We start from the raw sequence: 55,724 nt of genomic DNA, 5'->3' as shown, positions 1-55,724 counted from the left end.
CAGCTGCGCCGCCTCGGCCGACGAGCTCGGACCGCCCGGCTCGGCCGACGCGGGAACGGCCGAGAACAGGAGGCCGAGGGTGCCGGCGAGGGCCAGCCCCGCCCGCGCGGTACGGCGGCGGGGAAGCGGGCGCAGGGGGGTCGCCATGGTGCGGCGGCTCTCCGTTCTCTCTCGCGAGCCGCCTACCGGCCCGGCACGACGGCGCACGGCCACGGTCCGGGAGGGATCGGTCCGTCACTCCCCGTGTGCGCGGAGGTGGCCGGTTCGACGGCGCCCGGCGGGTGTCACGCGGGGCGGTGACGGTAAGCCCCGGCGGGCATACTCACCGTAGGCGCCGTGACCGGGTCGTGACAACGCCCTGAACGACATTCGTGTAGTTCGACCCTGCGTTCCGGCTCGCCGCGCACCACGAGCCCCGCCCGGCGCTGCAGCCACACCTCCGGAGCCCGGTGGGGCCCACGAACGGAACCTCCCCGCCCGGTTTCGGCGCGCCGCCGCCGGACCACTACCGAGGGATGGACATCCGCCGGTTCCTGCCGCCGATCGCCTGGTGAGCGAGGCACCGCCCGAGCGGCGGACGGCGGAAGACGATCCCACCCGGGCCCGCCCCGGCCGGTTGAGGGGCCTGGTCACCGGCGTCCTCCCCGGCGTGAAGTCCCGGCTCCGGGGCCGCGACCTCGCGCTCATCGCCGCCGGTCTCACCTTCTACGCCGGCATCGCGATCGTGCCGCTCCTGGTGCTGGCGTTCGGCCTGACGGCCTGGCTCACCTCCCCGGAGCGGGTGCACGAGCTGGGGGTGCGGCTCGGCGACCTCCTCCCGGACGAGCTCGGGGCACCGGCGGCCGTGGCCCGGCTGGTGGACGCCGGCGTCGGCCTGGACCCCCTCGGCGCCCTGCTCGCCCTGCTGCCCATGTCCCTGTACGGGGAGGGGCTGCGGCGGGCCCTGCTCCGCTTCGGCACCCGGCACGAGGGGATGACCGGCTGGCGCGGCCGGCTCGGCGCGCTCCCCCTCCTCCTGCTCGCACCGGTCCTGCTCTACCCGCTGCTGCTGGCCGCGTCGCTCATGGCCGACCTGGCCGACCGCGGGGGCGCGGCGGCCGCCGTCGGGCAGGTGGCCGTCGGGTACTACTCGGTGCTGGCAGCGCTCACCGTGCCGCTGGCATGGGGCTTCCGCGTCGTCGGCGGGGGCCGCGTGCGGTGGCCGGCGCTCCTGGCGGGCGCGCTGTTCACCGCGGCGTGCCTGTCCGGCTTCCTGCAGGGCTTCGTGCTGTTCCTGGCCCTGCCGCTGGACCTCGGCGCACCGTTCGGCGGGCTCGTCGTCGTCGGCGGGGTGGTGGCGGTCGGGCTCTGGCTGTTCGCCCTGCACCTGGTGGTCCTGCTCGGCTGGCTGGTCACCCAGTCGCTGGACGAGCGGTGGCACGGCCCGTCGGCGCGGACGCGGCCGGGGCAGGCGCTCGACCCGGGTCCGGAGCTCCGTTAGTCCGGGTCCTCCGGCGCGACGGGATCAGGCTCGGGGCCTGGTTCCGGCGCAGGCTCCACCGGCGGCGGGGCGACCGGCGGAGGCGGCACCGGGACGGGCTCCGGCACCGGGACGGGCGTCGGCACGGGCGGGGGCGGCACGTACCGCGAGCCGTTGCTGACCAGGATCGAGACCGCCTGGCCGGGCACCGCACGTCCGCCTGCGGGCGGGCTCGTGCCCACGAGCTCGCCCGGGGCGAGGTCGCTGTCCACCCGCACGACGAGGTCGAGGAAGCCGGCGCGGCTGAGCACGTCCGCGCAGTCGAACGGATCGGAGCAGCGGGGCATCGGGACGGTCTCCCCCCGGACGACGGCCGGGTCCGCCGGCGGGAAGTCGCTGCTGCCGCGGGTCGTGAGGATCGGCGCCATCGCGTCGTGCCAGATGGTCGCGCCCTTGCCGCCGCCGAAGCCGCCGACGTCCTCCTTCTCCTTGGGATTGAAGACCATGACGCTGGCGGCGATCTCCGGCGTGTAGCCGACGAAGGCGACGGAGACGTTCTCCTGCGTGGTGCCGGTCTTGCCCGCGATCTGGTGCCCCGGCACGTACGCGCGCCGGCCGGTCTGCCCCTCGTAGCCGGGCTCGACGTCCTTGCGCAGCATCTGGTTGAGCGTGTTGGCGACCCCGGCCGGGATCGCCTCGGGCGTGCAGCGGTCGCCGTCGACGAGCGGCTCGCCGTCGTCCCCCAGGACGGGCTCCCCGTCACGGTCCAGCAGCCCGGTGACCGGGACGACGTCGCACTGCGTGCCGCCGGCCGCCAGCGTGGCGTAGGCACCGGCCAGCCCGAGCGGGCTGGTCGCCTCGGGCCCGAAGGCGAACGAGCCGTTGTTCTCGTCGATGGTCCGCTGCGCGAGCCCGCCGGGCCCGTGCTCGTACAGGCCCATGCGCTCGGCCATCCGCACCGGCTCCTCGACGCTGCCGAGGGCGTCCTCGAGCGCTAGGAAGTAGGTGTTGGAGGACTGGTAGAGCGCCGTCGTCAGGTCGAGCGTGGACCGGTAGGTGCCGGAGTTCCGGACGTCGTAGGGCCCACCGCCCTCCTCGTAGACGCGGGAGACGTACCGGCTGGGCGTGGTGAGCGTGTACTCCGTGGAGTACCCGCGGGCGAGCGCGGCGGCGGCCACGAACACCTTGTAGGTGGACCCGGCGCCGCGGCTGGGGGCGGCGTTGAGGTTGAACGACTCCTGCGTGCGGTCGTCCTCGTCGTGGCCGAAGACGCGGTTGACGCTCATGGCCAGCAGGTGGCCGGTGCCCGGCTCGACCGCGGTGAAGGTCGCCGCCAGCGAGCTCTCCAGCGGCTCGGTCGCGACCACCGCCGCGTCGCCGGCGCGCTGCAGGTCCGCGTCCAGCGTCGTCTGGATCACGTAGCCGTTGCGCTCGAGGTCCTCCTGCGTGAGGCCGTGCTCGCGCTCCAGCCAGCTCTGCACGAAGTCGCAGACGTAGGCGCCCACGGTCGCCTCGATGCAGCCGCGGGGCGGCGCGGCGGCGGGGGCCAGCCCCAGCGGGGCGGCCGAGGCCTCGGCCTGCTGCTCCGGCGTGATGTAGCCCTGGGCGGCCATGCGGGCCAGCACCTGGCTGCGGCGCACGGCGGCGCCCTCGGGGTCGGTGAAGGGGTCGTGGTCGGAGGGGCTCTGCACCAGGCCGGCGAGCAGGGCCGCCTGCGGCAGGGTCAGCCGTGCTGCGTCCACGCCGAAGAACGCCTGGGCCGCGGGCTGGACGCCGTAGGCGTTCCGCCCGAAGTAGACGATGTTCAGGTAGCGGGTGAGCAGCTCGTCCTTGCTGTACGCGTTCTCCATCGCCAGGGCCAGCCGGGCCTCGCGCAGCTTGCGGCCGAAGGTCTTCTCGATGGCCGCGTCGCGCTCCTCCGGGGTGCCGGCGGCCTGCAGCAGGGTCTGCTTGACCAGCTGCTGGGTGAGCGTGGAGCCCCCCTCCTCGACCTCGCCGGCGGCGATGTTCGTGACCAGCGCGCGCACGGTGCCCTGCACGTCGAGCCCGCCGTGGTCGTAGAAGCGGGCGTCCTCGATGGCGATCAGCGCCTGCCGCATGACCTCGGCGATCTCCTCGGTCGCGACCGGCGCGCGGTTCTCGCGGTAGAAGGAGGTGATCACCTCGCCGTCGGCCGCCAGCATGACGCTGTTGCGGGCCGGCACCTCGACGGAGAACTCCTCCGGTGGGTCACCGAGCAGGCCGGTGGACTGCCGGGCGGCCAGCGCCGGGCCGCCGATCCACGGCATCAGCAGCCCGGCCAGCAGCACCCCCGCCAGCAGGACGGCACCCCCGAGGGTGAGCAGCGTGCGGCCGGTGCCCGTGCGCGACCCCATGACCCTCCTCCGGCTGAAAGGCCAGCTCAGCAGGGTTGATCGCGTTGCACAACCATCTCCGCGGCGGAGCCGCGACCGGAGCCGTCCCGCGCGTCCCCCGGGACACCCCCGTCACACGAGCTGCCCGGCCTCCCCGCGCAGCGGTGCCGGGAGGTCGTCGCGGTGCAGGACCACCAGGGTGCTGACCGCCCGGGTGAGGACGACGTAGAGCCGGTGCAGGCCGCGCGGCTCGGCCGCCACGATCGCCGCGGGGTCGACGACCACCACCGCGTCGAACTCCAGCCCCTTGGCCAGCGTGGCGGGGACGACGGCGACCGCGGCCGCGCCCGTCCCGTCGTCGGTGAGCTCGGCCGCGTCGACGCCGGCGCCGGTGAGCAGGCCGGCCACCCCGGCCACCGCCGCGTCGGCGCAGACGATCCCGATCGAGCCGGCGACCGCGGCCAGCGCCCCGACCACCTCCAGCAGCGGGCCCCCGAACGCGGGCACCGGTCGCAGCGACAGCGCGTCGGGCTCGGACCGGACCGCGGTGGCCGGCGTCAGCCCGGGGGCGATCACCGGTAGCAGCCGGTTGGCGAAGTCGAGCACCTCGGCCGGCACCCGGTAGCCCCGGGTCAGCGGGGTGATGCCGGCGTCCGGCCGCCCCAGGTCGGCCAGCGTGCGAGCCCAGTCGTCCGGCGACCAGGGGCTGGTGCCCTGCGCCAGGTCGCCGAGCACGGTGAGCGAGCCGGCGCCCAGCCGGCGGGCGATCGCCCGGCACTGCATGGGCGAGAGGTCCTGCGCCTCGTCGACGACCACGTGCCCGTGGCCGGGGGTGCGCTCCAGCAGCCCGGCGAGCTCGTCGGCCAGCACCGCGTCGGCCGCCGTCCACGGGGCGGTGCGCACCGACCGGGGCGGCACCGGCCAGCGCAGCAGCGCCTGCTCGGCGTCGTCCAGGATCCCGCGGGCGGCGCGGGCCAGCCGGTCGGGTTCGGTCCACAGCCGGAGCAGCAGCCCGGCGGCGTCCCGGGCCGGCCAGACGCGGTCGCAGAACTCCCGCACCTCGGGGCTGCGGGCGGCCCGCCGGACCTCGCCGTCGGAAGGGCTGCCGCCGGCCTCCTCCTTCTGCCGGCGGGCGTCCGTCGCCAGCAGCATCGCCAGCCGCTCGCGGCCGGCCGCGTAGTGCAGCAGCTGCTGGTCGTCGGTGCCCCTCCCCCGGCGGCGCAGGTCGTCGACGGCGCGCTTGAGCCGCTCGACCGGCACCCGGTAACGCCGTCCGGCCAGGGGCAACAGCACGTCGTCGACCGGCTTGGCGATCTCGCCCCACAGCGCCCGGCGCAGCACCTCGGCCAGCCGGGCGTCGCCCTTGAGCGTCGCGACGTCGGGGCGGTCCTCGGCCCGCACCGGCACCCGGGCGGTCAGCTCGGCCACCGTGGTCTGCGCGACGTCGGCCTCGCCGAGGGTGGGCAGCACCTGCTCGATGTAGCGCAGGAACGCCCGGTTGGGCCCGACGACCAGGACGCCGGTGCGCGCCAGCTGCCCGCCGTGCGTGTAGAGCAGGTAGGCCGCCCGGTGCAGGCCGACGGCGGTCTTCCCGGTGCCCGGAGCGCCCTGCACGCAGATGGAGTCGGCCAGCGGGGCGCGGACGATGTCGTCCTGGTCGGGCTGGATGGTGGCGACGATGTCGCGCATCGGGCCGCTGCGCGGCCGCTCGATCTCCGCGCGCAGCAGCTCGCCGGGATGCCCGGAGCCCGGCTCGGCGAGCAGCTCGTCCTCGTAGCCGGTGAGCTCGCCGCCGGAGAAGCCGAACCGGCGGCGCCGCGCCACGCCCTGCGGATCGGCGGCGTTGGCCTGGTAGAACGGCCGGCTCATCGGCGCCCGCCAGTCGATGACGACCGGGTCGCCCGCGGCGTCGCGCACGTGCCGGCGGCCGATGTGGAAGGTCTCGCCGGCGCCGTCGACCGGCAGCGCGTCGGTGCGCCCGAAGAACGGCGGGACGCCGGGGTCGGCGGCCAGGGCGGCCAGCCGCTCGGCCCGGGCGGCGCCGAGGCGCTCGGACGCCCAGGAGTCGACGCCGGCGTCGGTGACGGCGGATGCGGCGACGCGCATCTGCGCCAGGCAGTCGGCGGCCCGGCGCAGGTGGGCGCGCTCGGCAGCGAGGACGGGATCGGGGGCGGTGGTCTCGGGGGCTGCGGGGAGAGACACGGTCGGAGGACGTTACGCCCGCCGGCGCCTCCGGGCGAGGGGTTTCGGCGGCCGCCCTCCGGTCGTCGGCGCGCCGTCCACGGCGTTGGATGGGGGCATGCCTGACTCGATGCTGGCCGGCCGGCTGAACGTGCGCACCCGTGAGTTCGTGGTCAAGGAGGTGCCCAAGCCGACGCCGGGCCCCGGTGAGGTGCTGATCGAGGTGAAGGCGGCGGGCATCTGCCTCTCCGACGTCCACCTCATCGAGGGCCAGCTCTCGCCGCTGTTCCTCGCCGGTGACGAGGTGACCCTCGGCCACGAGGTGGCCGGCACCGTCGCCGAGCTCGGTGCCGGGGTGGCCGGCTGGACGGAGGGTCAGCGGGTGCTGCTGCAGGCCGGCGAGGAGAAGGGCGGCTGGATCCACACCCGGGGCGTCGACTACGACGGCGGGTGGGCGCAGTACGCCCTGGCCACGGCCGACACCGTCGTGCCGATCCCCGATGCCCTGCCGCTCGAGCAGGCCTGCATCGTGCCCGACGCGGTGTCCACGCCGTGGGCCTCGATCGTGCGGACGGCGCAGGTGCGGGCCGCCCAGCCCGTCGGCGTCTGGGGCATCGGCGGGCTCGGCGCGCACGCGGTGCAGCTGCTGCGCCTGGCCGGGGCCGCGCCGATCGTCGCCGTCGACCCGGTGCCGGCCGCCCGGCAGCGGGCGCTCGACTTCGGCGCCGACCTCGCGCTGGACCCGGCCGAGGACATCGCCACCCGCGTCCGCGAGCTGACCGGCGGGCCCGGGCTGGCGTTCGCCTTCGACTTCGCCGGCGTCGCCGCGGTGCGCGAGCAGGCGGTGCGCTGCCTGGAGCGCGACGGCGCCCTCGTGCTGGTCGGCCTCACCGACCAGCCGCTGGAGATCCGCAACGGCACCCAGTTCAGCTACTTCGGCCAGCGGATCCTCGGCCACTACGGCTCCGAGCCCGCGCACGTGGTGGAGCTGGTCGACCTGATCCGGCACCACCGCCTGGACCTGAGCCGCTCCGTCTCCGGAACCCTGCCGCTCGCCGACGCCGCCGAGGGCGTGGCGCGGCTGGCGAACAAGGAGGGCGACCCCATCCGCCTGGTCATCACCCCCTGATGCCCGGTCGCGCCGAGTGGGGGCCGTAGGCTCCCGCGCAGGCGCGACGCAGCGGCTCAGCGGCGGTGGGGGACGGCTCCTGGCCGCGGTGTCGTCCGGAGGACGACGGTGTCATCGGGCCCACTCGGCGCGACCCGACTACTCAGGCTCGCGGATCAGCACCTGGACCGCGCGGAACTGCTTCGGCGTCTCCAGCAGGACGGCCTTGGTCGGCTCCCCCACGTCGAGGGCGGGGTCGCGGCGCAGGGCCGCCAGCGGGCGCAGCCGGGGGTCGGCCAGCACCTCGTCGGTCAGCCCCCGGTCGCCGCCGGTGAAGAGCGCGGCCAGCCCGTCGGCGTGCGGCAGCGCCACCCGGGCTGCGGTCTCCACGGCGTGGTCGACGACGGCGTCGGTCTGGTGGCCACGCCGGCGGGCGAAGCGCTGCTGCGACCAGCCACCGGCCGCCGTCCGGCCCTGCACCTGCCGGGCGTCGACCTTGGACACGACCAGCTGGTCGCCGTCGAAGACGCCGACCGCCCACCGGCCGCGGCGGACCAGCAGCACCGCGGCCCGCCGCGGACGGCCCGCGGCGGCGGTGAAGCTGCCGAGCAGCGGGGCCTCCGGCGTCCAGCCGAACGGGGCACGCAGGACGACCGTGGTCGTGTCGGCGCAGGTGATCGTCAGCCCGTCGTCGGCCGGCTCGACCGCGGTGAACGCGCCGTGCCGGGTGGCGACGCCGTCCAGCCAGCGGCCCAGCCGCTCCGGGCCCACGCCGAGCTGCCGCCCACCGCCGGCGGCGGGCCGGGGACGGGTCACCGGGACCGCAGGGTCAGCAGCCGGTCGAGCACGTTCCCGACCCGGAGCCCGTCGTGCTCGTGCTCGTTGGTGACCCAGGTGCGCACGTTGCCGACCGCCTCGGCGGTCTCCAGCGACAGCCCGGCGTCGACGTACATGTCGTCGAAGTAGACGGCGGCGTCGACCGGCACCTCGTTGGCGGCCAGCCGCGCGGGGTCGTAGAGCGCGGGGAACTCTTCGCGCTCGGCCAGCGCCTCCGCGGCCGGGCCGAACGGCCGCAGCGAGGCGATCTCCTCGAACATCCAGGGGTAGATCATCTCGCCGGTGAACGGCAGCGGGCGGCGGTCGCCGTCGAACTCCGGGCCGCGCTCGTCCTGCGCCGTCCAGCCGATCGGGCCGGGCCCCTGCGCGTAGATGCTCTCGTGCAGGGCCGCGTACAGCGGGTTGTCCCAGGAGGACGTCCGGCGGGCCACCTGGTCGAGGAAGGTGTCCGACAGCCCGCCGTCGTCGTCGAGCGCCTCCTCGAACAGCCAGTGCAGCTCCTCGGCGCCGTCCCGGGTGCCCAGCGCCTGACCGACCGTCTGCAGCCGGCGGACGGTCAGCCGGTCGCCGTCGGGCAGGGTCGCGGGCTCGGCGGCCAGCCGGTCGGCTACGGCGGCGATGCCCGCCACGTCGCCCGGGTACCGCTCGTAGAACCGGCGGGTCTTCGCCGCGACGCGGGGATACGTGCGCCGGTAGACCTCCCGGCCGTCGGCGTGCAGGCCGGGCAGCCCGCCGGTGACCAGGCACCTCTGCAGCCCCTCCGGCGCCCGCGAGAGGTAGGTCAGGGTCACGAAGCCGCCGTAGCTCTGGCCCAGGGTGCTCCAGGACCGGCCGCCGTAGAGCGTCGTCCGGACGTGCTCGGCGTCGGCGACGATCGAGTCCGCGCGGAAGGCGAGCAGGTGGGCGGCGGCCGCGGCGGCGTCGGGCAAGCGGCCGATCGTCGCGCCGGTGACCCGGGAGCTGCGCCCGGTGCCCCGCTGGTCGAGCAGGACCACCCGGAACTCGCGCAGCGCCCGGTCGATCCAGCCGCCGCGGGTCGGCCGGGGCGACTTCCCGCCCGGGCCGCCCTGCAGGAAGAGCAGCAGCGGCAGGTCGTCCCCGCGCCGGTCGGGGTGCACCAGCTCGCGCACGAAGACGTCGAGGGTGCCGCCGGTGTCGGGGGCGCTCCAGTGCAGCGGCACGGTCACCGACCGGTCGCGCACCTGCGCCCCGGGGAGCGCGTACTCCTGCACGGCGTCAGCGGGCCAGCGCCGGCTCGGCGGCGTGCTCGGCCGGCACGTGCAGCAGCCGCTGGTAGAGGCCGACGACGACGGCGGCGATCCCCGCGGCGACGACCGCGACGATGAACGCCCGGTTGGCGCCGGCGACGTCGACGATCTTGCCCGCGGCCGAGGCGCCCACGGCGACCCCCAGGCCCAGCGCGGTGCCGATCCAGGTGAACGCCTCCGTCACCGCCGACCGGGGCACCAGGAGCTCGGCCAGGGTGAAGGAGCTGATCAGCGAGGGCGACACCGCGATGCCCGCGACGATCACGAACGGGACCATCACCCAGATGTCGTCGATGAACAGGAGCGGGACGACCAGCAGGGTGAGCAGGGTCAGGGCGCCGACCAGCCGCAGCCGGAGCGGCAGCTGCCAGTGGATGGCCCCCCAGCCGATGCCGCTGGCCATCGACCCCACCGCCAGGCTGGCGATGAGCACGCCGGACAGCGACATGGCGTCCCGCTCGTCGGCGAAGGCGACCAGGGCGATCTCCAGCGTGCCGAGGATCGCGCCGACCGCCGCCCCGACGACGAAGAGCACCCGCAGACCCGTGGTGCGGATCGCGGACGGACCCTGCCGGCTCGCGTGCCCGTGCGGCTCCGGTTCCGTGCGGCGCTGGGCGGCGAACAGCAGGCTGCCCACGGTGGCGAGCGTGAACGCCGTCACCACGCCGGAGGTCGCGTGCCCCGTGGTGGAGAGGAACGTGACCAGGACCGGGCCGACGATGAAGACGAACTCGTCGACGACGGACTCCATCGCCAGAGCCGTGGGCAGCCGGTGGCTGCCGCGCAGGAGGTGGGTCCAGCGGACGCGGATCATCGAGGAGACCGGCGGGATGCAGGCCCCGGCCAGCCCGGCGGAGGCGAAGACGATCCAGAGCGGCCAGGCCTCGCGGACGGAGAACAGGAAGACCAGCCCGGCGGCGACGAAGACCACCAGCACCGGAAGCAGCACCCGGCGCTGGCCGTGCGTGTCGGCCCACCGCCCCAGCAGCGGCCCGGCGATCGCCGTCGTCACGGCGCCCACGGCGGCCACGGCGCCGCCGAGGCCGTAGGAGCCCGTCTCGGACGCCACCAGCAGGACCGAGCCGAGCCCGACCATCGACAGGGGCAGCCGGCCGATGAAGGCGGCGAGCACCATCGGCAGGGCGTGCGGGGTCCGCAGCACCTGCAGGTACGGATTTGCCACGAGGGGGGATGCCTCCGAGAACGGGAAGGGGCCCCCGCCACGCTAACCGACCCCGGCCCGACGCGCCGTGAGGCCAGACCGGCACCCCGCCGCCCCCCTCCTGGGCGGGGGCGGGACGACGAGGGCCCGGACCGCAGCTGCGGTCCGGGCCCCGGGTCGCGCTTCTTACGCGAGGCGGCTCTTCAGGATCTCCAGCTCGTCCCACATGGTGCTGGGCAGCTTGTCACCGAACTTCTCGAACCACTCGGTGATCTGAGGGATCTCCTCGCGCCACTCCTCGGACTTGACGGCGAGGGCCTGCTCGACCTGCTCGGGCGTCAGGTCCAGGCCGGAGACGTCGAGGGAGTCGACGGTGGGCACGTGGCCGACCGGCGTCTCGACCGCCGCCGCGGTGCCCTCGAGGCGCTCGATGACCCACTTCAGCACGCGGCTGTTCTCGCCGAAGCCCGGCCACAGGAAGCCGCCGTCCTCGTCGCGGCGGAACCAGTTCACGTAGAAGATCTTCGGCAGCTTGCTGGCGTCGTGCTGCTTGCCGGTGTTCACCCAGTGGCCGAAGTAGTCACCGGCGTTGTAGCCGATGAACGGCAGCATGGCGAACGGGTCGCGGCGGACGACGCCGACGGCGCCGGTGGCGGCCGCGGTGGTCTCCGAGGAGAGCGTGGCCCCCATGAAGACGCCGTGGTTCCAGTCCCGCGCCTCGCTGACCAGCGGGATCGTGGTCTTGCGGCGGCCACCGAAGAGGATCGCCGAGATCGGCACGCCCTTCGGGTCGGTGTACTCCGGAGCCAGGATCGGGCACTGGGTGATCGGCGTGCAGAACCGCGAGTTCGGGTGCGACGAGAGCTCGTCGGACTCCGGCGTCCAGTCGCGGCCCTTCCAGTCGGTCAGGTGGGCGGGGGCGTCGTCGGTCATGCCCTCCCACCAGACGTCGCCGTCATCGGTCAGCGCGACGTTGGTGAAGACCGAGTTGCCGTTGTCGATCGTCCGCATGGCGTTCGGGTTGGTGTCCCACCCGGTGCCGGGCGCGACGCCGAAGAGGCCGAACTCGGGGTTGATGGCGTAGAGGCGGCCGTCCTCGCCGAAACGCATCCAGGCGATGTCGTCGCCGATCGTCTCGACCTTCCAGCCGGGGATGGTCGGCTCGAGCATCGCCAGGTTCGTCTTGCCGCAGGCCGACGGGAAGGCGCCGGCCACGTAGTAGACCTTCTGCTGCGGGTTGGTGAGCTTGAGGATGAGCATGTGCTCGGCCAGCCAGCCCTCGTCGCGGGCCATGGCCGAGGCGATGCGCAGCGAGTAGCACTTCTTGCCCAGCAGCGCGTTGCCGCCGTAGCCGGAGCCGTAGGACCAGATGGCCCGCTCCTCGGGGAAGTGCACGATGTACTTGGTGTCGCTGCACGGCCACGGGACGTCGGCCTGACCGTCCTCGAGCGGCGCACCGAGGGAGTGCATCGCCGGCACGAACGGCCGGTCGGTGCCCAGGGCCTCGAGGATGGCGCTGCCGATCCGCGCCATGACGCGCATGGAGACGACGACGTACTCGGAGTCGGTGAGCTCGACGCCGAACATCGGGTTCTCGGCCTCGACCGGGCCCATGCAGAACGGGATGACGTACATCGTCCGGCCGCGCATGCACCCCCGGTACAGCTCGGTCATGACCGACTTCATCTCGTTCGGGTCCATCCAGTTGTTGGTGGGACCCGCGTCGGCCTCGTCGACCGAGCAGATGTAGGTGCGGTCCTCGACGCGCGCGACGTCGCTGGGGTCGGAGGCGCAGTGGAAGGAGTTGGGCTTCTTCGCCAGGCGCGTGAACGTGCCGGCGTCGACGAGCTTGGTCGTGAGCCGCTCCCACTCCTCGTCGGTGCCGTCGACCCAGACCACCTGGTCGGGGGTCGTCAGCTCGGCCATCTCCCGCACCCACGCCAGGAGGCGGGCGTGCGTGGTGGGGGCGTTCTCCAGACCTGGGGTGGCCACGGTGGTCACGGCGTCTCCATCCTCTGCGTTGCCGGGGCGGAGTGCTGCACCGGCGGTGGTGCGGTCTACCCGGCGACGTCGCTGGTGCAACCCGCCGGATCAGGAGAGGTTACCGGCGCATCGCACCGATGTAACCGTGAGAGATGTTACGTCTAGGACGTCTGCCCCTAGGTCGAAAGCCCCTGGCCGGGCGACCGGCCGACGGGGCCCGACCCCGTCCGCGAGCCGCGGCACCGGCGGGGCGAGGCCGGGAGCCCCCGCTCCGGTGCGCCGTGGCCCTAGCCTGCGCGGCATGCCGCCTCCCCCGGCGCTCGTCCGCGCCGCCACGATCCAGCTCGCCGCCGGCCTGGCCGGCCAGGTGGTCGCCCTCCGCCGGCGCCACGCCTACGACGTCCCCTTCATGACCGGCAGCCCCGAGCACGTCGGCCGCGACTCGTGGTGGTTCGGCACGGCGATCAGCGCGCCGTCCTACATGCTCGGCAGCCAGGCGTGGGCCGTGCTCCGCCTGCTGCGCGACCCGGCGGACGACCGGGCCCGGCAGGCGCTCCGCCTGCTCGGCACGGGCATGGTCGGCGGCTACCTCTCCGAGCGGCTGTGCCGGCACCGGCTGACAGCGGCCGGGTTCGACCCGGTGGAGACGCCGATCGTGGCGCTGGGGTTCGGCGGCTCCGTCGCCATGGCCGTGCTGGCCCGCCGTCAGCTCCGGCCGTAGGCGGGCCCGACCTCGGCGAGGAAGGCGTCCCAGTCCCCCGGCACCGGGTCGCCCGCGACCTCGGCGCCGAACTTGTCCAGGTACCAGTGCCAGCCCATGGCGAAGTCGACGACGTCGGTGCCGGCCGGGAAGACCTGGGTGAAGAGGAGGTGGGTCCGCCCGTCCTCGGCCCGCAGGTCGAGGGCGAGGGACCAGTCCTCGGTCTCCTGCTGGGTCCACTCGACCACGAGCCGGCGCGGCGGATCGCACTCGCGGATCGTCATCGGCTCGCCGATCTGCTCGGCCTCGTGGGTCATCGTGAACGTGCCGGTGCCACCCACGGCGCGCTCGCCCTCGTACGTGCCGATCCAGCGGCCCATGCGGTCCGGCTCGGTCAGGGCCGCCCAGACGTCCTCGATCGGGTCGGGCCACGAGCGGCGGAACTCCAGCCTCCGCCGCCCGTCGTCCTCGGTGGTGACGGTGCCCCGCCGGGCCCCCGGGCCCGTGTCCTCGCGTCGCAGGTTCATGTCGCTCCTCCGTTCCTCCGCGCCCGCCGGCCGCGGGCCATCTCGGTGTCCAGCGCGTCCAGCCGGTGCGCCCACAGGTCGCGGTAGCGCTCCAGCCAGTCGTCGATCTCCCGCAGCGGCCCGGGGTCGAGCGCGTACAGCCGCTGCCGTCCGTCGCTCCGGACCCGGACCAGCCCCGCCTCGCGCAGCACCCGCAGGTGCCGGCTGATCGCCGGGCGGCTGACCGGGAACCGGTCGGCCAGCTCCCCGGCGGGGAGCTCGCCGCCGGCGAGCAGGTCGAGCAGGGCGCGCCGGGTCGGGTCGCCGAGCGCCTGCATCGCCTCCACGGGACATGCGTAACACATCGGTTACGTGTCGGGCGAGGGGTTGGCGCGCGGTGGTGACGGATACGAGGGGCCCATGACCGTCACCGATCCGGACGTGCCCGACCCGCTCAACGACCCGCGAACCCTGCAGGCGGACCCCGGCGCGCTGGGCGAGGGCGAGGACCTCGCCTCCGCCGCCGACGACCCCGCGGCCGCCGGCGAGGACGAGCTCGCCACCAGCGCGGACCTCGAGGACGAGGCCGGTGGGGGCGACATCACCGGCGGCGCCGCCCCGGCCACCTGATCCATGTGACGGATCGGTCCGTCGCGGGTAGGTCGGCGAGGTCCCTACCGCACCTGATCGAGGAGGATCGATGGCCACGGGCGAAACCGGCTTCGAGGACGTCTTCTACGACCTGATCTCCGTGCAGTACCACTCGCTCAAGGCCGGGCACGACTACGGCCAGTACGTCCGGGACGCCGAGAACGCGGGCCTGGACGACGTGGCGAGCTTCTTCCGCGAGGTGATGGAGCAGGACTCCGCGCGGGCGAAGCGCTGCCACGAACTGCTCGGCACGCTCCAGGGCACCGAGCACGGCGGCCCCGCCACCACGTAGGACGGCAGGCCAGGATGGGCGGGTGATCACGACTGCGCTCACCCGCCTGCTGGACCTCGCCGCGCCGGTCATCGGTGCGCCGATGGCCGGCGTGGCCGGCGGGGAGCTCGCCGCGGCCGTCTCCCGGGCCGGTGGGCTCGGGATGATCGGCGTGGGTGGTCCGACCACGCCGGCGTTCCTCGCCGAGCAGTGCGCCGTCCCGACGGAGCAGCACCTGCCCTTCGGCGTCGGCCTCATGGCCTGGGCGCTCCCCGACCGCCCCGAGCTGCTCGAGGCGGCCATCGCCACCCGGCCGGCCCTGGTGTCGGTCTCCTTCGGCGACCCGGCGCCCTTCGTCCCCGTCCTCCACGAGGCGGGGATCACCGTGGCCGCCCAGGTCAACACCGTCGCCGACGTGCACCGCGCGGTCGCCGCCGGCGTGGACGTCGTGGTGGCCCAGGGCAGCGAGGCCGGCGGGCACACCGGGCAGCGGGCCACCCTGCCGCTGCTCCAGGAGGTGCTCGCGCTCACCGACCGGCCGGTCGTGGCGGCCGGGGGCATCGCCACCGGCGGCGGCGTGGCCGCCGCGCTGGCGGCCGGGGCGGCCGGCGTGTGGATCGGCACGCCGCTGCTGTCCTGCCCCGAGGCGCTGAACTCCCCCGCCGCCCGCGCGCGGGTGCGCGCCACCGCCGGTGAGGACACCGTGCTGACACGGGCGTTCGACGTCGCGCAGCGGCTGGCCTGGCCGGAGCGCTGGCCCGGCCGCGCCCTGGTCAACGACTTCACCCGGGCCTGGCACGGCCGGGAGGACGAGCTGGCCCGGGACGACGCGGCCGCCCAGCGCGTGGTCGACGCCCGGCGGACCGACGACGTCGAGAACGCCCCGCTCTACGCCGGCGAGTCCGTCGGGCTGGTCACCGAGGAACGCTCGGCCACCGACGTCGTGCGGGACCTGACCGCGGGCGCCGAACAGGCCCTCCGTCGGGCGGCCGGCCTGCTGGGCTAGACGGCGCAGTTGTCGCCGTCGCAGCCGTCGGCGGCGGGGACGGTGATCAGCGGGTTCGCGTCGGCCCAGGCCCGCTCCAGCAGCTGCCGCAGCAGCTCGGCCGGCTGGGCACCGGCGGCGCCGTACTTCCGGTCGACCACGAAGAACGGGACGCCGGTGGCGCCGAGCGCCTGCGCGGTCGCACCCTCCTGGCGGACCGCGGCGAGGTACCGCCGGTCGGTCAGCGCCTCGCGGACCTCGGCCTCGTCCAGGCCCACCTCGACGGCGTGGGGCACCAGCGAGTCGACGTCGAAGACCGGCCGCCCCTCCTCGAAGTAGGCGTGCAGCAGCCGCTCCTTGAGCTCGTTGCGCTTGCCGTGCTCGGCGGCCAGGTGCAGCAGCTCGTGCGCCAGGAGCGTGTTGCCGCTGACGGCGTCGGCCAGGTGGTACTCGAGGCCCTCGCCGGCGGCCACCTGCTCGACGTGGGCCATGTTCGCCTGCATCTGCTCGACGCTGGTGCCGTACTTGCGCGCCAGCGCGGGCAGCGTCGGGTGCGTCTCGCCCTCGGGGACCGACGGGTCGAGCTGGAACGAGCGCCAGACGACCTCCACCTGGTCGCGGTGCGGGAACTCCTCGAGCGCGGCCTCCAGGCGGCGCTTGCCGATGTAGCACCACGGACAGACGACGTCGGACCAGACCTCTACCTGCATGCCCGGCCCAACGTCGTCCGCCCGTCCGACGATTCCGGGTCAGCGCACGCCGACGAGGTCGACGACGAAGACCAGCGTCGCGCCCGGCTTGATGACACCACCGGCACCCCGGTCGCCGTATGCCTTGTGCGCCGGGATGGTCAGCCGGCGGCGCCCACCGACCTTCATGCCGACGATGCCCTCGTCCCAGCCCTGGATGACCATGCCCACACCCACCCGGAACTCGAGCGGGTCGCCGCGGTCCCACGAGGCGTCGAACTGCTCGCCGCCCTCGTGGGTGACCCCGACGTAGTGGGCGCTCACCAGGTCGCCGGCCTTGGCCTCCTGGCCCTCGCCGACGACCAGGTCCTCGATCACCAGGTCGTCGGGCGCCGGCCCGCTGGGCGGCTCGACCTCGGGTCGGCTCAGTTCCGCCACGGTTCTCCCTCCCGCACCGGGGCTCTCCCGGCGCCGTCGTCCTCCATCCAAGCAGCGCCGGCGGGGACCGGCTCGGGGCCGGGGTCGGGTCGGCCGACGTCGAGCGGGTGGGCCAGCTCGTCGGCCGGCATGCGGGCGGCGACGATCGCGACGACGGCCAGCAGCACCGGGACCGTCCCGCCGACGACGAACGTCCAGCGCAGGCCGATCAGCTCGCTCACCGGCCCGGCGAGCGCCATGGACAGGGGCATGAAGGACAGCGAGACGAAGAAGTCGAGGCTGGAGACCCGGCCCAGCAGCGCCGCGGGGACACGGCGCTGCAGCAGCGTGCCCCAGATGACCATGCCGGACTGGAACGTCGCGCCCATGACCGCGCCGGCGGCGAGCATCAGCCACAGGTCGGTGGTGAACCCGAACGCCAGCAGCGGCAGGCAGCCCAGGCCCCAGAGCAGGTTCATCACCGTCAGGTACCGCCGCGGCAGGCGCAGCGACGCGACCACGAGGGAGCCGACCGCCCCGCCGATGCCGAAAGCCGCGAGCACCGCGGCGTGCTGGGCCGGCCCGCCACCGGCGGCCTGCACCGCGAAGGGCACCAGCACCTCGAAGGGGCCGATGAAGACCAACAGCATCAGCGACGCGAACAGCAGGGTGGCGAGCAGCCACGGCGTCCGCACCATGTACCGGAAGCCCTCGCGGACGTCGCCGAGCAGCCCGGTGACCGCCGCCCCGCCCCCGGCGCCGGGAATCAGCCCGGCGGCGCGCGCGGGCAGGCCGCGCAGGAACGCCGCGGCCGAGAACGAGGCCAGCGCGGCCGCCCCCAGCGCCGCGGCCGGCGAGTACGCCGCGATCAGCAGCCCGGCGGCCGCCGGACCCGCCGCATGGGCGAGCACCGGGCGGACGACGCCTTCCAGCCCGTTGGCCGCCAGCAGCTCGCCCTCCGGCACCAGGACGGGGACCAGCGCCGAGTAGGCGGGGTAGTAGGTGCCCATCGCGAGGCCGCCGACCAGGGAGACGACGGCCAGGTGCCACAGCGCCAGCAGGCCGGTGGCGGAGAGGACGGCGAGGGCGGCCGTGGGCACGGCCAGCACCAGCGCGACCGCCAGCAGGATGTCGCGCTGCGGCAGCCGGTCGGCGAGGGCGCCACCCACCAGGGTGCTCGCCAGCATGCCGGCGGCCGACAGCGCGGTGACCAGGGACAGGGCTGCCGGCCCACCGCCGAGCGCGACGATCTGCCAGACGAGCGCCACGGTCCACAGCCCTGAGCTCAGCAGGGAGAGCGCCAGCGCCCCGGCCAGCCGGCGGTAGTGCTCATGCCTCAGCGGCGCGAGGGCGCGCGGCAGTGCGGTCATGGCAGGTCTCCCCGGGGTGGCTGGCGCCATCGTGTGGCACGGGTACGACAGGACGCACGCGATTTGCCGGAGGGCGCAACGGCGACGGCCCGGGATGTCGTCCCCCGCCGCTACGGTCCGCGCCATGATCGACCACCTGGGTCTGCAGTGCGCCGACGCCGCGGCGGCCGCGGCCTTCTACGAGCAGGTCTTCGCGCCGTGCGGCGTGCGCGAGCTGATGCGGTACGAGACGCCGCACGGACCGGTGATCGGGCTGGCCGGGCCGGACGGGCAGCCACAGCTGTGGACGTCGCCGCTGGAGGGGCCCGGGAACCGCCCGGTGCACCTGGCGCTGGCGGCGCCGTCCCGCGAGGCGGTCGACCAGGTGTTCGCCGCCGCCCGGGAGGCGGGCGCGGAGATCCTGCACGAACCGCGCGAGTGGCCCGAGTACCACCCCGGCTACTACGGCGTCTTCCTCCGCGACCCCGATGGCAACAACGTCGAGGCCGTGCACCACGGGTTCCCGTCGTCCTGACCGTGCGGGGTGCTGCCGGGCGTGCTGGGCTGGACCCATGGCCGCTGACCAGCCCGCGTGGTGGACCCGTGCCGTCGTCTACCAGGTCTACCCGCGCTCGTTCATGGACTCCGACGGCGACGGCATCGGGGACCTCGGCGGCGTGCTGCTGCACCTGGACCACCTGTCCGACCTCGGCGTCGACGTCCTGTGGCTCTCGCCGGTCTACCCCTCCCCGCAGGCCGACAACGGCTACGACATCAGCGACTACCAGGACATCGACCCGCTGTTCGGCTCGCTCCAGCAGCTCGACGAGCTGATCACCGCGCTGCACGCGCGCGGGATGAAGCTGGTCATGGACCTGGTGGTCAACCACACCAGCGACCAGCACCCGTGGTTCCTGGAATCCCGCTCGTCGACGGACTCGCCCAAGCGCGACTGGTACTGGTGGCGGCCGCCGCGGGAGGGCATGGCGCCCGGCGACCCCGGCGCGGAGCCGACCAACTGGCAGTCGTTCTTCTCCGGCCCGACCTGGGAGCTCGACGAGGCGTCCGGCGAGTACTACCTGCACCTGTTCGACCGCCGGCAGCCCGACCTCAACTGGGAGAACCCCGAGGTCCGGCAGGCGGTGCACGAGATGATGCGGTGGTGGCTCGACCGCGGGGTCGACGGCTTCCGCATGGACGTCATCAACATGATCAGCAAGGACGTCGGCCCGGACGGGCACCTGCACGACGGCCCACCGCTGCCGGGCGCTGCGCTGGGTGACGGCTCGGCGTCCTACCTGTGCGGGCCGCGGATCCACGAGTTCCTGCAGGAGATGCACCGCGAGGTCTTCGCCGGGCGGTCGGACGCGCTGCTCACCGTCGGCGAGATGCCCGGCGTCACCGTCGAGCAGGCCCGGCTGTTCACCGACCCGTCCCGCGGCGAGGTGGACATGGTCTTCCAGTTCGAGCACGTGGGCCTGGACCACGGCACCTCGAAGTGGGACATCCACCCGCTGCGGCTGCGCGACCTCAAGGCCTCGTTCGGCCGCTGGCAGGCCGGGCTGGCCGACGTCGGCTGGAACTCCCTCTACTGGGACAACCACGACCAGCCACGCGCCGTCTCCCGATTCGGCGACGACTCGCCCGGGTTCCGGCGGGACTCCGCGACCTGCCTGGCCACGCTGCTGCACCTGCACCGGGGGACGCCGTACGTCTACCAGGGCGAGGAGCTCGGGATGGCGAACTACCCGTTCCGCGGGCTGGAGGAGTTCGCCGACGTCGAGTCGCTCAACCACCACGTGCACGCGGTGTCGGCCGGCCACGACCCGGCGGAGGTGCTGGACGCCCTCCGGTACATGAGCCGCGACAACGCCCGCACGCCGGTGCAGTGGGACGCCTCGCCGCACGCCGGGTTCACCACCGGGACCCCGTGGCTGGCGGTCAACCCCGACCACGTGGAGTGGAACGCGGCCGCGCAGCGGGACGACGAGAACTCGGTCTTCGCCCACCACCGGCGGCTGATCGCGCTGCGGCACACCGACGACGTCGTGGCGCTGGGCGACTTCACCATGCTGCTGCCCGACCACGACGAGGTGTACGCGTTCACCCGCTCGCTCGGCGGCGTGGAGCTGCTCGTCGTCTGCAACCTGTCGCGGACGCCGTACCGGCTGGCCGAGCTGCTGCCCGAGGCGCCGGCCGCCGAACTGGTGCTCGGCAACCTGCCCGACGACGACCCCGCCGAGCTGCGCCCCTGGGAGGCCCGCGTCCTGCGCCTGCCGTGACCATGAGGGTCCGGTCCGCGGGCGTTGACCCGTAGGAGGACGTCCGGGGCCGGCGAACGTCCTCCTGCGGGACAACGGCTTCGTGTTCGCCCTGCCGTACGGCCCGGAGGCCGACTGGGTGCGCAACGTGCTGGCGGCCGGCCGCGCCATCGTCGAGCACGAGGGCCGGTCGGTGCCGGTGCAGCGGCCGCGACTGGTGCCGACGGCCGAGGCGGACCGGTTCCTCCCACCCCGTGAGCAGCGGATGCACCGACTCTTCGGCGTCGTCGACTTCCTCCGCGTGACCGAGGCCGGCCGGTGACGACGACGGATGCCCCGGTCTCGGCGGCGCATCTCCCGCCGTCCTGATCCCCCGTCGCCGGGTCGGCGGTCGTTCCCGTGCCCGACCGGGACGAGCCGGGGCACAGCGCCCGCGCCGACGCGGACGTGCCGGCCCCGGACCGACCGTGGTGCAATGCCGGGGCGGGCAGGCCACGGGGAACGGAACGGACGACGATGCAGCACGGGAACACCCGCACCTCTCCCCAGCCGGACCGCCGTTCCCGCTGGCCGGGAGCGGTGCGGCGCACCTGGGCGCGGCACCCCCGGTTCGGCCTCGCCCTGCGGGCCGCCGTCGCCGCGACGATCGCCTGGTGGCTGGCCCACCTGGTCCCCGGCCCGCTCTCCGACTACCCGTACTACGCCCCGCTCGGCGCGGTCATCGCCACCACCGCCTCCACGCTGGCCGGCTCGGTGCGCTCGTCGGTGCAGACGGTCGCCGCCATCGCGCTGGGCGCCGGGGTCGCGCTGGGGGGCGACGCCCTGTTCGACCAGCAGCTGCTCACCCTCGCGGTGGTCATCGCCGTCAGCGTGGTGCTCGCCGGCTGGGAGCGGCTGGGCAGCTCCGGCAGCTGGCTGCCCACGTCGGCGTTGTTCGTGCTGCTCTTCGGCAGCGAGAACACCACGGCGTACGTCCTCGGCTACCTCGGGCTGTCCTTCATGGGGGCGCTCGTCGGCGTCGCCGTGGCCGCGGCCTTCCCGCCGCTCCCCCTGGCCCCGGCGCAGCAGACCCTCGGCACCCTGCGCGAGGCGCTCGCCGGTCAGCTGGACGACCTGGTGGACGGGCTGCGGCAGGAGCACCCGCCGACGCAGGACGAGTGGGGCGGCCGGATCCGCACGCTCGACCCGCTGCTGGCCCAGATGCGCGACGCCGTCCGGCAGACCGACGAGGCCCGCCGGGGCAACCGCCGCGCCGCCCGGTACCGGACGGTGGCCGATCGGCAGTACCGGCAGGCCCGGGCGCTGGAGAGCCTGACCCTCCTCGTGGAGGACCTCACCATGCTGATCGCCGAGACGGAGGTGGCCGACCGGGAGCACGTACCGCTGGGGCCGCAGCTGCGTCCTCCGGCGTCCCGGGCCCTGGCCGCCCTGGCGGAGGTGCTCCGCTCGGTCGACGGCGCGACGGCCGATCCCGGGGCCACGCGCGAGGCCTACGCCGCGCTGGAGGAGTTCACCACCGAGCTGCGTCGCGCCCGGGCCACCACCGACGACGACCTGTTCGAGGCGGGGAACATCGTCGAGAACGTCCGCCGCTCGCTGGCCGCGGTGCGCCCTCCGGAGCCCGCCGACGAGCAGAGCGACTGAGGGCGGGGGCTTGACCCTCGACCGGGTCGAGGCCGGACGGTGACCGGCGTGGAGGGACACATGCGCGGGATCGGCCGGCTGGCCCGGGAATCAGGCCTGACGGTGAGCGCCCTGCGGTTCTACGACGGCGCCGGGGTGCTCGTGCCGGCCCGCGTGGACCCGCAGAGCAACTACCGCTGGTACAGCGACGAGCAGGTCCTCGTCGCCCGGCTCGTGGCGCGGCTGCGCCGGGTGGGCATGCCGCTCGCCGAGATCAGCCGGGTCGTCGAGCACCGGGACGACGCCGCCGTCGTCGACGCCCTGCTCCAGGCGCACCTGACGCGCCTCGAGGACGGTCTGGCCGACGCCCGCCGTGAGCTCTCCGCCGCCCGTTCCCTACTCGCTCCGGAGAGCTCCGTGACCAGCATCCGCACCACCACCGCCGCCCTGCTCGACGCCGCCCGCGCGGTCCGCTTCGCCGTCGGCCCCGACGCCGCGCTCCCCATGCTCACCGGCGTGCTGCTCGACGTCGCCGACGACGCCGTCCGCCTCGTGGCCAGCGACCGGTACCGCCTGGCGGTGCGCACGCTGGCCGCCGACGTCGACGGCCCGCCGGTCAGCGCCATCCTGCCGATCGACCTGGTCGACGAGCTGCTCGGGACGACGGCGACCGGCCCCGCGGCGATGCGGGTGGCGGGCGGCGACGTCGCGGTCGAGCTGCCGGGGCGGACGCTGCGCGGACGACGCGTCGACGCCGACTTCCCCGACTACCGGCGCCTCCTGCGCGGTTCGGGCAGCGCCCAGGTGGAGATCGACGTCGCCCGCTTCCGCGACGAGCTGGCCGCCGCCCCCACCCGGACGGTCCGCCGCCCCGAGGACGGCGTCGAGGAGACCGCCATGGTGCTCACCTTCGGCGCCGTGGAGGTCGGCGTGAACCGCGACTACCTGCTGGAGGCGCTCGACGCCGAGGACGCCGGCCAGCTGGTGCTCGACCTGGACGGCCCGATCGCCCCGCTGGTCCTCCGCGGGGCCGGCCGGGACGGCGACCTCAGCATGCTGATGCCGATCAGGCTCGACTGACGGCGGTGCGGTCCAGGACCAGCCGGACGGTCTCCTCCGGCTGGTCCCACAGCGGGAAGTGGCCCGAGCGCGCGAACCAGTGCAGCTCGGCGTCGGCAAACGCCGCGACCGCCCGGGCCGCCTGGCGGGCGAGGGTCACCCGGTCGCGGCGACCCCAGCCGATGGTCAGGCGCCCGGGCAGCGTGCCGGCCGGCGCCCCCTGCTGCTTCGGCCCGCGGGCCAGGTCGTCGAGCACCGCGCTGAAGGACGGCGAGTCGACGTAGCCCTCGAGCTCGGTGCGGACGACGTCGGCGTCCAGGGCCCAGGGGCGGGCGGAGAACTGCGCCAGCAGGGCGGTCCGGCCGGCCGGGTTGCCCAGCAGGGCGGGCAGGGCCGGGCGGATCCGGCGGAGCAGCCCGACCGACGCCGCGATGCTGGCGCGGAAGACCGCCGCCTCCCGGTCGGTCCAGAACCCGCCCGGGTCGAGGGCGACGTTGTCCGCACCGATCCCCCGGCGGCCGAGCTCCAGCACCATCCGGGCGCCGAGCGAGCTGCCGACCAGCGGGGCGTCGGCCAGCCCCTCGGCGCGCAGCCAGTCCTGCAGGGCATCGGTGAGCGCGGCGAGGGACGGATCGGGCAGCGGCGGGGTGTCCCCAGCGAACCCCGGGAGGTCGACGGCGACGACGCTGCGGTGCGCGCTCAGCCCGGGGAGCACCGGCTGCCAGGTGCGCCACGACCCGCCCAGACCGTGCACGAGCACGAGCGGGGGACCGGATCCGGTGCGGTGCGCGGCGAGCTGCATCCGCTGGCCCTACCCGCTCCGGCGGCCGGGAGTCCCCGTGATCGCCGCGGGGCTGCCGCACTCCCGTGACGGACCGGTCCGACGTGCGGCGCTCACGTGGGGACCGAGCCACCCGCACGCCGGCGGCCCGGCACGTCCAGCAGGGCCAGGGCTGCCACCGCCGGGAGCAGCGACCCCAGGGCGACCAACGCCAGGGCCGGTCGCTGGGCGCCGGCGCCGGTGAGCACTCCCCCGGCGAGCGGCGCCACGAGTCCCGCGCAGCCCCAGCCGGTGAAGACCCGGCCGTAGGCCCGGGGGAAGGCGCGCACCCCGACCTGGTCCGCCGTGACGGCCGGGACCAGCGCGGACACCGCGCCGTAGGCCAGCCCCGTGCCGGCGAAGGCGCCGAGGACGAGCCAGGGAACCGTCGGTCCGCCGAGACCCACCGCGGAGACGGCGGCGACGCCCAGCGCCGTCGCCAACGCTGCCGGCCGGCCGATCCGGTCGGACCACCAGCCGGCCACCAGCCGCCCGACCAGGTTGCCCGCGGCCAGCAACGAGACCGCCGCGCCGGCCGCGCCGGAGGTCAGACCGCGGTCGGCGGCCACCGGGGCAGCCACGGCGAACACCAGGAGCCCGGGAGCGGCGCCACCGGCGAAGAGCACCCAGAGCAGCACGAGGGTCCGCCGCGGCAGCGGCCCGGCCGCCGCCGTGCCCCGGCGGACAGGGCGGTCGGCGGGGGCGAGCAGCGCCGCCCCCGCCAGCAGGCCGCCGACCACCACGGCCAGCGCGCCGAGGCAGGCTCGCCAGCCGGCAGCGGCGAGCGCACCCGGAGCAGTCAGGCCGAGGAGCACCGGACCGGCGGCATAGGCGGCGACGACCAGGCCGGTCGCCGTGCCGCGGCGGGAGCTGGTGGACCGGGCGGCGAGCCCGACCGCGACGCCGTAGGCGAGTCCGCTCGCGGCACCGAACAGCACCCCGACCCCGCCCCACAGCGCCAGCGGGTGCGGCACGGCCGCCGCTCCACCGAGGCCGCCGGCCGCCAGCCCGGCGGCACCGCCGAGCAGCCGCCGTGGCCCGACGGCAGGCAGCGCCCGGCCCGCGGCCAGCAACGCGGCCGTGAACACGGCGATCGAGACCGCGAAGACGGCGGCGCCCGCGGAGCCCGGTGCGCCGACGTCCGCGGCCGCCTGCTCGGCGAACAGGCTCCAGCCGAACAGCGTCCCGGCGGCGAGGTTCGCCACCGCGCCGGACACGACGGGCCGCTCCACCTGGGACCCTCCGGGCTCGGCAGCGGTGGACCCGGCTCACCGTCCCCGCCCCGCCGTCCCCCCGTCAAGCAGCCCCGTCGAGCGCGCCTCGCACCCGGCGCGGGGAGACACCCCGGGCATCCCGTTCGGCATCCGCGCGCGACATGCCGGACGGCCCTCACCCGTTACGTCACGGCGCGCCGTCCCCCGCCGCGACCCATCGCCGACCGGGGCGTCGGGTGCCTTGACCGCCTCCGGTGGACGGGACGAGCGTCCGCCTGGTCCGGAGGGCCGAGCGCCCCTCCGCCGGTGCACCCGGAGGTCCGACATGGCCGTCTACCTGTACCGCTGCCCCGACCACGGCACGACCGAGACCCGCTGCGCGATGGGCGCCGCCCCGGCCGCCGTCGAGTGCCCGGCCTGCGGCTCGACCGCCGCCCGGGTCTTCACCGCCCCCCGGCTCTCGTTCGGCTCCCCGGTGCGCCGCGCCTTGATCGAACGCACCGAGCGCACCAGCGACCGACCCGACGTCGTCTCCGCCCCGCCCCCGGGGCCACGTTCAGGCCCGCGGGCCGACGTGCTGCGCAACCCGGCCCTGAGCCGGCTGCCCCGGCCCTGAGGGCGGGGCCTCCGTAGATCCCGATCGACCGCACGAGAGGGGAGGGACCGAGATGGCCAGCGTCGGTCTGCTGTACGTGGGAGCGGTCCTGATCGTCAACGGCCTGATGCTGCTGGGCCGGGTGGACGCCCGGGCGGCCGCGCCGTTGAACTTCTTCGTCGGCGCGCTCCAGGTCTTCACGCCGACCTACCTGATCATCACCTCGGGGGGCGACCCGGACGTCGTCCTCGGCGCCTCCGGGCTCTACCTGTTCGGCTTCACCTACCTGTACGTGGGCCTGAACCTGACCCGCGGCCTGGACGGCACCGGGCTCGGCTGGTTCTCCGCGTTCGTGGCGGCCTGCGCCGTGGTGTACGCCGGGCTGAACTTCGGCCGGCTGGACGACCCTGCCTTCGGGGTCATCTGGCTGTACTGGGCGGTGCTGTGGGCGCTGTTCTTCCTGGTGCTCGGGCTGGGCCGGGAGGAGCTCACCCGGTTCACCGGGCTCGTCGCCGTCGTCGCCGGGGTGGTCACCTGCGCCATCCCCGCCTTCCTGCTGCTCACCGGCGTGTGGGCGGAGAACGTGACGACGGCGGCGATCGTGCTCGCCGTCGTCCTGCTGCTCTCCCTGGCCCTGTTCCCCGCGTTCCGGGACCGGCGCACTCCCCAGCCGCACGGCGACGGCGCGGCGGACCAGCCCGTGCCGGCCGCGGCGGAAGCACCGGCCGAGCGGCGGGGGTGAGGCCCTGCCCCGAGTCGTCGGCCGACCGTCCCTCCAGCCAGATCCGAGCCAAGGAGCCCAGTCCATGCCCGAGCGCGTCTTTCCCCTCGACTCCAGCAAGCCGTTCACCGAGCAGCGGTACACCGGTCACAACCGCTGGCACCCGGACATCCCGGCGAACGTCACCGTCCGCCCCGGTGACACCTTCCGGGTCGACTGCCGGGAGTGGTTCGACGGCGCCATCCACAACGACGACTCCGCCGACGACATCCGGGACGCCCCGCTGTCCACGGTGCACTGCCTGAGCGGCCCCTTCGCCATCGAGGGCGCACAGCCGGGGGACCTGCTGATCGTCGACATCCTCGACGTCGGCCCGATCCCGCAGGAGGACTCCGGCCCGCTCGCCGGACAGGGCTGGGGCTACACCGGCATCTTCGCGAAGGAGAACGGCGGCGGGTTCCTCACCGACCAGTTCCCCGACGCCTACAAGGTGATCTGGGACTTCGCCGGGCAGACCGCCACCTCCCGGCACGTGCCCGGGGTCTCCTTCACCGGCATCGTGCACCCGGGCCTCATGGGCACCGCACCGTCAGCGGACCTGCTGGCCCGCTGGAACCGCCGCGAGCAGGCGCTGATCGACACCGATCCCGACCGCGTGCCACCGCTGGCGCTGCCCCCGCTCCCCCAGGACGCCATCCTCGGCACGCTGCAGGGTGCCGACTACGACCGGGTGGCCGGCGAGGCCGCCCGGACCGCCCCGCCCCGGGAGAACGGCGGCAACCAGGACATCAAGAACCTCACCAAGGGCAGCCGCATCTTCTACCCGGTGTTCGTCGACGGCGCGAAGCTGTCGCTCGGTGACCTGCACTTCTCGCAGGGCGACGGCGAGATCACCTTCTGCGGCGCCATCGAGATGGGCGGCTTCATCGACCTGCACGTCGACCTGATCAAGGGCGGCATGGAGACCTACGGCGTCGGCGAGAACGCCATCTTCATGCCGGGCAACGTCGATCCGCGCTACGACCGCTGGCTGGCGTTCTCCGGCACCTCGGTCACCCTCGACGACGAGCAGCGCTACCTGGACTCGCACCTGTCCTACCAGCGCGCCTGCCTGCACGCGATCGACTACCTGACGAAGTTCGGCTACACGCCGGAGCAGGCCTACATGATCCTCGGCGCGGCACCGATCGAGGGCCGGCTGTCCGGTGTCGTCGACATCCCGAACTCCTGCTCGACGGTGTACCTGCCCACCGGGATCTTCGACTTCGACGTGGCGCCCTCCGCGTCGGGGCCGGCCCGCATCGACCCCGGCACGGGCGTGCCGAAGTCCAGCTTCTGACCCTCGCCCGCCCACAGCCCACCCCGACCTGAGGAGCCCCCCGTGCCCGACGTCATCTTCGAGATCAACCGGGACCTGAGCGTGCCGATGCGCGACCAGGCCGTGCCCGGCCACAACCGCTGGCACCCCGACATCCCGCCGGCCACCACGGTCGCCCCCGGCGGCACCTACCGGATCGAGTGCAAGGACTGGACCGACGACCAGGTCCGCAACACCGACGACGCCGACGACATCCGCGACATGAACATCGACCCGTGCCACGTCCTCAGCGGGCCGTTCGGGATCGAGGGGGCGGAACCCGGCGACCTGCTGGTCGTCGACATCGTCGACATCGGCCCCTTCCAGGAGCAGGAGTGGGGCTACACCGGGATCTTCGCCAAGGAGAACGGCGGCGGGTTCCTCACCGACTACTCGCCCGGGGCCTCCAAGGCGATCTGGGACCTCGACGGGATCTGGACCAGCTCCCGTCACGTCCCCGGGGTGCGCTTCATCGGCAACTCCCACCCGGGGCTCTTCGGCTGCGCGCCGTCGCCGGACCTGCTGGCGGAGTGGAACCGCCGCGAGCAGGCGCTGATCGACCAGAACCCGGACCGGGTCACCGGCGACATCCCGGCGCACCAGGGGGACGTGGCCGGCGCACCGCAGGTCCCGGCGCTGGCCCTGCCCCCGCTGCCCAAGGACGCGCTGCTGGGGACGCTGCGCGGTGCGGATCTGGACCGGGCGGCCGCCGAGGCCTGTCGCACCATCCCGCCGAGGGAGCACGGGGGCAACGTCGACATCAAGGACCTCGGCGTGGGCAGCCGGGTCTACATGCCGGTCTACGTGCCCGGGGCGAACTTCTCCATCGGTGACCTGCACTTCGCCCAGGGCGACGGGGAGATCACCTTCTGCGGCGCGATCGAGATGCCCGGCTACATCGACCTGCACTTCGACCTGATCAAGGGCGGGATGGACCGCTACAAGCAGTCGATGCCGTTCTTCAAGCCCGGCCGGGTCGGCCCCAACTACTCGGAGTTCCTCACCTTCGAGGGGATCAGCGTCGAGGACGGCCGCAACTACTACATGAACGCGACCGTCGCCTACCGCCAGGCCTGCCTGAACGCCATCAACTACCTGATGCCGGCCATGGGCTGGACCTTCGAGCAGGCCTACCTGTTCCTCGGGGCGGCACCGATCGACGGCCGGATCGGCGGGGTCGTGGACATCCCCAACAGTGCGGTCTCGATCAGCATCCCGTTGTCGATCTTCGACCGGAACATCCTGCCCGACGGTGCCGGCGGGGGCCGGGACCTGACGGCGGACTGATCCACGGAGGTGGTGCGGGGCGGGCCCGGCCCGCCCCGCCCGCCGCCCTCCCCCATCCCCGAGAGGAGCACCGCGTTGCCGCTGTACGAGTTCCGCTGCCCCGAGTGCGGCCCGTTCGACCTGCACCGCGAGATGCGGAACGCCGCCGCCACGGCGCCGTGCCCGGCCTGCGACCGGACGGCGTCGCGCCACTACCGCGTGGGCGTCGGGCGCCCCCCGTCCGGCGGCCTCCGCGACGCCGGCCGCGCGGACCGCGCCCGCGTCGACCGGGCGCGCAGCGGGGAGCCGGTGGTCACCGGTCCACCCACGGGACGTCGCCTGCCCGGCGGCACGGCCCATCGGCACTGATCCGAGGGCGGGACCGGCCGCCCCCGGCTACGGTCCACAGCACCCGCACCGCTCCGGACGGAGGGCCATGCCGCTCGTCTCCCGCCTCTCGACCACCCCGGTCAAGGGCACCGCCCTGCACCACCCGGAGGCCGTGACGGTCACCGGCAACGGAGTGCCGGAGAACCGGCGCTTCCACCTGGTCGACGCCCGGCGGCGGCTGTTCAACGGCAAGCAGCACGGTCCGCTCGTGCAGCTCACCGCCGAGTTCGACCCCCGCGGGGACCACCTCGACCTGCGGTTCCCCGACCGTCCGCCCGTGGCGGGCCGGACCACCGAGCTCGGCGAGGCCGTGCGCACGGACTTCTACGGGCGCGACGTCGACGGGCACGTCGTCGAGGGGCCGTGGTCGGCCGCGCTCAGCGACTTCGTCGGGCAGGAGGTGCACCTGGTCGCGGTCGACCGACCCGGTGACGCCGTCGACGTCCACCCGGTCACGCTGATCTCCACCGCGACGCTCGAGCACCTGCGCCGGGTGACCCCGGACGGGGAGCGGCTGGACCACCGCCGGTTCCGGATGCTCGTGGAGGTGGACGGCTGCGACGTGCACGAGGAGGACACCTGGGCCGGCCGGCGCGTGCGGATCGGCGGGGTCACCGTCCAGGTGGTCGGACCGGTGCCGCGCTGCGTCGTGACCAACGAGAACCCGGAGAGCGGGAAGGTCGACTTCGGCACGCTGAAGGCGATCGTGCGGTACCGCGGCGAGCTCGCGACCGACCTCAGCACGCCGGTGGCGCACCTGCCGGACAACGGCGCGGTGATCCTCGGCATGTACGCCACCGTGGAGCAGCCCGGCGAGATCGCCCTCGGCGACCCGGTCGAGCTCCTCGACGAGACCGCCGTCCGGCCTGCCCGACCCGCCCCCTGACCCGAGGAGCACCGATGCCACGGCCCACCGACCACGAGCTGTTCGACCTCGGGGACGTCGTCCTGCAGGGCGGCGCGACCCTGCGCGGAGCACAGCTCGCCTACAAGACCTACGGCACGCTGAACGCGGACAGGTCCAACGTGATCGTCCACCCCACCTGGTACAGCGCCTGGCACGACGCGAACGACTGGGCGATGGGCCCCGGCCTCGCGCTGGACCCGGACGAGTACTTCATCGTCGTCCCCAATCAGCTGAACAACGGCCTGTCGACGTCGCCGAGCAACACCCCGCCGCCCTACGACGGGCCGAACTTCCCGCACGTGACCTTCTACGACCAGGTCGAGGTGCAGCACCGGCTGCTCACGCAGAAATGGGGCATCGAGTCGGTGGAGCTGGTGGTCGGGTCCTCCATGGGCGCCGGCCAGACCTACCAGTGGGCAGTCAGCCACCCGGAGATGGTGAAGCGGGCGGCCCCGATCGTCGGTTCGGCGATCACCAGCGAGCACAACCAGGTCTTCCTGAAGAGCCTGCGGGCGGCGCTCACCCTCGATCCGGCGTTCGCGGGCGGACGCTACCGGCCGGATGCGCTCCCCACCGCCGGCCTGCGGGCCTTCGCCCGGATCTACGCCGGCTGGGGCCTCTCCCAGGCCTTCTACTGGCAGCGGGAGTACCGCAACCTCGGCTTCTCCTCCCTCGAGGACTTCCTGGTCGGCTTCTGGGAGGGATTCTGGCTCGACGAGCGCGACCCCAACGACCTGTTGGGGATGCTGTGGACCTGGGAGCACGGCGACGTCGGGAAGACCCCGGGCTTCGACGGCGACACCGAGGCGGCGCTGCGCTCGATCCGCTGTCCGCTGGTGGCCATGCCGGCGAAGACGGACCTCTACTTCCCGCCGGAGGACGAGGAGTGGGCGTCGCAGTTCATCGAGCACGGTGAGGTCCGGGTCATCCCGACCGTCTACGGGCACTTCGCCGGCCTGGGGCAGAACCCGGCCGACAACGAGTTCATCGACCGGGCGCTCAAGGAGCTGCTGGGCCGCCCGGCCTGACGCCGGACGGCTCGGATCTCTCTCGGCAAGGTGCGGGGTTGCCCCGCGCGCTCAGCTCAGCGGGCTGCGCGGGAGCAGGCGGTCGCTGATGATCCGCTTCTGGATCTCGCTGGTGCCCTCGAAGATGGTGGTCAGCCGGGCGTCGCGCCAGTGCCGCTCGACCTGCCGCTCGGTGGTGTAGCCGTTGCCGCCGTGCAGCTGCATGGCCTGGTTGGTCACCCGGATCGACATCTCGGTGGCCTCGAGCTTCACCATCGACGCCTCCTTGGCGACCGGCAGCCCGAGGTCCAGCAGGTGCGCGACCTGCCGGTAGAAGGCCCGCGACTGCTCGATCTGCGACGCCATCTCGGCGATGTTGAACCGCAGCGCCTGGAAGTCGGCGATCGGGTGGCCGAACTGCACGCGTTCCTGCAGGTAGCGGATCGAGTCCTCCAGCGCGGCGCGGGCCAGGCCGACGGCCCGGGCGGCGGTGTGCACCCGGGCGGTGTTGAGGAACTTCTGCGCCTCGGCGAACCCGGCCTGCTCGGCGGCCTCGCCCTCCTCGGCGCTCTCCTCCTGGGCGGCCCTCGCCTCGTCGATCACGTTCCCGCGCGGGATCCGGACGCCGTCGAAGGTGAGGTCCCAGGTCAGGAAGCCGTGGTAGCCGATCTTGTCGATCGGGTGCCCGGTGAGCCCCGCGGGGAACTCGCCCCGCTCCTTCTCCAGCAGCAGGTTGACCAGGCCGGTGGACCGCGACTCCCCCGGCTCCGGGTCGCGCTCGCGCACCAGGACCTGGATGAAGTCGGCGGCCTTGGCGTTGCCGCACCAGCGCTTGTGCCCGGTCACCACCCACTCTTCGCCGTCGAGCACCGCGCGGGTGGAGACGCCGGCCAGGTCGGAGCCGGCGTCGGGCTCGGACAGCGCGATCGCGCCGATCCAGTCGCCGCGCGCGCTGCGGCGCATCAGCTCGTGCCGGCGGTCGGCGTCGAGCACCGCCGTCCCCAGGCCCTGGGACCGGGCCAGGATGCTGGCCGTCGACATCCAGGCGCGCGCCAGCTCCTCGCTGACCATGCAGTACTCGAAGACGCCGAGGCCCAGACCGCCCTGCTCGGCGGGGACGGTGATGCCGAACCAGCCCCGCTCGGCCATGCCGGTCAGCAGCGACGCCGGGATCTCGCCCTTCTGCGGGTCGAGCTCGTCGGCGACCGGGAGCACCTCGTCGATCGCGAAGCGCCGGGCCTGCTCCTGCAGCGCCTCCCGCTCGGGGGTGTGCCACGGCGGCAGCAGCGCCGGGGGCTGCGGCTCCCAGATCTCGGCGGCGGGTTCGCTGGCGGGGCTGGCGCTCGACGTCATCGTCGGTCGGCCTCCTCGGTCGGGCGGACGGTTCGCATTCCCTTGGCGGCTGGTCCTTCCCCCCGCACGATGCCCTCACCCCCGGAGGTGACCAGCGTCACCGGCATGATCTGACAACGACTTCACAGAGATGACAGCCATCTGTTAGAACTACGGCGTGGCGGTGCCCGAGCGACTGGACGTGACGCTGCGGCTGGTCCGCAACGCCGGGACGGCGACGCTCAGCGACCTGGCCGCGCGGCTCGGTGTCAGCGAGATGACCGTCCGCCGCGACCTCGACGAGCTGCAGCGCCGCGGCCTCGTCACCCGCATCCGTGGCGGCGCCACGGCGGTCGACACCCCGGAGAACGGCTTCGCCGCCCGTGCCGGGTGGCAGGCCGGGCTCAAGGAGCGCATCGGCCGGGCCGCGGCGGAGCACGTCCGGCCCGGCTCGACCGTGCTGCTCGACGCCGGGACGACGACGGTGCACGTGGCGCGGGCGCTGCTGGACCGGGCGCCGCTCACCGTGGCCGCGCTGAGCCTGCCGGTCGCCGCGGTGCTGGCCGACCGGCCCGGCATCCGGCTGCTCGTGGTCGGCGGCGAGGTGCGCGCCGGTGAGGGCAGCCTCGCGGGCCCCGTCACCGCCACGGTGCTGGCCACCCTCTCCTTCGACGTGTACGTCATGTCGATCGGCGGGATCACCCCCGGCGGGTGGTCGGAGTTCACCCTCGAGGACGCCGCGGTGAAGCAGGCCGGGCTGCGCCAGGCCGACCGCGCGCTCGTCGTGGCGGACGCCGGCAAGCTCGGCGTCCGGGCGTTCGCCCGCGTCGCGGACCTGCCCGCCGCCGGGCACCTGGTCACCGACGCCAGCGCCCGCGATCCCCGGCTCACCCCGGCGGCGCAGGAGACCCTCGCCGCCCTCGACGACGCGGACGTGGAGGTCACCACCGCATGAGCCTGATGATCCTGGTCGCCGGCCCCTACCGGAGCGGCACCGACGACGACCCCGGCCGGATCGCGGCCAACCACCGCCGCATCCAGCAGGCCACCCTGGAGCTGTTCCGCGCCGGCCACCTGGCGGTCAACGGCGAGGACCTCGCGCTGCCCCTGGCCACGCTGGCCGGCTCGACGCGGGTCGGCGACGGCGCTTTCGTCGAGGTGTTCCACCCGATCGGCCGCCGGCTGGTCGCCCGCGTGGACGCCGTCCTCCGGCTGCCCGGGGCGTCGGCCGGCTCCGACGAGATGGTCGCGCTCGCCCGGGCCCGCGGCATCCCGGTCTACACCGACGTCGCCGCCGTCCCGGCCGCGGCGTGACCGGCGTCCCGGGGATCGACGTCCCCGACTTCCGGGGCCGCACCGGCCTCGACCGGGCCGGGCGCGACCTGACCGGCAACCCCGACGTCGTCGTGCGGGACGTGGAGCTGCTCGCCGGCGGCTGGCACGTGCTGCGCCGGACCACCCTGGACCGTCGCCGCAGCGACGGCGAGTGGGTGACCGAGCAGCGCGAGACCTACGACCGGGGCAACGGCGCGACGCTGCTCCCCTACGACCCCGAGCGGCGCACCGTGCTGCTCACCCGGCAGTTCCGCTACCCCGTCTACGTCAACGGGCACCCCGACGGGCTGCTGCTGGAGGCCGCCGCCGGGCTGCTGGACGACGACGCCCCGGAGGTCGCCATCCGGCGGGAGGCCGAGGAGGAGCTCGGCGTCACCCTCGGCGAGGTGCAGCACGTGTACGACGTCTTCATGAGCCCCGGCTCGGTGACCGAGCGGCTGCACTTCTTCGCCGCGCCCTACCGCCCGGCCGACCGCACGTCCGCCGGCGGCGGGCTCGCCGACGAGGGCGAGGACATCGAGGTCGTCGAGCTGCCCTTCGACGACGCCCTCGACATGGTCGACGACGGCCGGATCGCCGACGCCAAGACCGTGATGCTCCTCCACTGGGCCGCGCTGCGGGGGCCGTTCAGGAGCTGAGCCGGTCCTGCGCCAGCCGGATGTAGTGCTCGACCAGCGAGGCGTCGTCGACCGTGCCGGAGTTGACCGCCTTCGCCGGGTCCACGCCCTGGAACAGCCGCTTGAGCGGCACCTCGAGCCGCTTGCCGGTCCTGGTGTGCGGCACGCCGGGGACGGCGATCACCTCGTCGGGCACGTGCCGCGGGCTGGCCTGGGTCCGGATCGCCGACCGCAGCCGCTCGACCAGGTCGTCGGTGAGCTCCTCCCCCGGCGCGAGCTGCACGAACAGCGGCATCCAGTAGCCGCCCCCGGGCAGCTCCACGCCGAGGACGACGCAGTCGACGACCTCCGGGAAGCCCTCCACGGCGGCGTAGATGTCGGCGGTGCCCATGCGCACCCCGCCGCGGTTGAGCGTGGAGTCCGACCGGCCGGTGATCACGCAGGTGCCCCGCTCGGTGATCTCCAGCCAGTCGCCGTGCCGCCAGACGCCGGGCCACGGCTCGAAGTAGGCCGCGCGGTAGCGGGCGCCGTCCGGGTCGTCCCAGAAGTACAGCGGCATGGAGGGCATCGGCTCGGTGACCACCAGCTCGCCGAGCTCGCCGACCACCGGCTCGCCCTGCTCGTCCCACGACTGCACGGCCACGCCCAGCATGGGCCGCTGCAGCTCGCCCACCGTGACCGGGAGCAGCGGCGAGCCGCCGATGAAGCCGGTCGCGACGTCGGTGCCGCCCGACGCGGAGACCAGCTGCAGGTCGGTGCCCACGGCGTCGTAGACCCAGTGGTACGAGGCGTCGGGCAGCGGGGAGCCGGTGCAGCCGAGCACGCGCAGCGCGGAGAGGTCGTGGTCGTCGCCGGGCCGGACGCCGGCCTTCTGGCAGGCGCCCAGGTACCCAGGGCTCGTGCCCAGCAGGGTGATCCCGACCTCCGCGGCGAGGGCGAACTGCGCATCCACCGTCGGGTAGGTGGGCGCCCCGTCGTGCAGCACCGCCGTGGCGCCCGACAGGAGCGAGGAGGCGACGACGTTCCACATCATCCAGGCGGTGGAGGTGTACCAGTAGAAGCGCGCGCCCGGCGCCAGGTCCTGGTGCAGCAGCCCCCACTTGAGGTGCTCGAGCACCACCCCGCCGTGCCCGTGCACGATGCCCTTGGGCAGCCCGGTGGTGCCCGAGGAGTAGACGATCCACAGCGGGGCGTCGAACGCCGTCGGCTCGATCACCGGGTCCTGCGCGTCGGCGACGGCGTCGGCCCAGGCCAGGGCGTCGTCGGGCACCTCGTCGGGGAACAGCCGGGGGACGGCGATCGTCGTCCGCACGGTGGGCAGCGCCTCGCGCAGCTGGGCCACGACCTCGCGCCGGTCGTGCGCGCGGCCGTTGAACCGGTAGCCGTCGACGGCCACGAGCACGGTGGGCTCGATCTGGGCGAACCGGTCGAGCACCGCGCGGGTGCCGAAGTCCGGGGCGACCGACGACCACACCGCCCCGACCGCGGCCGCGCCGAGGAAGGCGACGATCGTCTCCGGCACGTTGGGCAGGTAGCCCGCGACCCGGTCGCCGGGGCGCACGCCCAGCCGGCGCAGGGTCGCGGCGAAGGCGCCCACCTGGCCGCGCAGCGCCGCCCAGGAGATCTCGGCCGGCTCGGCGTCCTCGGTGACGGCGATCAGCGCGGGCCGGTCGTCGGCGGCCTGCCGGAACACCTGCTCGGCGTAGTTCACCGTCGTCCCCGGGAACCAGACGGCGCCGGGCATCTCGCGGGTGGGCAGCACCTGCTCGTCGGGGACGCCGGGCAGCACGCCGGTCCACTCCGCGAGGTCGCCCCAGAACTGGTCGAGGTGCTCGACCGACCAGCGCCAGAGCCGGTCGTAGTCGACCGGATCGCCGAAGGAGAGGCCGCGGCGCTCGGCCACCCAGCGGGCGAACGCGGCGATCCGGGTGGCGCCGATCGACTCGGCGGTGGGCTGCCAGAGGATCTCGGGAGCGGGCACGCCCGCACGATGCCATCCTGGGCCCGCGCCGGCCACGGCGCCGCGTCCCCGACCGCAGGAGGGCCCGTGCTGCCCGACCCCACCGCCGAGCGCAACGTCCTCGGTGGACCGCTCGAGCCCTGCGGCACCGACCCGGTCACCGGGTTCTACCGCGACGGGCACTGCGCCAGCGGCCCCGACGACCTGGGCCGGCACACCGTCTGCGCCGTCGTCTCCACAGAGTTCCTCGCGATGCAGCGGGAGCTCGGCAACGACCTGAGCACCCCGCGCCCGGAGTACGGCTTCCCGGGGCTCCGGCCGGGCGACCGCTGGTGCGTCGTCGCCGTCCGGTGGCTGCAGGCCTACCAGGCGGGGGCGGCGTCGGGGGTCGTGCTGGCCGCCACGAACGCCCGGGCGCTGGAGGTCGTCCCGCTGGAGGCGCTGCGGCAGCACGCCGTCGACGTGCCCGACGACATCGGCGACCTGGGCTGAGCCGGGCCGGAATGAACGCCCGGCCGACGGCGCTGCGGCGGGCATGAGCGACCTCCTCGACCTGCCCGTGACCACGCTGCAGGGCACCGCCACCACGCTGCGGGAACTGACCGGCGGGCGCGCGGCGCTGGTGGTCAACGTGGCGAGCCGGTGCGGGCTGACCCCGCAGTACACCGGCCTGGAGGCGCTGCAGCAGCAGTACGGCGCCCGCGGCTTCACCGTCGTCGGGGTGCCGTGCAACCAGTTCAAGGGCCAGGAGCCCGGCACGGCCGAGGAGATCGAGGAGTTCTGCTCGGCCACCTACGGCGTCACCTTCCCGATGACGGAGAAGGTGGAGGTGAACGGCCCCGGTGCGCACCCGCTGTTCCGGCAGCTGACCGCGACGCCGGACCTCGACGGCGCCGCCGGCGACGTCCAGTGGAACTTCGAGAAGTGGGTCGTCGACGGGACCGGCCAGGTCGTCGCCCGTTTCCGGCCGCGCACCGAGCCCGACGCCCCGGAGGTCCGCGCGGCGATCGAGTCGGTCCTCCCCGCCTGACCCCGCGGGGTCGGCCGGGAGCGCCTAGGTTCGGGGGCATGGCCGATCTGCGCTTCTGGTTCGACCCGGTCTGCCCGTTCGCCTGGATGACCAGCAAGTGGGTCCGCCAGGTGAGCGCCCAGCGGGAGTACGCCGTCGAGTGGCGGTTCATCTCGCTGCGGCTGCTGAACGCGCACGTCGACTACGACGCGCACTTCCCGCCCGAGTACGAGGCCGGGCACACCGCCGGGCTGCGGCTGCTGCGCATGGCCGCTCGCGCCCGGGAGGAGCACGGCCCCGAGGCGGTCGGCCCGCTGTACGAGGCGCTGGGCGGCCAGATCTTCGAGACGCCGAACGAGCCCGGGCACGAGGTCCGCCGCGGCACCCGGGAGTTCGTCGAGCCGGTCCTGGCCGGTCTGGGGCTGCCGGCCGACCTCGCCGCCGCCCTCGACGACGACTCCCGGGACGCCGCGCTGCGCGAGGAGACCGACGAGGCGCTGGCGCTGACCGGCAAGGACGTCGGGACGCCGATCCTGCACTTCCGGCCGCCGGAGGGCGTGGCCTTCTTCGGGCCGGTCATCAGCCGGCTGCCCAGCGACGACGAGGCCGTCGAGCTGTGGGACCACGTCGTGGGGCTCGCCTCGTTCCCGGGCTTCGCCGAGCTCAAGCGCAGCATGCGCGAGCGGCCGCAGCTGCCCGCGTTCGGCGTGCAGCCGGGCGAGGCCGGCCGGCAGGAGGACTGGCACGGCGGGAGCCGACGGCAGAAGAAGTGACCGCGCCGCCGGTACCGCCGCACGTCGGCCGGCACCGCGGTACGACGCGGTCCCGCCCACTCCACCGCGGTACCGGCACCGCGGGCCCACGACGGGCCGAGGCGAGCTAAGGTAAGCCTTATCTGATCTCCGCCGTCCGTCCCGGGAGCTGCTCGTGGCCACCACGGTCGACGTCCCGGCCCGGGGCGCGGCACGCTCGCCGGTGCGCGCCCGGCGGCTGGGCACGCTGGCCCTGCTGCTGGTGCTCGTCGCCGCCGCCGCGCTGGCGAGCATCGCCGTCGGCACCCGCTCGATCGGCGTCGGTGACGTCTGGGCCGCGCTCGTGGACTCCTCGCTCGGCACCGAGGAAGCGGTGATCGTGCGACAGCTCCGGGTGCCGCGCACGGTGCTGGGGCTGATGGTGGGCGCCGCGCTCGGGCTGGCCGGCGCGCTCATGCAGGGTCACACCCGCAACCCGCTCGGCGATCCCGGGCTGCTGGGCGTCACCGCCGGCGCCAGCCTCGCCGTCGTCCTGGCCATCTCCGCCCTCGGCATCACCACCCCCAGCGGCTACGTCTGGTTCGCCTTCGCCGGGGCGCTGACCGGCACCGTGCTGGTGTACGCGATCGGCTCGGCCGGGCCGGGCGGGGCGACCCCGGTCACGCTCGCGCTGGCGGGGGCGGCGCTCTCCGCCCTGCTCTACGCCCTGGTGCGCGCGATCCTGGTCAGCGACCAGCAGACGCTGGACAGCTTCCGGTTCTGGGTGGTCGGCTCGCTGGCCGGGCGCGACGCCGGCATCGCCTGGCAGGTCGCCCCCTTCCTCGCGGTCGGCGTGCTGCTCGCCCTGCTCAACGCACCGGCGCTGAACCTGCTCGGCCTGGGCGAGGACGTCGCCCGCGGCCTCGGCCAGCGCATCTGGCTGGCCCGGGCGGTCGGGCTGGCCGCCGTCACCCTGCTCTGCGGGGCCGCCACCGCGGCCTGCGGGCCGATCGCCTTCGTCGGGCTCGTCGTGCCGCACGCCGTCCGGGCGCTGACCGGCCCCGACCACCGCTGGCTGCTGCCCTGCTCCGCCCTGGCCGGGGCCGCGCTGCTGCTGGTCGCCGACGTGGTCGGCCGGGTCGTGGCCCGCCCCGGCGAGCTGCAGGTGGGCATCGTGCTCGCGCTGATCGGCGCGCCCTTCTTCATCGCGCTGGTGCGCCGGCGCCGGACGGCGGGGCTGTGAGCGTCGCGGCCCCGGCGCGGCCCGCCGGCCCGGGCGGCGCCCCGCGCCCGCCCGTCCGCCGCGGCCGGGCGGTGCGCATCGGTCCGGTGTCCGCACTGCTGCGCTGGCGGCAGCTGGCCGTGCCGGCCGCCGGCTTCGCCGCGCTCGTGCTGGTCGCCGCGCTCAGCATGGGCCGCGGCGACTTCCCGATCGGCGTGGGCGAGGTGCTGCGCACGCTGGCCGGCCTCGGCGAGGGCCCGCAGGAGTTCATCGTGCTGGAGCTGCGGGCTCCGCGGGTGGTGGTGGGCGCGCTGGTCGGCCTGGCGCTGGGCGTGTCCGGTGCGCTGTTCCAGACCTTCGCCCGCAACCCGCTGGCCTCGCCGGACACGCTCGGCATCACCACCGGCGCCTCGGTGGGTGCGGTGGCGGCGATCGTGCTCAGCGGCAGCACCTCCGCCGGCGCGCTCCTGGGCGGCCTGGGCATCCCGCTCGCCGCCCTGCTCGGCGCGCTGGCCACCGGGGCGCTGCTCTTCGGCCTCACCTGGCGGGCCGGCGTCGACGGGTACCGGCTGGTGCTGGTCGGCATCGCCCTGTGGTCGGTGGGCACCGCGCTCACCGACTGGCTGCTCACCAACGCCGAGATCTACGACGCCGCGTCGGCGTACGTGTGGATCACCGGGTCGCTCAACGCCCGCACCTGGAGCGACGCCCTGCCGCTGACGGTCGCCGTCGTCGTGCTGCTCCCGCTCGCGCTGGCCGCCTCCCGGGTGCTCACTTTGCTGCAGTTCGGCGACGACACCGCCCGCGGCCTGGGCGTGCGGCTGGCCGGGGCGCAGACCGCCGTCGTCCTGCTGGCCGTGGGGCTGGTGGCGTTCGCGGTGTCGGCCGCCGGCCCGATCACGTTCGTCGCGCTGGTGGTGCCGCAGATCGCGGTGCGGCTCGCCGGCGGCGCCCGGCCCCCGCTGCTGGCGTCGGGCGTCCTCGGCGCGCTGCTCGTCGTGGGAGCCGACCTGGTCACCCGCACGCTGCTGCCGCAGGCCCTGCCGGTCGGCATCCTGACCGCCGCCATCGGCGCCCCCTACCTGCTCTGGCTCCTGGTCCGTGGAAGGCGGCGATCCACCGTATGACCGAGCTCCTGCCCCGCGCCCGTCCCGACGCGATCAGCGAGGAACGCGTGCGCCTGGCCGCCGAGCACGTCCGGCTGGCCTACGACGAGCAGGTGGTCGTCGACGACCTCGACCTCGAGCTCACGGAGGGCTCGTTCACCGCGATCGTCGGCCCCAACGGCTGCGGCAAGTCCACGCTGCTGAAGGCGCTGGGGCGGCTGCTGCGCCCGACGTCGGGCCAGGTCCTCCTCGACGGGCGGGCCATCGCCCGGACCCCGACGCGCGAGGTCGCCAAGGTGCTGGGCCTGCTGCCGCAGACGCCGGTCGCCCCCGAGGGGCTCACCGTCGGCGACCTGGTCGCCCGCGGCCGGCACCCGCACCAGAACTGGCTGCGCCAGTGGTCCCGGGACGACGAGGCGGTCGTCGCCGAGGCGCTGTCGTGGACCAGCATGAGCGAGCTCGCCGACCGCCCGGTGGACGCGCTCTCCGGCGGCCAGCGGCAGCGGGCCTGGATCTCCATGGCCCTGGCGCAGGGCACCGACCTGCTGCTGCTGGACGAACCGACGACCTACCTGGACCTCTCGCACCAGATCGACGTGCTGGACCTGGTGGGCCGGCTGCACGCCGAGCGCGGGCGCACCGTCGTCGTGGTGCTGCACGACCTGAACCTCGCCGCCCGCTACGCGCAGCGGCTGGTGGCCATGAAGGACGGTGCGCTGGTCGCCTCCGGGACCCCGGCCGAGGTGCTCACCGAGCAGCTGCTGGCCGACGTCTTCGAGCTGGAGGCGCGGGTGATCACCGATCCGGTGGCGGGCTCCCCGATGGTCGTCCCGGTGCGCCGGCTGCGCTGAACGGCCCCCGCCCTCCTCGCCGCTTAGGGTAGGCTAACCTTCGTCGCGTCCCGGGATGATCATGCATCCCCTCAGCCGAGGGAGCTCCGTTGCACCGCACCTCTCGCCGCCTGCTGGGCGGCCTCGTGGCCCTGGGCGTGACCGCCGGCGTCAGCGCCTGCGGTGCCGACCCGACGACCGACGCCGAGCCCGCCGCCGACGGCAGCTGGTCGTTCACCGACGACCTCGGGCAGACCGTCGAGCTCGACGAGGCGCCCGAGCGGATCGCCGGCCTCAACGACCTGACGGCGTCGCTGTGGAACTACGGCGTCGAGCCGGTCGCCACCTTCGGCCAGACCTCGGCGGCCGACGACGTCGCCTTCGCGGGCCGCGACCTCGGCGACGTCGCGATGGTCGGCTCCACCTACGGCGAGATCGACCTCGAGGCGCTGGCCGCCGCCGACCCGGACCTCATCGTCACCACGATCTACCCGGACGACTCCTCCGGCGAGATCCCCGAGGGCAAGCCCGGCTACGGCTTCACCGACCTGGCGCAGCAGGAGCAGGTCGCCGAGATCGCGCCGATCGTCCACATCGCCTACACCGGGTCGGCGGCCGACGTGATCGAGCGCGTGGTGGAGCTGGCCGACGCGCTCGGGGTCGACACCGAGGGCGGCGAGGTCGCCGCGGCCCGCGCCGAGTTCGAGGCGGCGTCCGCGGCGCTCTCCGAGGCGGCGGAGGACGACGTCAGCGTGCTGCCGGTGTTCGCCACCGAGGCCGACGGCTGGTGGATGGCCAAGGCCGCCGACGACCCGCAGCTGCGGATGTACGCCGACCTCGGTGTGGACTTCGTCGACCCCGGCGGCGAGGGCTACTTCTGGCGCTCCGTGGGATGGGAGGAGGTCACCGACCACCCCAGCGACGTGCTCCTCTACTCGCTGCGGTTCAGCATGTCCCCCGAGGAGATCGCCGCGCAGCCCACGGCCGCGCTGCTGCCCGCCGTCCGGGCCGGGCAGCTGCACCCCTGGAAGTACATCGGCCCGGACTACGTCTCCCAGGCGGCCTACATGACGGAGCTGGCCGGCTACCTCGGCGGGGCCGACGACGTCACGCCCTGACCCCTTTCCCGGTCCGGCGTCACGACGACAGCGGGACCGGGGTCTCCGGCACCGGCGGCTCGGTGGTCCGCGCGGTCTGCGCCAGGGCGATCCCGGTGAGGACGACGGCGCCGCCGGCCACCTGCCAGCCGGTGAGCACCTGCTCCACCCACAGCCAGGCGACGACGGAGGCGAACACCGGCTCGACCGTCGCCACCAGCCCGGCGGTGGTGGGCGCGAGGTGCGGCAGCGCGGCGATGGACAGCCAGAAGGGGGCGGCCGCCCCCAGCACCACGATCCAGCCGACCAGCAGCCACAGCGGCAGCCGCAGGTCGCCGAGCGACAGCGGCACCGGCTCGGCGAGCACACCGGTGTCGAACTCCCACCACGGTGCGGCGAGCGCCCAGAAGAGCGCCGCCGCCACGAAGCTCCAGCAGGTGAGGGTGACCGGGTCGCGGCTCACGGTTCCGCGCTCGCCCACCAAGTAGTAGGTGGCCAGGCAGAGCGCGGCGCCGAACGCCGCCGCCACGCCCACCACGTCCAGCGAGCCGCCGCCCTGCCAGACCTGGGCCACGAGGACCAGGCCGGACAGCGACAGCAGCAGCGCCGCCCACAGCCGGCTGCGCACCCGCTCCCGGCGGACCAGCCAGACGTAGAGCGCGATGAACACCGGCGCGGTCATCTCGAAGACCAGCGCGATCCCGACCGGCATCCGGCCGATGGCGACGTAGTACAGGAACTGGGTCAGCGCGACGCCCACGACGCCGAAGACGGCGAGCAGCGGCAGCTCGCGGGCCCGCACCCGCAGCCGGTCGGGGGCGGCCAGGGCCAGCGCGGCCAGGAGCACCAGCGCGGCCCCGGTGCAGCGCAGCGCGGTCAGCCGGGTGGGCGGGACCCCCGCCTGCAGGGCGAGCGTCGACACCGTCCCGTTGACGGCGAACAGGGCCGCCGCGGCGAGGGTGAACGCGTATCCGAGGGCGGGGCGGACGGCGCGGGGCACCCCGGCAACGTAGCAGGCAAACGCGGCCGAGCCACCTACCGGTTCAGAAGAGCGCCAGGTCCTGCGCGGGTGGGCACGGCGCGGGGCCGGACGCGGTGAAGACCCCGTCGAGGCCGGTCGCCTCGAACACCCGCCACACGGACGGCTGGGCGTTGCGCAGCACCAGGTCGATGCCGCGCTGCTGGCACCGGCGGCGGAGGGCGATCAGCACCGAGAGGCCGCCCGAGCCGATCGACGGCACCCCGCCCAGGTCGAGCTCGAGGACGGCACAGCCGGCCAGCGGGCGCGCGGCGACGAAGGCCTCCAGCTGCGGGGCGGTGGCCTGGTCGACGTCGCCCTCGACCACGACCCGGGTGCGCCCGCCGGAGGCCTCCCACTCCAGCCGCAGCGCGGCGGGCTCGGGTGCGGGGTGCGAGACCCACCACGGGCGACGCCGACCGGGCGGCCGCGCCAGTCGTCGCGAGACGTCCCACTCGTGCGCCTGCACCATGCCCGTTCCCCCACCTGCCGACGGTCCCGACCCCCGTCACCGGGACCGTACGGAGCGCGATCGGGCGGGACAACGGATTGCGAGACGAGACCGGCCGGGATGACCCGCCCGGCGGGCGCGGGGTCACCGATCGTCATCGAACGGTGCCGGTGCGTCCCGCGCCCGTGCAGGAGGAGGCGGTGGAGCCGACCCGGCGCACCCGGCCGGGGCCGCCGGCGCGAGACTCGCCGTCATGGACGTGCCCGAGGCCCTGTACCTCCCCGACGGGGACGGTTTCACCGCCACCGCGCTCACCATCGGCCCGTGGGACGCCGGGCACCAGCACGCCGGACCGCCCGCTGCCCTGCTGCTGCGCGCGGCGGAGCGGGGGAGCGCGATCCCCGGCGGGCAGACGGTGCGGCTGGCCTACGACATCCTCGCGCCGGTGCCGGTCGGCCCCGTGCGGGTGACCACGTCGGTCGTGCGCCCGGGCCGGCGGATCGAGCTGGTCGAGGCGGTCCTCGACGCCGGGGCCGGCCCGCCGCTCATGCGCCTGTCCGCCTGGCGGATGCGCTCGCGCGACGACGCCCCGGCCGGACCGACCCTGCCCCATCCGGCGCCGGCCGGTCCGGAGGAGAGCCGGCCGGAGCGGGCGGCCTTCTTCAGCACCGAGGTCGCCTACCACCGGGCGCTGGACTGGCGCTTCGCCGCCGGCACGTTCAACGACCCCGGGCCCGCCACGGCCTGGACCCGGCCGGAGTGCGCCCTGGTCGCCGGAGAGCCGATGAGCCCGCTGCAGCACCTGCTGGTCATGACCGACGCCGCCAGCGGCATCTCGGCGACCCTGGACTGGACGCGGATGACGTTCGCCAACGTCGACCTGACCGTCGCGCTGCACCGCCCGCCGCGCGGCGAGTGGCTCGGCGTGGACGCCGTCACGGTGCACGGCGGCACCGGCGTCGCGCAGTGCCACGGCGTGCTCTTCGACGTCGACGGGGCGATCGGCCGGTCCACCCAGTCGCTGTTCGTGGAGCCGCGCCTCCCGGCGTCGTGAGTGATCTCTCGCCCTCTTCCTGGCGCAGGTCAGCGGGCCGCCGCGGCACCCGCGGTGCGGTACCCGGCGGGTCCGGTTGGCATCGGCGGGAACCGCTGCGCACTGTGGGGAGGACGCTTCTCCCCGACGATCGGAGCCTGCCACCCGTGGACGCGTTGAGAGAGCTGCTGGACTGGCTGTCCGGACGGGGTCTCGAGGTCGTGCTGATCATCATCGGCTCGGTGCTGCTCGCCCGGTTCGTGGCCTGGGCCGGGACGAGGATCACCGACCGGATCGACCGCAACTCCACCGGCGGCGACGCCCTCGTCCGCTCCGAGGCCGCCAAGCACCGGCACTCGCTCACCCAGGTGCTCACCTGGGCGGCGATCGTGCTGATCTACTCGATCTCGGTCTTCTTCGTCCTCGACCGGCTCGGGGTGCCGGTCACCGGGCTGGTCGCGCCGGCGACGGTGCTCGGCGTCGGGCTGGGCTTCGGCGCCCAGCGCATCGTCGGTGACGTGCTCGCCGGCTTCTTCATCATCACCGAGCGGCAGTACGGCTTCGGCGACGTCGTCTCCATCCAGGTCGTCGGCGGGATGGAGCCCGCGTCGGGCACCGTGGAGGACGTGACGCTGCGGGTCACCCGGCTCCGGTCGCCCGACGGGGAGGTGGTCACCGTCCCCAATGGGCAGATCGTCAAGGTGATCAACCTGTCCCGCGACTGGGCGCGGGCGGTCGTCGACGTGCCCGTACCGACCACCGTGGACGTCAACCGGGCGAACGAGGTGCTGCGCGAGGTGGGCCGCGCGGCCTTCCGTGATCCCGCGCTGCGTCCGCTGCTGCTGGACCCGCCGAGCGTGATGGGGGTGGAGAGCCTGGACCTCGAGCAGGTCAACATCAGGGTGGTCGCGCGCACGCTGCCGGGCAAGCAGTTCGAGGTCGGCCGCGACCTGCGGGCCCGGGTGGTCCACGCCTTCCGCAGCCAGGGCATGCAGGTGCCGCAGCCGACCACCGCCACCCCGGCCGACGACGGCGCCACCGCGGTGCAGGAGGGGGCCCGGTGACCGCGCCCGAGGACCGGCCCGCCGGCACGCCGGGCCCCGACCAGCCCCCGGCCGAGCCGACCGTCAGCACGGCCCCGCCGGCCGCGCCCCCCGCGCAGACCGCTCCGGCGCCGGAGCACCGCTGGTGGCACTCGATCCCCCGGCACCTGGGCCGGGCACGCACCTCGACGGTGGTGCTGGTCCTGCTGTTCCTCTCCATCGGGGCGCTCTACCTGAACGTGCGGCCCCCCGCCCCGGGGGAGCCGGCCTCGCGCGAGGAGCCCGCGGAGCAGACGGAGACCGTCGAGCCGACCGAGACCGAGCCGACCGGCACCGAGCCGACCGGCACCGAGCCGGCGGAGCCGACCGAGACCCCGGCGACGAGCGAGCCGTCGGCGCCTCCCACCCGGCCGAGCGCCCCGACCACCACCGGGGCGCCGTCGCCCGGAACCGGCACGGACACAGGCACCGACACCGACACCGACGAGCCGACCGACCCGGGGACGGCCGACCCCACCCCGACGGGCGGCTCCGGCGGCACGGGCGACGGGACGGCGCCCGACTCCCCGACCGGGTGAGCGGCGGGGCCGGTGTTCCACGTGGCACATCGGCCCCGCTCGGCCGTCCCGCGAGCGGTCGGTGTGCAGGTGGTGGGCGCGACGTCCTACGATCACGACGGCTCCTGAGAGGCAGCGCGAAGCACCTGGCTGGCTGCCCGGCAACCTCTACTCCGTCTGAGGTGCTCCAGGGGAAGAGCCGGCCGGGAGGCACCCGCCCCCGGCAAGGACGGAGCTCCCGTGCGCCGCGGGTCTCCGCGAACGAGAGGAGACGGCGCATGAGCGACCCGCAGAACTGGAGCTTCGAGACCCGGCAGATCCACGCCGGGACCGGCCCCGACCCGACGACCGGCGCCCGCGCCCTGCCGATCTACCAGACGACGAGCTACCAGTTCCGCGACAGCCAGCACGCCGCGGACCTGTTCGCGCTGGCCGAGATGGGCAACATCTACACCCGGATCATGAACCCGACGCAGGACGCGCTGGAGCAGCGCGTGGCCTCGCTGGAGGGCGGCGTCGCCGCGCTCGCCGTCGCCTCCGGGCAGGCCGCGGAGACGCTGGCCATCCTCAACCTGGCCGAGGCCGGGGACCACGTCGTGGCGTCGGCCTCGCTGTACGGCGGCACGTACAACCTGCTGCACCACTCGCTGCCCAAGATGGGCATCACGGTCTCCTTCGTCGAGGACCCCGACGACCCGGAGAACTGGCAGTCCCTGGTCCAGGAGAACACCCGGGCCTTCTACGCCGAGACCATCGGCAACCCGAAGGGCGACGTCCTCGACATCGAGACCGTCGCCGGCGTCGCGCACCGCAACGGCGTCCCGCTCATCGTGGACAACACCGTCGCGACCCCCTACCTGATCCGGCCCTTCGAGTTCGGTGCCGACGTCGTCGTGCACTCGGCGACCAAGTACCTGGGCGGCCACGGCACCGCGATCGCCGGCGTGATCGTCGACGGCGGCTCGTTCGACTGGCGCGCCGGCAGGCACCCCATGTTCACCACGCCGGACCCGACGTACCACGGTGTCGTCTACGCCGACCTCGGTGCGCCGGCGTTCGCGCTCAAGGCCCGCGTGCAGCTGCTGCGCGACCTCGGCCCGGCCGTCTCGCCGTTCAACGCCTTCCTGGTCGTGCAGGGCATCGAGACGCTGTCGCTGCGCATGGACCGGCACGTCGCCAACGCCCAGCGGGTCGCGGAGTTCCTCGAGGCCCACGACGCCGTCGACCGGGTCAACTACGCCGGCCTGCCGACCAACCAGTGGCACGCGGCGCAGCAGAAGTACTGCCCCAAGGGCGCCGGCGCCGTCCTCACCTTCGAGCTGCACGGCGGCAAGGAGGCCGGCCAGAAGTTCGTCGAGGCGCTCGAGCTGCACAGCCACGTGGCCAACATCGGCGACGTGCGCTCGCTGGTGATCCACCCGGCGTCGACCACCCACTCGCAGCTGACCCCCGAGGAGCAGCTGACCACCGGCGTCACCCCGGGTCTGGTGCGGCTGGCCGTGGGCCTGGAGGGCATCGAGGACATCCTGGCCGACCTGGAGGCGGGCTTCCGCGCCGCCAAGGGCGCCTGAGGTGACCGGGGTCCGGGACGGAGCCGGCTCCGCCGCCGGTACGTCCCGGGCCCCGGCCCGGACCGGGGGCCGGCTCGAGGGCGACCCGGTGGGCGACCGGCGGTTCCTCGACCTGCCCGGGCCGTTCCCGGTGGAACGCGGCGGGCGGCTGCCGGGGCTGCGGATCGCCTACGAGACCTGGGGCACGCTCGCGCCCGGCGGGGACAACGCCGTGCTGGTCGAGCACGCGCTCACCGGCGACAGCCACGTCGTCGGCCCGGCGGGCCCGGGGCACCCGACGCCCGGCTGGTGGAGCGGCATCGTGGGGCCGGGCGCAGCCCTGGACACCGACCGCTTCTTCGTCGTCTGCGCCAACGTGCTGGGCGGCTGCCAGGGCACGACGGGGCCCTCCTCACCGGCGCCGGACGGCCGCCGCTGGGGGTCGCGGTTCCCCGAGGTGACCGTGGGCGACCAGGTGCGCGCCGAGGCCGCGCTGGCCGACGCGCTGGGCATCGCCCGGTGGGCCGCCGTGGCCGGCGGGTCGATGGGCGGCATGCGGGCGCTGGAGTGGGCCGTGGCGGAGCCGGCGCGGGTCGACGCGCTCTTCTTCCTCGCCTCGGGCGCCGTCGCCTCGGCCGACCAGATCGGCACGCAGACCACCCAGCAGGCCGCTGTCCGGGCCGACGCCCGCTGGGCGGGCGGGGACTACCCGCTCGACGCGCCGCCGGTCGACGGCCTCGGGGTCGCCCGGCGGATCGCCCACCTGACCTACCGCAGCGGCCTGGAGCTGGAGGCCCGGTTCGGCGCCCACCTGCAGATCGACGGCCGCTACGCGGTCGCCTCCTACCTGGAGCACCACGCCGACAAGCTCTCCGGCCGGTTCGACGCCGGCAGCTACGTGCTGCTCACCGAGGCCATGAACAGCTGGGACGTCGGCCGCGGCCGCGGCGGCGTGGAGGCCGCGCTGTCCCGGGTCACCGCGCGGGCGCTGGTGGCGGGTGTGGACACCGACCGGCTGTACCCGCTCGACCAGCAGCGGCGGGTGGCCGACGCGCTGGGCGTCCCTCTCCGGGTGATCCCCTCGCCGTACGGGCACGACGGGTTCCTGATCGAGACCGACGCCGTCGGGGCGCTGCTGCGCGAGCTGCTGGGGACGCCGTGAACGACGACGAGCGCGCGGCCCTGCGCGCCGCCTGCGACCGGTCGCTGACCGGGCACGGCGACTGGCGACCCGCGGACCAGCTCGCCGCGATCCCGCCCGGCACGTCCCCGGACCGGTACGGCGACGGCGGTGTGGTGGCCGAGCTCGAGGCCGAGGTCGCCGGGCTGCTCGGCCTGCCCGCGGCGGTGTACCTGCCCAGCGGGGTCATGGCCCAGCAGGCGGCGCTGCGGGTGCACGCCGACCGGCGGGGCCGGCGCACCGTGGTCTGCCACTCCGAGAGCCACCTGGTCCGGCACGAGGAGCAGGCTTTCGAGCGGCTGCACGGCATGGTGCTGCGCCCGGCCGGCGACCGGTACCGGCTGCTCGTGCGCGCCGATCTCGACGCCGTCGCCGAGCACCCCGCCGCGCTGCTGGTGGAGCTGCCGCAGCGCGACCTGGGCGGGCAGCTCCCGGCGTGGGACGACCTGGTGGAGCAGGTCGGCTGGGCGCGGGACCAGGGCGCCGCCGCGCACCTCGACGGCGCCCGGTTGTGGGAGGCCGCCGCCGGCTACGACCGCACGCCGGCCGAGATCGCCGGGCTGTTCGACACCGTCTACGTCAGCTTCTACAAGGGCATCGGCGCGCTGGCCGGCTGCTGCCTGGCCGGGCCGGCGGACGTCGTCGCCGAGGTCCGGGAGTGGCGCCGGCGGCTGGGCGGCACGCTGTTCGGCATGTGGCCCGGCGCCGTGTCCGCCCTGGGCTGCCTGCGGCGCCGGCTGCCGCTGATGCCGGCCTACCTGGACCGCGCCCGCGAGGTCGCCGGCGCGGTGCGCGACCTGCCGGGCGTCACCGTCGTCCCCGATCCGCCGCAGACCCCCATGCTGCACCTGCTGCTGCGCACCACCCCGGAGGCGTTCACCGCGGCCGCCCGCCGCCTGGCCGGCGACGAGGGCCTCTGGACCTGGCCGCAGGCCGGGCGCACCGGCGATCCCGGCGTCGTGCGGGTGGAGCTGGCCGTGGGGGACGCGACGCTCGCGCTCCCGGTCGGGGAGATCCGCGCGGCGGTCGCCACCCTGGCCGGGGATGCCTGAGGGCCTGCGGTTAGCGTCGGCGACCATGGGTCTCGACGTCGCCGCGCTGCGCGCCTCCTTCCCCTCCCTGGCGAGCGGCACCGCGCACTTCGACGGCCCCGGGGGCACCCAGGTGCCGGCCGCGGTGGGCCGGGCGGTGGCCGCGGCCCTGACCGCGCCGGTGAGCAACCGCGGCGCGGTGACCGCCGCCGAGCGGTTCGCCGACGGAACGGTGCTGGCGGCCCGGGCGGCGATGGGCGACCTGCTCGCCGTCGATCCCGCCGGGGTCGTGGTCGGGCGCAGCGCCACCCAGCTCACCTTCGACCTGGCCCGCACGCTGGCGGCCGGCTGGGGGCCCGGCGACGAGGTCGTCGTCACCCGGCTCGACCACGACGCGAACATCCGGCCGTGGGTGGGAGCCGCCGAGGCGGTCGGCGCCACGGTGCGGTGGGTGGGCTTCGACCCGGACACCGGTGAGCTGACCGCCGACGACGTCGCCGCGGTGCTCACCGACCGGACCCGGCTGGTGGCGGTGACCGGGGCGTCCAACCTGATCGGCACCCGGCCGCCCCTGGCCGCGATCGCCGAGCGGGTGCACGCCGCCGGCGCGCTGCTCGTCGTCGACGGCGTGCACCTGACCGCGCACGCGCCGGTCGACGTCGCGGCCCTCGGCGCCGACGTCTACCTCTGCTCGCCGTACAAGTTCCTCGGCCCGCACTGCGGCGTCCTCGCCGCCGACCCCGCGTTCCTGGCGACGCTCCGGCCGGCCAAGCTGCTGCCCTCGACGGATGCGGTGCCCGAGCGCTTCGAGCTGGGCACGCTGCCCTACGAGCTGCTGGCCGGGACGACGGCGGCGGTGGACTTCCTCGCCGACCTCGGGGACGGCGGGACGCGGCGGGAGCGGCTGGTCGCGGCGATGACCGCGATCGAGGAGCACGAGGACCGGCTCCGCGAGCGCCTGGAGGCCGGGCTGGGGGAGCTGCCCGGCGTCCGGCTGCGGTCCCGGGCGGCGCACCGCACCCCGACGCTGCTGCTGACCTTCGACGGGCGGGACGCCGGCGATGCCTACCGGTTCCTCGCCGCCCGGGGCGTCAACGCGCCGGCCGGCTCGTTCTACGCGATCGAGGCCAGCCGGTGGCTCGGGCTGGGCGACTCCGGCGGCCTGCGGGCCGGGCTGGCCCCCTACAGCGACGCCGACGACGTCGACCGGCTGCTCGCCGGCCTGCGCGAGTGGCTCGCCGGCTGACGCTGCCCCAGGCATAGGAGGCTTTGCCTGCGCTTCCGGGTCGCGAACCGTGGGCGAAGCCTCCTATGCCTGGCTCAGGCCATGTCGTCGCCTGGCTGGTACCCGGCCGGGGGAAGCGCGCCGCGGACGACCGGCCGGACCCGCCGCGCGGAGGCCAGCCGCTCGGTGTAGCTGATCGCGTTGCCCTCGATGTGCAGCTGGTCGTCGTCGGTCGCCTCGCGCAGCACCTTCGCCGGGACGCCGGCGATGAGCGAGCGGGGCGGGAAAACCTTGCCCTGGGTGACGACGGCGCCGGCGGCGACGATCGAGCCCGAGCCGATGTGCGCGCCGTTCATCACGATGCTGCCCATGCCGACGAGCACGTCGTCGTCGATGCGGGCGCCGTGCAGCACCACGCGGTGGCCCACCGAGACGCGCTCGCCCACCACCAGCGGGAAGCCCGCGTCGGAGTGCAGCGTGCAGCCGTCCTGGATGTTGGAGTCCGCGCCGATCTCGATGACCTCGCTGTCGGCCCGCGCCACCGCGCCGTACCAGATGCTCGACCGCGGGCCCATGGTCACCGCACCCACGACCACCGCCGTCGGCGCGACGAAGGCGTCCTCGGCGATGGCCGGGGCACCGAAGGGCAGTTCCGCGATGTAGTTGTCCGCCACGTCGCCCAGCACAGCACAGCCCCGGGCGACGCGCACCGGCCGGGCGGGCAGACTCGCCGGCATGCCTGCGCACCTCCCCCCGTTGCCCACCTCGATCGTCGGCAGCCTGCCGCAACCGGGCTGGCTGATCGACCGCGACCGCCTGGCCCACCAGTTCCCCCCGCGGGTGCGGGCGCGGGAGCTGTGGCGCGTGGCGCCCGAGCTGCTCGCCGAGGCCCAGGACGACGCGACCCGGCTGGCGATCCGCGCGCAGGAGGAGGCCGGGCTCGACATCGTCACCGACGGCGAGATCCGGCGGGAGTCGTACTCCAACCACTTCGCGACCGCGCTGACCGGCGTGGACGTCGACGACCCCGGCACCGTGCTCAACCGGTCCGGGAAGCCGATCCCCGTGCCGCGGGTGCGTGCGGCGATCACCCGCCCCGCCCCGATCCAGGCCGACGACGTGCGCTTCCTGCGGGCGCACACCGACCGCACCGTCAAGATCACCGTCCCCGGCCCGTTCACCATGGCGCAGCAGGCGCAGGACGACCACTACGGCGACGGCCGCGCGCTGGCCCTGGCCTACGCCGACGTCGTCCGCGCCGAGATCGCCGACCTCTTCGCCGCCGGGGCAGACATCGTGCAGATCGACGAGCCGTGGCTGCAGGCCCGGCCCGAGGTCGCGCGCGAGTACGGGGCCGAGGCGGTGACCCGGGCGGTGGAGGGTGCGCCGGGGCCGGTGCACCTGCACCTGTGCTTCGGCTACGCGGCGATGGTGTCCGAGCGGCCCGCCGGCTACTCCTTCCTCCCCGAGCTCGCCGACACCCCCGTGGACACCGTCGCCGTCGAGACGGCGCAGTCGCACCTCGACCCGGCCACGCTGCGGCCGCTGCGCGGCAAGGGCGTCGCCCTCGGGGTCCTCGACCTGTCCACGCCGGACGTCGAGACCCCCGAGGTGGTCGCCGACCGGGTGCGCCGCGCGCTGGACGACGTGGACGTCGAACGGCTGGTGCTCACCAGCGACTGCGGGCTGAAGTACCTGCCCCGGGAGTCAGCGGCGGGCAAGATGCGCTCGCTGGCGCTGGCCGCCGGGATCGTGCGCAGCGAGCTCTGAGGGCTCAGGCCGGGTCGGGGGTGAAGACGTCCTCGATGCGGCAGCCGAACAGCGCGGCGATGCGGAACGCCAGGGGGAGGCTCGGGTCGAACCGCCCCTTCTCCAGGGAGATCACGGTCTGGCGCGAGACGCCGAGCTCCTCGGCCAGCCGCCCCTGGGACCAGCCCCGCGCCTGCCGCCGCTCGGCGAGGTCGTTGCGCACCGGGTCACGCGTCGCGGCGGCGCAGCACCGAGAACCGGGCGGCGACGTCGGCGAAGGCGAGCAGCAGCAGCCCGGTGAGCACGGTGGACGCGTCGACCCGCAGGTCGGTCACCGACAGCGCGAACAGCCCGACCCCGGCCACGGTGACGACGTCGAGGAAGCCGGCGGAGGTGCTGCGCTGCCACCACTGGTGCTCGACGGTCTCCTCCGGGCGGGCGACCTGCTCGGTCTCCGTCACCGGGGAGACGAACAGCAGCCACCCCAGCCCGTACGTCGGCGCCAGGGTGCAGAGCGCGAACACCGTGGCGCGCAGCCAGAACTGGTCCTCGCCGAAGCTCCCCGCGAGCAGGCCGATGCCGGCGGAGAGCACCAGGGCGGTGACGACGGCAGCGAACTGGCGGAGGAACACGGCGACTCCACGGATGACAAGGACGCTTGACATCCGCACTCCACCAGGAACGGGGACGGGTGTCAAGCTCCCTTGACCATCGGCGTCAGATCAGGCCGTGCGCGTGCACCGCCTCGGCCACCTGGATGAAGCCGGCGACGTTGGCGCCGAGCACCAGGTCGCCCGGGGAGCCGTACTCCTCGGCGGTCTCGTGGCACCGGGCGTGGATGTCGCGCATGATGTCGGCGAGCCGGGCCTCGCTGTGCTCGAACGTCCAGCGGTCGCGGGAGGCGTTCTGCTGCATCTCCAGCGCCGAGGTGGCCACCCCGCCGGCGTTTGCGGCCTTGCCGGGGGCGAACAGCACGCCGGCCTCGCGGAACGCCTTCACCGCCGACGGGGTCGCGGGCATGTTGGCACCCTCCACCACGTAGCGGCAGCCGTTGCGGCCCAGGACGGCGGCGGCGTCGCCGTCCAGCTCGTTCTGCGTCGCGCTGGGGATGGCGACGTCGCAGGGGACGTCCCAGATGCTGCCCCCGGCGACGAAGCTCGCCGAGTCGCGCCGCTCCGCGTAGTCGGAGATCCGGCCGCGCTCGAACTCCTTGACCTGCTTGAGCAGGTCGAGGTCGATGCCCTTCTCGTCCACCACGTAGCCGCCGGAGTCCGAGCAGGCCACCACGGTCCCGCCCAGCTGGTGCACCTTCTCGATGCCGTAGACGGCGACGTTCCCGGAGCCGCTGACCACGACCCGCCGGCCGTCGAAGGACTCACCGCGGACGTCCATCATCGCCTCGGCGAAGAAGGCGGCGCCGTAGCCGGTCGCCTCGGTGCGGACCAGCGCGCCACCCCAGCCGAGGCCCTTGCCGGTGAGGACGCCGGACTCGTAGCGGTTGGTGATCCGCTTGTACTGGCCGAACAGGTAGCCGATCTCGCGGGCCCCGACGCCGATGTCGCCGGCCGGCACGTCCGTGTACTCCCCCAGGTGCCGGTAGAGCTCGGTCATGAAGGACTGGCAGAACCGCATGATCTCGGCGTCCGAGCGGCCCTTGGGGTCGAAGTCGGAGCCGCCCTTCCCGCCGCCGATCGGCATGCCGGTGAGCGCGTTCTTGAAGATCTGCTCGAAGCCGAGGAACTTGACGATCCCCAGGTTCACCGACGGGTGGAAGCGCAGCCCGCCCTTGTACGGCCCGAGCGCGGAGTTGAACTCCACCCGGAAGCCGCGGTTGATCCAGACCTCGCCGCGGTCGTCCTGCCACGGGACGCGGAAGATGATCTGCCGCTCGGGCTCGCAGATCCGCTGCACCGTCTTCATCTCGGTGTACTCGCTGTGCCGGTCCAGGACGACGGCCAGCGACTCCAGCACCTCGCGGACGGCCTGGTGGAACTCCGTCTCCCCGGGATTGCGGTGCAGCACCTCGTCGTAGATGGCCTGGACCCTCGCCGGGACCTCACCGCTCACGTCGTACCCCTCTCGTGCCGGACGTCCGTCCTGCGCAACGTACGTCGGTCGCGGGGAATCGGCGGAACGGGGCCGGACGGACCGCCGATCGTCACACCCGGCCGCCACCATGCAGGGCATGCCGGAGCCCACCGACCTGCCCGTGCGGGCGTTCGCCGACCAGGCCGCCCTCGAGGAGTGGCTGGAGGCGAACGGCGACACGGCGCCGGGCCTCTACGTGCGGATCGCGAAGAAGGGCTCCGGCGTGACGTCGGTGGACTGGGAGCAGCTGGTCGAGGTGCTCCTCTGCTTCGGCTGGATCGACGGCCGGGCCAACCGGCTCGACGACACCGCCTACCTGCAGCGCATCACCCCGCGGCGCCCGCGCAGCGTCTGGTCGCTGAAGAACGTGCAGACCGTGGCCCGGCTGACCGAGGAGGGGCGGATGCGGCCGGCCGGGCT

At 74.7% G+C, this 55,724-nt stretch carries 58 protein-coding genes, 1 pseudogene and 1 riboswitch (2 of these 60 cut by a window edge); of the genes and pseudogenes, 37 read left to right on the top strand and 22 right to left on the bottom strand.

The window, feature by feature from the left end; translation table 11 throughout:
- Positions 1-147 carry the 5' portion of a C40 family peptidase gene (locus O2W17_RS10905; protein ID WP_269192456.1) on the bottom strand. 948 nt of this gene lie to the left of the window's left edge, so only the first 147 of its 1,095 coding nucleotides appear in the window; it begins with the start codon at positions 145-147; the stop codon falls past the left edge of the window.
- Positions 148-550: 403 nt separating this feature from the next.
- Here O2W17_RS10905 and O2W17_RS10900 point away from each other — a divergent pair, with 403 nt between their 5' ends.
- The gene (locus O2W17_RS10900; RefSeq protein ID WP_269192455.1) at positions 551-1,480 is read left to right on the top strand and encodes a YhjD/YihY/BrkB family envelope integrity protein; all 930 of its coding nucleotides are present in this window, start codon (positions 551-553) and stop codon (positions 1,478-1,480) included.
- Here the strand turns inward: O2W17_RS10900 and O2W17_RS10895 are convergent.
- Positions 1,477-3,834, bottom strand: a complete 2,358-nt coding sequence (locus O2W17_RS10895) for a transglycosylase domain-containing protein (RefSeq protein WP_269192454.1) — start codon at positions 3,832-3,834, stop codon at positions 1,477-1,479. The two genes, O2W17_RS10900 and O2W17_RS10895, sit on opposite strands and share 4 nt — an antisense overlap.
- Before the next feature lie 111 nt (positions 3,835-3,945).
- Positions 3,946-6,015, bottom strand: coding sequence for a HelD family protein (locus O2W17_RS10890; RefSeq protein WP_269192453.1), 2,070 nt, complete (start codon positions 6,013-6,015; stop codon positions 3,946-3,948).
- A 97-nt stretch (positions 6,016-6,112) separates the two neighbouring features.
- On the opposite strand from O2W17_RS10890, the gene O2W17_RS10885 reads away from it, so the two are divergent.
- Positions 6,113-7,123 carry a zinc-binding dehydrogenase gene (locus tag O2W17_RS10885; RefSeq protein ID WP_269192452.1) on the top strand — a complete coding sequence of 337 codons (1,011 nt, stop codon included), beginning with the start codon at positions 6,113-6,115 and terminating at the stop codon, positions 7,121-7,123.
- A gap of 138 nt (positions 7,124-7,261) precedes the next feature.
- Here the strand turns inward: O2W17_RS10885 and O2W17_RS10880 are convergent, their stop codons facing one another.
- From O2W17_RS10880 to O2W17_RS10865, 4 genes are all read right to left on the bottom strand, one after another.
- Complete coding sequence (locus O2W17_RS10880; RefSeq protein ID WP_269192451.1) at positions 7,262-7,918, bottom strand: acVLRF1 family peptidyl-tRNA hydrolase; 657 nt, start codon at positions 7,916-7,918, stop codon at positions 7,262-7,264.
- The gene (locus O2W17_RS10875; protein WP_269192450.1) at positions 7,915-9,171 is read right to left on the bottom strand and encodes an alpha/beta fold hydrolase; all 1,257 of its coding nucleotides are present in this window, start codon (positions 9,169-9,171) and stop codon (positions 7,915-7,917) included. The genes O2W17_RS10880 and O2W17_RS10875 overlap by 4 nt, the downstream gene beginning before the upstream one ends.
- Positions 9,172-9,175: 4 nt before the next feature.
- Positions 9,176-10,390: an MFS transporter gene (locus O2W17_RS10870; protein ID WP_269192449.1), complete on the bottom strand. Its 1,215-nt coding sequence runs from the start codon at positions 10,388-10,390 to the stop codon at positions 9,176-9,178.
- Positions 10,391-10,555: 165 nt separating this feature from the next.
- Complete coding sequence (locus O2W17_RS10865) at positions 10,556-12,370, bottom strand: phosphoenolpyruvate carboxykinase (GTP) (protein WP_269192448.1); 1,815 nt, start codon at positions 12,368-12,370, stop codon at positions 10,556-10,558.
- 283 nt (positions 12,371-12,653) lie between these two features.
- Between O2W17_RS10865 and O2W17_RS10860 the strand changes: the two genes are divergently transcribed.
- On the top strand, positions 12,654-13,073 hold the full coding sequence (locus O2W17_RS10860; protein ID WP_269192447.1) for a hypothetical protein: 420 nt from the start codon (positions 12,654-12,656) through the stop codon (positions 13,071-13,073).
- Here O2W17_RS10860 and O2W17_RS10855 read toward each other — a convergent pair.
- Entirely contained in the window at positions 13,058-13,579 is a 522-nt protein-coding gene (locus O2W17_RS10855) for an SRPBCC family protein (RefSeq protein WP_269192446.1), read from the bottom strand. The genes O2W17_RS10860 and O2W17_RS10855 overlap by 16 nt on opposite strands.
- On the bottom strand, positions 13,576-13,896 hold the full coding sequence (locus O2W17_RS10850) for an ArsR/SmtB family transcription factor (protein WP_269193290.1): 321 nt from the start codon (positions 13,894-13,896) through the stop codon (positions 13,576-13,578). The genes O2W17_RS10855 and O2W17_RS10850 overlap by 4 nt, the downstream gene beginning before the upstream one ends.
- Positions 13,897-13,978: 82 nt before the next feature.
- On the opposite strand from O2W17_RS10850, the gene O2W17_RS10845 reads away from it, so the two are divergent.
- From O2W17_RS10845 to O2W17_RS10835, 3 genes are all read left to right on the top strand, one after another.
- Positions 13,979-14,188 (top strand): hypothetical protein, encoded by a 210-nt coding sequence (locus tag O2W17_RS10845; protein WP_269192445.1) that lies wholly within the window; start codon positions 13,979-13,981, stop codon positions 14,186-14,188.
- A gap of 70 nt (positions 14,189-14,258) precedes the next feature.
- The gene (locus O2W17_RS10840; protein ID WP_269192444.1) at positions 14,259-14,501 is read left to right on the top strand and encodes an acyl carrier protein; all 243 of its coding nucleotides are present in this window, start codon (positions 14,259-14,261) and stop codon (positions 14,499-14,501) included.
- Between the two features lie 22 nt (positions 14,502-14,523).
- Entirely contained in the window at positions 14,524-15,486 is a 963-nt protein-coding gene (locus O2W17_RS10835; protein ID WP_269192443.1) for an NAD(P)H-dependent flavin oxidoreductase, read from the top strand.
- Here O2W17_RS10835 and O2W17_RS10830 read toward each other — a convergent pair.
- The 3 genes from O2W17_RS10830 to O2W17_RS10820 are packed head-to-tail and all read right to left on the bottom strand — an operon-like array spanning position 15,483 to position 17,941.
- Positions 15,483-16,175 carry a DsbA family oxidoreductase gene (locus O2W17_RS10830; RefSeq protein ID WP_269192442.1) on the bottom strand — a complete coding sequence of 231 codons (693 nt, stop codon included), beginning with the start codon at positions 16,173-16,175 and terminating at the stop codon, positions 15,483-15,485. The genes O2W17_RS10835 and O2W17_RS10830 overlap by 4 nt on opposite strands.
- Positions 16,176-16,214: 39 nt before the next feature.
- Positions 16,215-16,592, bottom strand: a complete 378-nt coding sequence (locus O2W17_RS10825) for an FKBP-type peptidyl-prolyl cis-trans isomerase (RefSeq protein ID WP_269192441.1) — start codon at positions 16,590-16,592, stop codon at positions 16,215-16,217.
- Positions 16,580-17,941, bottom strand: coding sequence for an MFS transporter (locus tag O2W17_RS10820; protein WP_269192440.1), 1,362 nt, complete (start codon positions 17,939-17,941; stop codon positions 16,580-16,582). Before O2W17_RS10820 ends, O2W17_RS10825 begins: the two co-directional genes overlap by 13 nt.
- A gap of 124 nt (positions 17,942-18,065) precedes the next feature.
- Here O2W17_RS10820 and O2W17_RS10815 point away from each other — a divergent pair, with 124 nt between their 5' ends.
- From O2W17_RS10815 to O2W17_RS10795, 5 genes are all read left to right on the top strand, one after another.
- Positions 18,066-18,455 carry a VOC family protein gene (locus O2W17_RS10815; protein WP_269192439.1) on the top strand — a complete coding sequence of 130 codons (390 nt, stop codon included), beginning with the start codon at positions 18,066-18,068 and terminating at the stop codon, positions 18,453-18,455.
- Positions 18,456-18,492: 37 nt separating this feature from the next.
- Positions 18,493-20,202 carry a glycoside hydrolase family 13 protein gene (locus O2W17_RS10810; protein ID WP_269192438.1) on the top strand — a complete coding sequence of 570 codons (1,710 nt, stop codon included), beginning with the start codon at positions 18,493-18,495 and terminating at the stop codon, positions 20,200-20,202.
- 82 nt (positions 20,203-20,284) lie between these two features.
- Entirely contained in the window at positions 20,285-20,503 is a 219-nt protein-coding gene (locus O2W17_RS10805; protein ID WP_269192437.1) for a hypothetical protein, read from the top strand.
- Between the two features lie 257 nt (positions 20,504-20,760).
- The gene (locus O2W17_RS10800; protein WP_269192436.1) at positions 20,761-21,825 is read left to right on the top strand and encodes an FUSC family protein; all 1,065 of its coding nucleotides are present in this window, start codon (positions 20,761-20,763) and stop codon (positions 21,823-21,825) included.
- 60 nt (positions 21,826-21,885) lie between these two features.
- On the top strand, positions 21,886-22,884 hold the full coding sequence (locus O2W17_RS10795) for a DNA polymerase III subunit beta family protein (RefSeq protein WP_269192435.1): 999 nt from the start codon (positions 21,886-21,888) through the stop codon (positions 22,882-22,884).
- Here O2W17_RS10795 and O2W17_RS10790 read toward each other — a convergent pair.
- Positions 22,871-23,665, bottom strand: coding sequence for an alpha/beta fold hydrolase (locus O2W17_RS10790; RefSeq protein WP_269192434.1), 795 nt, complete (start codon positions 23,663-23,665; stop codon positions 22,871-22,873). The two genes, O2W17_RS10795 and O2W17_RS10790, sit on opposite strands and share 14 nt — an antisense overlap.
- Before the next feature lie 92 nt (positions 23,666-23,757).
- On the bottom strand, positions 23,758-24,915 hold the full coding sequence (locus tag O2W17_RS10785) for an MFS transporter (RefSeq protein ID WP_269192433.1): 1,158 nt from the start codon (positions 24,913-24,915) through the stop codon (positions 23,758-23,760).
- A 307-nt stretch (positions 24,916-25,222) separates the two neighbouring features.
- Here O2W17_RS10785 and O2W17_RS10780 point away from each other — a divergent pair, with 307 nt between their 5' ends.
- The 7 genes from O2W17_RS10780 to O2W17_RS10750 all read left to right on the top strand — a co-directional run bounded on the left by O2W17_RS10780 (position 25,223) and on the right by O2W17_RS10750 (position 31,161).
- On the top strand, positions 25,223-25,513 hold the full coding sequence (locus O2W17_RS10780; protein ID WP_269192432.1) for an FmdB family zinc ribbon protein: 291 nt from the start codon (positions 25,223-25,225) through the stop codon (positions 25,511-25,513).
- Between the two features lie 52 nt (positions 25,514-25,565).
- Entirely contained in the window at positions 25,566-26,234 is a 669-nt protein-coding gene (locus O2W17_RS10775) for an AmiS/UreI family transporter (protein WP_269192431.1), read from the top strand.
- 64 nt (positions 26,235-26,298) lie between these two features.
- Complete coding sequence (gene fmdA / locus O2W17_RS10770; protein WP_269192430.1) at positions 26,299-27,552, top strand: formamidase; 1,254 nt, start codon at positions 26,299-26,301, stop codon at positions 27,550-27,552.
- 42 nt (positions 27,553-27,594) lie between these two features.
- Positions 27,595-28,857 (top strand): formamidase, encoded by a 1,263-nt coding sequence (gene fmdA / locus O2W17_RS10765; RefSeq protein ID WP_269192429.1) that lies wholly within the window; start codon positions 27,595-27,597, stop codon positions 28,855-28,857.
- Positions 28,858-28,932: 75 nt separating this feature from the next.
- Positions 28,933-29,205 (top strand): FmdB family zinc ribbon protein, encoded by a 273-nt coding sequence (locus O2W17_RS10760; RefSeq protein ID WP_269192428.1) that lies wholly within the window; start codon positions 28,933-28,935, stop codon positions 29,203-29,205.
- A 67-nt stretch (positions 29,206-29,272) separates the two neighbouring features.
- Positions 29,273-30,112, top strand: a complete 840-nt coding sequence (locus O2W17_RS10755; RefSeq protein ID WP_269192427.1) for an MOSC domain-containing protein — start codon at positions 29,273-29,275, stop codon at positions 30,110-30,112.
- Between the two features lie 14 nt (positions 30,113-30,126).
- Positions 30,127-31,161, top strand: coding sequence for an alpha/beta fold hydrolase (locus O2W17_RS10750; RefSeq protein WP_269192426.1), 1,035 nt, complete (start codon positions 30,127-30,129; stop codon positions 31,159-31,161).
- 51 nt (positions 31,162-31,212) lie between these two features.
- On the opposite strand, the gene O2W17_RS10745 is transcribed toward O2W17_RS10750, so the two are convergent.
- Entirely contained in the window at positions 31,213-32,493 is a 1,281-nt protein-coding gene (locus O2W17_RS10745; RefSeq protein WP_269192425.1) for an acyl-CoA dehydrogenase family protein, read from the bottom strand.
- 163 nt (positions 32,494-32,656) lie between these two features.
- Here O2W17_RS10745 and O2W17_RS10740 point away from each other — a divergent pair, with 163 nt between their 5' ends.
- The 3 genes from O2W17_RS10740 to O2W17_RS10730 are packed head-to-tail and all read left to right on the top strand — an operon-like array spanning position 32,657 to position 34,445.
- On the top strand, positions 32,657-33,427 hold the full coding sequence (locus tag O2W17_RS10740; protein ID WP_269192424.1) for a DeoR/GlpR family DNA-binding transcription regulator: 771 nt from the start codon (positions 32,657-32,659) through the stop codon (positions 33,425-33,427).
- Complete coding sequence (locus O2W17_RS10735) at positions 33,424-33,786, top strand: DUF4406 domain-containing protein (RefSeq protein WP_269192423.1); 363 nt, start codon at positions 33,424-33,426, stop codon at positions 33,784-33,786. The genes O2W17_RS10740 and O2W17_RS10735 overlap by 4 nt, the downstream gene beginning before the upstream one ends.
- A complete protein-coding gene (locus tag O2W17_RS10730) occupies positions 33,783-34,445 on the top strand; it encodes an NUDIX domain-containing protein (protein ID WP_269192422.1) in 663 nt (220 codons plus the stop codon). The genes O2W17_RS10735 and O2W17_RS10730 overlap by 4 nt, the downstream gene beginning before the upstream one ends.
- Here the strand turns inward: O2W17_RS10730 and O2W17_RS10725 are convergent.
- Complete coding sequence (locus O2W17_RS10725) at positions 34,435-36,405, bottom strand: acetoacetate--CoA ligase (protein ID WP_269192421.1); 1,971 nt, start codon at positions 36,403-36,405, stop codon at positions 34,435-34,437. The two genes, O2W17_RS10730 and O2W17_RS10725, sit on opposite strands and share 11 nt — an antisense overlap.
- A gap of 66 nt (positions 36,406-36,471) precedes the next feature.
- Between O2W17_RS10725 and O2W17_RS10720 the strand changes: the two genes are divergently transcribed.
- The 7 genes from O2W17_RS10720 (at position 36,472) to O2W17_RS10690 (ending at position 42,400) form a co-directional block, all read left to right on the top strand.
- Positions 36,472-36,876, top strand: a complete 405-nt coding sequence (locus tag O2W17_RS10720; protein ID WP_269192420.1) for a DUF2237 family protein — start codon at positions 36,472-36,474, stop codon at positions 36,874-36,876.
- Positions 36,877-36,919: 43 nt separating this feature from the next.
- Positions 36,920-37,414 carry a glutathione peroxidase gene (locus O2W17_RS10715; RefSeq protein ID WP_269192419.1) on the top strand — a complete coding sequence of 165 codons (495 nt, stop codon included), beginning with the start codon at positions 36,920-36,922 and terminating at the stop codon, positions 37,412-37,414.
- A 38-nt stretch (positions 37,415-37,452) separates the two neighbouring features.
- Positions 37,453-38,166, top strand: a complete 714-nt coding sequence (locus O2W17_RS10710; protein WP_269192418.1) for a mycothiol-dependent nitroreductase Rv2466c family protein — start codon at positions 37,453-37,455, stop codon at positions 38,164-38,166.
- Positions 38,167-38,320: 154 nt separating this feature from the next.
- On the top strand, positions 38,321-39,367 hold the full coding sequence (locus O2W17_RS10705) for a FecCD family ABC transporter permease (RefSeq protein ID WP_269192417.1): 1,047 nt from the start codon (positions 38,321-38,323) through the stop codon (positions 39,365-39,367).
- Positions 39,368-39,453: 86 nt separating this feature from the next.
- Entirely contained in the window at positions 39,454-40,473 is a 1,020-nt protein-coding gene (locus O2W17_RS10700) for a FecCD family ABC transporter permease (RefSeq protein WP_269192416.1), read from the top strand.
- Positions 40,470-41,303, top strand: a complete 834-nt coding sequence (locus tag O2W17_RS10695) for an ABC transporter ATP-binding protein (protein WP_269192415.1) — start codon at positions 40,470-40,472, stop codon at positions 41,301-41,303. Before O2W17_RS10700 ends, O2W17_RS10695 begins: the two co-directional genes overlap by 4 nt.
- Before the next feature lie 89 nt (positions 41,304-41,392).
- Positions 41,393-42,400 (top strand): ABC transporter substrate-binding protein, encoded by a 1,008-nt coding sequence (locus O2W17_RS10690; protein ID WP_269192414.1) that lies wholly within the window; start codon positions 41,393-41,395, stop codon positions 42,398-42,400.
- Between the two features lie 19 nt (positions 42,401-42,419).
- Here O2W17_RS10690 and O2W17_RS10685 read toward each other — a convergent pair whose 3' ends face one another.
- A complete protein-coding gene (locus O2W17_RS10685; protein ID WP_269192413.1) occupies positions 42,420-43,379 on the bottom strand; it encodes an EamA family transporter in 960 nt (319 codons plus the stop codon).
- Between the two features lie 43 nt (positions 43,380-43,422).
- The gene (locus O2W17_RS10680) at positions 43,423-43,869 is read right to left on the bottom strand and encodes an STAS domain-containing protein (RefSeq protein WP_269192412.1); all 447 of its coding nucleotides are present in this window, start codon (positions 43,867-43,869) and stop codon (positions 43,423-43,425) included.
- A gap of 232 nt (positions 43,870-44,101) precedes the next feature.
- On the opposite strand from O2W17_RS10680, the gene O2W17_RS10675 reads away from it, so the two are divergent.
- The 7 genes and pseudogenes from O2W17_RS10675 (at position 44,102) to O2W17_RS10645 (ending at position 51,488) form a co-directional block, all read left to right on the top strand.
- Positions 44,102-44,902 (top strand): thioesterase family protein, encoded by an 801-nt coding sequence (locus tag O2W17_RS10675; protein ID WP_269192411.1) that lies wholly within the window; start codon positions 44,102-44,104, stop codon positions 44,900-44,902.
- Positions 44,903-45,048: 146 nt separating this feature from the next.
- A complete protein-coding gene (locus O2W17_RS10670; RefSeq protein ID WP_269192410.1) occupies positions 45,049-45,945 on the top strand; it encodes a mechanosensitive ion channel family protein in 897 nt (298 codons plus the stop codon).
- Positions 45,942-46,502 (top strand): hypothetical protein, encoded by a 561-nt coding sequence (locus O2W17_RS10665; RefSeq protein WP_269192409.1) that lies wholly within the window; start codon positions 45,942-45,944, stop codon positions 46,500-46,502. The genes O2W17_RS10670 and O2W17_RS10665 overlap by 4 nt, the downstream gene beginning before the upstream one ends.
- Before the next feature lie 100 nt (positions 46,503-46,602).
- Positions 46,603-46,717, top strand: a riboswitch (SAM riboswitch).
- 39 nt (positions 46,718-46,756) lie between these two features.
- A pseudogene (locus O2W17_RS10660) lies at positions 46,757-48,052 on the top strand (bifunctional o-acetylhomoserine/o-acetylserine sulfhydrylase); the annotation flags it as partial.
- Between the two features lies 1 nt (position 48,053).
- A complete protein-coding gene (gene metX, locus O2W17_RS10655) occupies positions 48,054-49,193 on the top strand; it encodes a homoserine O-acetyltransferase MetX (protein WP_269192408.1) in 1,140 nt (379 codons plus the stop codon).
- On the top strand, positions 49,190-50,263 hold the full coding sequence (locus tag O2W17_RS10650; protein WP_269192407.1) for a threonine aldolase family protein: 1,074 nt from the start codon (positions 49,190-49,192) through the stop codon (positions 50,261-50,263). Before metX ends, O2W17_RS10650 begins: the two co-directional genes overlap by 4 nt.
- Positions 50,264-50,288: 25 nt before the next feature.
- Positions 50,289-51,488 carry a cysteine desulfurase-like protein gene (locus tag O2W17_RS10645; RefSeq protein WP_269192406.1) on the top strand — a complete coding sequence of 400 codons (1,200 nt, stop codon included), beginning with the start codon at positions 50,289-50,291 and terminating at the stop codon, positions 51,486-51,488.
- A gap of 74 nt (positions 51,489-51,562) precedes the next feature.
- On the opposite strand, the gene O2W17_RS10640 is transcribed toward O2W17_RS10645, so the two are convergent.
- The gene (locus O2W17_RS10640; RefSeq protein WP_269192405.1) at positions 51,563-52,204 is read right to left on the bottom strand and encodes a gamma carbonic anhydrase family protein; all 642 of its coding nucleotides are present in this window, start codon (positions 52,202-52,204) and stop codon (positions 51,563-51,565) included.
- Here O2W17_RS10640 and O2W17_RS10635 point away from each other — a divergent pair.
- Positions 52,203-53,237 carry a uroporphyrinogen decarboxylase family protein gene (locus O2W17_RS10635; RefSeq protein WP_269192404.1) on the top strand — a complete coding sequence of 345 codons (1,035 nt, stop codon included), beginning with the start codon at positions 52,203-52,205 and terminating at the stop codon, positions 53,235-53,237. The genes O2W17_RS10640 and O2W17_RS10635 overlap by 2 nt on opposite strands.
- Before the next feature lie 4 nt (positions 53,238-53,241).
- Here the strand turns inward: O2W17_RS10635 and O2W17_RS10630 are convergent, their stop codons facing one another.
- From O2W17_RS10630 to gdhA, 3 genes are read right to left on the bottom strand one after another with little or no spacing between them, the layout of a single operon-like run.
- A complete protein-coding gene (locus tag O2W17_RS10630) occupies positions 53,242-53,439 on the bottom strand; it encodes a helix-turn-helix transcriptional regulator (protein WP_269192403.1) in 198 nt (65 codons plus the stop codon).
- Positions 53,440-53,443: 4 nt separating this feature from the next.
- Positions 53,444-53,881, bottom strand: a complete 438-nt coding sequence (locus tag O2W17_RS10625; RefSeq protein WP_269192402.1) for a hypothetical protein — start codon at positions 53,879-53,881, stop codon at positions 53,444-53,446.
- Between the two features lie 52 nt (positions 53,882-53,933).
- Positions 53,934-55,283 carry an NADP-specific glutamate dehydrogenase gene (gdhA, locus tag O2W17_RS10620; RefSeq protein WP_269192401.1) on the bottom strand — a complete coding sequence of 450 codons (1,350 nt, stop codon included), beginning with the start codon at positions 55,281-55,283 and terminating at the stop codon, positions 53,934-53,936.
- 118 nt (positions 55,284-55,401) lie between these two features.
- On the opposite strand from gdhA, the gene O2W17_RS10615 reads away from it, so the two are divergent.
- On the top strand, positions 55,402-55,724 hold the 5' portion of the coding sequence (locus O2W17_RS10615) for a YdeI/OmpD-associated family protein (protein WP_269192400.1). It continues 256 nt past the right edge of the window; the window shows 323 of its 579 coding nt (coding positions 1-323); its start codon is at positions 55,402-55,404; its stop codon lies off the right edge, out of view.

It is taken from the genome of Blastococcus sp. VKM Ac-2987, from assembly GCF_026967805.1.
Lineage (GTDB): Bacteria > Actinomycetota > Actinomycetes > Mycobacteriales > Geodermatophilaceae > Blastococcus.
Note: the sequence above shows the minus strand (reverse complement) of the source record. Positions and strands in the feature narration are given on the sequence as shown.

Bases quoted from the DNA above. Each gene is read 5' to 3' on its own strand.
- O2W17_RS10810 (WP_269192438.1), top strand. From the start codon at position 18,493: ATGGCCGCTGACCAGCCCGCGTGGTGGACCCGTGCCGTCGTCTACCAG.
- O2W17_RS10745 (WP_269192425.1), bottom strand. From the start codon at position 32,493: ATGACGTCGAGCGCCAGCCCCGCCAGCGAACCCGCCGCCGAGATCTGG.
- O2W17_RS10645 (WP_269192406.1), top strand. From the start codon at position 50,289: ATGGGTCTCGACGTCGCCGCGCTGCGCGCCTCCTTCCCCTCCCTGGCG.
- O2W17_RS10675 (WP_269192411.1), top strand. From the start codon at position 44,102: ATGGACGTGCCCGAGGCCCTGTACCTCCCCGACGGGGACGGTTTCACC.
- O2W17_RS10790 (WP_269192434.1), bottom strand. From the start codon at position 23,665: ATGCAGCTCGCCGCGCACCGCACCGGATCCGGTCCCCCGCTCGTGCTC.
- O2W17_RS10855 (WP_269192446.1), bottom strand. From the start codon at position 13,579: ATGAACCTGCGACGCGAGGACACGGGCCCGGGGGCCCGGCGGGGCACC.
- O2W17_RS10635 (WP_269192404.1), top strand. From the start codon at position 52,203: ATGCCTGCGCACCTCCCCCCGTTGCCCACCTCGATCGTCGGCAGCCTG.
- O2W17_RS10640 (WP_269192405.1), bottom strand. From the start codon at position 52,204: ATGCCGGCGAGTCTGCCCGCCCGGCCGGTGCGCGTCGCCCGGGGCTGT.
- O2W17_RS10885 (WP_269192452.1), top strand. From the start codon at position 6,113: ATGCCTGACTCGATGCTGGCCGGCCGGCTGAACGTGCGCACCCGTGAG.
- O2W17_RS10695 (WP_269192415.1), top strand. From the start codon at position 40,470: ATGACCGAGCTCCTGCCCCGCGCCCGTCCCGACGCGATCAGCGAGGAA.
- O2W17_RS10780 (WP_269192432.1), top strand. From the start codon at position 25,223: ATGGCCGTCTACCTGTACCGCTGCCCCGACCACGGCACGACCGAGACC.
- O2W17_RS10755 (WP_269192427.1), top strand. From the start codon at position 29,273: ATGCCGCTCGTCTCCCGCCTCTCGACCACCCCGGTCAAGGGCACCGCC.
- O2W17_RS10710 (WP_269192418.1), top strand. From the start codon at position 37,453: ATGGCCGATCTGCGCTTCTGGTTCGACCCGGTCTGCCCGTTCGCCTGG.
- O2W17_RS10830 (WP_269192442.1), bottom strand. From the start codon at position 16,175: ATGCAGGTAGAGGTCTGGTCCGACGTCGTCTGTCCGTGGTGCTACATC.
- O2W17_RS10845 (WP_269192445.1), top strand. From the start codon at position 13,979: ATGACCGTCACCGATCCGGACGTGCCCGACCCGCTCAACGACCCGCGA.
- O2W17_RS10775 (WP_269192431.1), top strand. From the start codon at position 25,566: ATGGCCAGCGTCGGTCTGCTGTACGTGGGAGCGGTCCTGATCGTCAAC.
- O2W17_RS10795 (WP_269192435.1), top strand. From the start codon at position 21,886: ATGCGCGGGATCGGCCGGCTGGCCCGGGAATCAGGCCTGACGGTGAGC.
- O2W17_RS10860 (WP_269192447.1), top strand. From the start codon at position 12,654: ATGCCGCCTCCCCCGGCGCTCGTCCGCGCCGCCACGATCCAGCTCGCC.
- O2W17_RS10735 (WP_269192423.1), top strand. From the start codon at position 33,424: ATGAGCCTGATGATCCTGGTCGCCGGCCCCTACCGGAGCGGCACCGAC.
- O2W17_RS10750 (WP_269192426.1), top strand. From the start codon at position 30,127: ATGCCACGGCCCACCGACCACGAGCTGTTCGACCTCGGGGACGTCGTC.
- O2W17_RS10820 (WP_269192440.1), bottom strand. From the start codon at position 17,941: ATGACCGCACTGCCGCGCGCCCTCGCGCCGCTGAGGCATGAGCACTAC.
- O2W17_RS10815 (WP_269192439.1), top strand. From the start codon at position 18,066: ATGATCGACCACCTGGGTCTGCAGTGCGCCGACGCCGCGGCGGCCGCG.
- O2W17_RS10895 (WP_269192454.1), bottom strand. From the start codon at position 3,834: ATGGGGTCGCGCACGGGCACCGGCCGCACGCTGCTCACCCTCGGGGGT.
- fmdA (WP_269192430.1), top strand. From the start codon at position 26,299: ATGCCCGAGCGCGTCTTTCCCCTCGACTCCAGCAAGCCGTTCACCGAG.
- O2W17_RS10680 (WP_269192412.1), bottom strand. From the start codon at position 43,869: ATGGTGCAGGCGCACGAGTGGGACGTCTCGCGACGACTGGCGCGGCCG.
- O2W17_RS10625 (WP_269192402.1), bottom strand. From the start codon at position 53,881: ATGTCAAGCGTCCTTGTCATCCGTGGAGTCGCCGTGTTCCTCCGCCAG.
- O2W17_RS10850 (WP_269193290.1), bottom strand. From the start codon at position 13,896: ATGCAGGCGCTCGGCGACCCGACCCGGCGCGCCCTGCTCGACCTGCTC.
- O2W17_RS10840 (WP_269192444.1), top strand. From the start codon at position 14,259: ATGGCCACGGGCGAAACCGGCTTCGAGGACGTCTTCTACGACCTGATC.
- O2W17_RS10715 (WP_269192419.1), top strand. From the start codon at position 36,920: ATGAGCGACCTCCTCGACCTGCCCGTGACCACGCTGCAGGGCACCGCC.